Source organism: Enterococcus crotali (assembly GCF_000633635.1).
Classification (GTDB): Bacteria; Bacillota; Bacilli; order Lactobacillales; family Enterococcaceae; genus Enterococcus_L; species Enterococcus_L crotali.
In genome coordinates this window covers 115,343-170,302 of the sequence record NZ_AYPQ01000008.1, presented here as the reverse complement: position 1 = coordinate 170,302, position 54,960 = coordinate 115,343, and the positions used below count along the sequence as shown (strand labels likewise).

The window sequence follows — 54,960 nt, the reverse complement described above, 5'->3', positions numbered from 1 at the left end:
TTCCAGATTAAATATTTTTTTGGTGATGGAGGATCGTAGCCATCAAACCATGTTATTAATAAAAAACGATTGATTGACATTAAATACAAAAATTATAAACAAAGTAATGATAATTCTAAAAAAACAAAACGTATCATACAATAATAAAGTCTTTGTGCAATTAATTCCATTTACTTATTATAGAGACATGTGTATCATAAATAACAAGATTAAAGTATCATGTTGATTGGGTAAAAAATATATTTATTGATATTTTTCTTTAGAATCAGATTTACATGTTAGTATTTAAGAGTAGTACGTGCTATATTCTAGCATAGAATTTATTATAAAGGAGGCTGGCTAGAGGTATGTGGTCAGAAAAAAATGAGTAATATCAGAATACAGTTATTATCCATATTAAATCGTGAGCCCTCAGATTCTATGAATTTTATTATCACTAAGTATATACTTGAAAATATTCAATATCAGAAAAAGATATCAATGACTGAAATTTCTACAGCATGTAATGTATCTAAAGCATCGATAAGTCGTTATTGTAAAAGGTTAGGGTACGAAGATTATTTTGACTTTCAATTATCTCTTGCAACCTATAGAACCTCAATTGATGATAATTTTTATTTAGAAAATAGTGAAGGCGATAACTTTTTTAAAAACTATTTTAATAAAATTCAAGAACAAATTAATGAGTTAGATGAAGGGTTAAATCAACAAGTAATGGACAATTTAGTTAAATTGATTGAAGAACATGACCATGTTGTTTTAATGGGACAAGTATCTTCTTGTTTTGCAGCAATATCCTTACAAGATAATCTAACTAAAATGGGGAAAGTCGTTCGGACTAGTCAAGATTTTGTGGAACAAAAAATGTTGATTGAAACGTTAGAAGAAGATGCCTTAGTGATAGTATTTTCTGCAGGAGGAAAGTTTTTTGAACGGATTGCCCCAGATGTGAAAAGTATGGCACGCTTAAACTTACCTGAAATTTATTTTATTACAATAAGTGATGATAAAAAATATTCTTATGTTGCTGAAACCATTGTATTAGGTCAAAAAAATGACTATACATCTTGGATGCTTTTAACTATTTATTCAGACTTACTTTACTTAAAATATCGAAAAAGATATATAGATCATAGCGTTTCATAAAATGAAACGCTGAATCATAAAATGAAAAAACGCTTTCTTAGGCGTTTTTTTTTGTTACTATCGGGTTATAAATAGTAGGAGGTATTATGATGAATAAGCCATTTAACATGTTATGGGGGAGCGCCAGTGCAGATTTTCAATATGAAGGAGGATTTGCTGAAGGTGGAAGAGGTTTACTAACACATGATTTCGTCACAGATGGTTCCCACGAAGCATCAAGAAAGATCACCTATGAATTACTAGATGGAACAAAAGGTTCTGCGCCGATTAGAGGGGCGATTCCTGAAGGAGCTATTGGTTATTTAGATCCTAACGAGTATTACCCGAGCCACCAAGCCGTTGATTTTTATCATCGTTATAAAGAGGACATTGCTCTATTAGCTGGAATGGGATTAAGTTTGTTACGTTTTGGAATCTGCTGGACTAGAATCTTTCCTACAGGTGAAGAAGAACACCCAAATGAAGAAGGTCTTCAATTTTATGATGCCGTTATTGGGGAATGTTTAAGATACAACATAGAACCAATTATCACAATCTGTCATGATGAACTACCTGCAGGGTTAGCACATAAATATGGTGGCTGGTCTAGTAGAGTATTGATAGATAGATACGTTAAATTATGTGAGGTTTTATTTAATCGATTTGGAAACAAAGTTAAGTATTGGATTACTTTTAATGAGTTGAATGTATTACAGGGCTACTCTCATTTGGGCACAACGAATGCGGACGCCCAAACGACGTTCCAGTGCATCCACCATTTGTTTGTAGCAAGTGCTAAAGCAAAGATTCTTGCTGAGAAACTTGTACCTGATGCGATGTTAGGAGCTATGTTTGCTTCTTCACCTACTTATCCAGCTACTTGTCATCCAGAAGACCAACAAGCGTGGATGGATCAAAGAAGGAGAGTATTCTATTTCTCAGATGTTATGTTAAGAGGGTATTACCCTTCTTATAGTCAAAAAATATGGGATGATTTATCAGTTCATATTACAACGGAAGAAGGGGATGAGGAAATTTTAAAACAGGGAACATTGGATTACTACTCATTTAGTTGTTATCGCTCAACAACTGTTTCCAGAGAAGATGAACTAGGTATTATTGCGTTACCTTTTGGGCCCAATCCGTACTTAAAAGCTACTCCGTGGGGATGGCCAATAGATCCAGCAAGTATTAGATATGTTTTAAATGAAGTTTATGATAGATATCAAAAACCGATCTTTATTGTGGAAAATGGATTAGGAGAAATTGATCAACCAGATGAAAAGCTATTTGTTCAAGATGATTACCGAATTGACTATTTAAATGATCATTTTATAGAAATCAAAAAATCAGTTGAAATTGATAAAGTACCTGTTCTTGGTTATACCATGTGGGGGGGATTGATTTAGTCTCACTAAGCACAGGAGAAATGAAGAAACGTTACGGTTGGGTATATGTTGATATGGATGATAAAGGAAATGGAACAAAAGATAGGTATCCTAAAGCATCCTATTATTGGATGAAAAAATTTATCGAAACGAATGGAGAAAGTTTAAGAGAAAACTAATTCTAAGCATAATATGGGGAGAAAAAATGGATAAAAAAAATCAGGCTAAAAAAATTTTAGAACTTATTGGTGGTAAATCTAATGTCGTAAGCATGATGCATTGTATGACTCGATTGAGAGTTCGTTTAAAGGATAACGACTTAGTGAATGTTGATGAATTAGAGAAAGTTGATGAAGTGCTAAAGGTTCAATTTAAGAACAATCAGCTTCAAATTGTTATTGGACCTCAAGTGGCGCAAGTCTATAATGAGATCAATCAATTAGGGGATTTTAATTCAGAGGTATCTAGTACAGGAGAGAAAGAAAAAAAAGGAATTGTCTCTAGTTTTTTGAATATTTTATCTAGTGTCTTTGTACCCGTTATCCCAGCAATCGCTAGTGCGGGTATGTTAAAAGCTATTTTAGCATTAGTTAAAGCTTTTGAATTGTTGTCTGTAGATAGTGATATTTTTGTGTTGTTTAATATGATTGCGGATGTCTCGTTTTATTTCTTGCCAATACTATTAGCTTCCTCAGCTGCTAAAGTTTTTAATACAAATAGAACAATGGCGATTGTTTTAGGAGCAGCATTAGTCCATCCAACCTTTACAACTTTTGTAACTGAAGGAGATATCAGTAAGTTGTCCTTTTGGGGATTGCCTATTCCAATTATAAATTATGCAAATTCAGTTATTCCAATTATTCTTTCAGTGTGGATTTTAAGTTATGTGTATCGACTAGTAGATACTCATATGCCAAATGCGTTAAAGGTGATATTCACACCAACTATTGTATTGTTAATAATGATTCCTTTAATGTTTATCGTTTTAGGTCCACTAGGTAACTATGTAGGCATTGCAATTTCTACATTTGTTGGTTCGCTATTTTCTTTTAACAAACTGATTGCAGGTTTCATTTTGTCGTTTTTAAGACCATTGTTAGTTATCACTGGGATGCATCAGGCTTTTACACCAGTTATTTTCCAGAATTTATCTGATCGAGGAAGCGACTTTTTACTACCAACAATGATGATGTCTACAATGGCACAGTTTGGGGCAACTGCGGCGATGATATTTAAAACAAGAAGCAAAACAGAAAAGACAGTTGCAACATCAGCGAGTATTTCAGCTGTTTTAGGTATTACTGAACCGGCATTATATACTGTGTTGATTCATAATAAACGAGCACTATTATCAGCTTGTTTAGGTGGTGCTATTGGTGGAGCGTATATTTCGTTTATGGGAATCGAATTGCCAGCATTTGCATCCTCTAGTATTGTTAGCTTACCCATTTATTTGCAAGTGAATGTTCCAATTGTTTTAAGTGCCTTTTTAATTAGTATAGTAGCGGGTTTTGTTATCACATTTTTAGTTGTTAAAACACCTAAAGATGATGTGGTGAAAGAGGGATTAACCAATAAGGATGTTAAAAATCAATATTTTAATGCGCCATTATCAGGTGAGATTGTGGAATTGTCAAAAGTAAATGATCAAGCTTTTTCAACAGGGACAATGGGGGCTGGTTTTGCTATAAAACCAGCTGATAATATAGTTGTGGCGCCTTTCAATGGAGTCGTTACTATGGTTTTTCCAACGAATCATGCAATCGGTTTGACATCAAGTAATGGTGTAGAGCTACTTATACATGTAGGGATTGACACAGTTGAATTAAACGGCAAGCATTTTAAGTCTTTTGTTAAAACAGGTGACGAAATAACTACAGGTCAAGAATTATTGAATTTTGACTTAGAAAGTATTCAAAAAGAATACGATACAATTGTGCCAATAATTTTTTTAAACAAAGCATTTGATCCATGCGTTTTGCACTTTGGGACAGATGTTAAAAATAATCAATATATGTTTGAATTATAGGTGAAAAGAAGAGTTTTTTAAACAATTTAATCATCTATTATTGTTCAAATTTCACTTCAATCTAAAACTGAGAAAACAGTTGGGTGATTGACACTTGCTAGAGCAGATTTACCGAAAGTAAATTAGTGTATCCAGCTCAAATACAACTAGATATTATAGCTATAAAGATCAATCATCTTAATTGATGGTTGGTCTATTTTTATGCATCAAGGATAATAAACAGTACAAGACATTGCAACAAGTTCTTGAAAAGAATTGTGATATAAAAAAGTAAGCGGTACCTATATAATCGAAAGTGTAAAAGATGACAGTGCTTACATTTGGTGTTTCAGGAATGAATTGATCGAAGAACGGAGGGAAAAAATGAAATTGATACAAAGACAGTCACTTCTTGCTTCATTACTTATAAAACAGAATGGCTTTCAAACCGTTAAGTACTATGCAAACAAGTTAAACATTTCTGAAAGAACGGTTCATTCTGATTTAAAAGTTGTAGAGGAATACCTCACACAAGAAGGCTATCGCATAGAAAAGAGACCTGGCTTAGGGATTAGTATAAAAAGAAGTGTTGAAATTCCGCAGAAAATAGCTGAGGTGCTGGAAAAAAACATATACTCTACAGCAGGTAGGAGAGAAAAAATTATTCAATTATTACTATTTGAAAATCAAACGGTGACCTTTGAATTATTATCAGAGATGTTTTTGATTAGCCGAAGCTCTATCAATAATGATCTTAAGTTTATAAAACATCTATTAACAACAGGAAATACAATCAAAATTATTAGCGATTCAAAAGGGACTAGGATATCTGGACCAGAAAAGGAGCTACAAAAAGCCTATCTAGAGTTCAATCATTATTTAACGGAGAGAAAGAATAATTTGTTTGAACCAGATGATGAAAAAAAGGAAGCCTTGCTTGCTCAGTATTATGGGAAAGATATCGTTAGCGTGTGTACGAGGGTTCTATATGGTTATATCAAAAGAGATGTAACTGTGATAGCAGAGCATTATGTTTCAAATGTCCTGAATATGATGATTATTTTAGTTTATCGTGTTAGTTCAGGCCATCATGTTGAAGGAGTAGAAAAACCTGAGAATAAAAATGAATGCGTCTTTTTTAAGAAAAGTGCACAAGAGATGTTGAATAAGATATCATTACGCTTAAATCTTCAATTTACTCGTAACGATATTGAATATCTATCAACGTATTTAATTTCAAACCGTTTTGAACCTTTACCGACAAAAGAACAATATCATGAAGTTGTTTCAAATATTATTGAAAAGGTGAGTAGCTCGCTCAAAATAAATTTCACTGAGGATCGAAAATTGAAGGATCAGCTAATACTCCACATACCTCCGATGATTTATCGGCTACGGGAAGGAGTTCAAACGAATAATCCTTTTCTTTACCAAATAAAGAATGAGTTTACAGTAATGTTTAACTCGATCTGGGTCATTTTAAGTGAGTATGAGGAGGAGCTGGAAGTCACTTTTAATGAAGATGAAATAGGCTTTTTAACAATTTATTTTCAGTCAGCAATTGAGCGAGCAAAATTAAGTAAAAAAATTCTGATTGTCTGTCCAACTGGAATAGCCACATCAGAGTTACTCTTGAATCGTATTAAAAATATTCTTCCTTCTTTTGACATGATTGAAGTTGCATCAATTAAAGAAGTAGACGTACTTGATTTGGAGCAAATAGATTTTATTATTTCCACAGTGCCGCTAAATCGATTGAATAGAAAGACCGTTATTGTTTCACCATTGTTAAGTGATCAAGATATAAAGAATATTACAATGGCTTACAACGAACAGTTTCTTTTCTTAAAGGCGTTTGAAGAAGATGAATTAAAGCAATTAAGCAATCTTGCTCCTTATTTATCAGAAGAATTTATCTTTTGGAATGAGAATTTTAAGACAAAAGATGAGCTACTAAAAGAGATTGGTAAGAGACTGAAAGAGGCGTATGTTGTAACAGAAAAATTTGTTGAGAGTATGATGAACCGGGAACGATTGGGAGGGACAGATTTGCCAACGGGAGCAGCTATTCCTCATGGTAATCCCAAATATGTCAAAAAACGGTGATTGCGGTTGTAAAAAATGAAAAATATATTAAATGGAATGAACACTCTGTAAAAATAGTGATGATCGTTTGTATCGCTGAAAAGAACATCCAAGAAATTAAAGGCATATTATCTGATATCTATCAAATAGTAGAAAGTAAAGACAGAATGAAGCAGTTTACAGAATTTTCAATAAAGGAAGTATTAAGACAAAAGATAGGATGTGAGACACTTGAGGAATAGTGCAAGTGATGTGATTAAGGAAGACATGATTTTATTGCAGTCAAAGTTTCAAAGAAGAGATGACGTATTACGTGCGTTAGTTCAAAAGGCAGGTAAAACGGGATTAATTTCGGATAAAGAGCTTTTTTTAAAGGCTGTATTAAATCGGGAGGATGAAATGTCCACTGCGATTGGGTATCAAATAGCTATTCCTCATGGGAAAAGTGAGGTAGTAAAAAGACCTTTTATTGGTTTTTTACAGACAGAAGAGGAATTTATTTGGGCTGAAGGACACGAGGAACGGGTTAAACTTATCTTTTTAATCGGCGTGCCAGCTGAAAATGAAAATAACATCCATTTAAAATTTATCTCGCAGCTTAGTAAAAAACTTTTAGATGATGAATTTAGGAAGCAATTGGTAATAGAGAAAGATCAAAAGAACATTTTTAAGTTGTTGCGTTCGATTAAAGTAGCTGGTTGAAAAAGAATAGGAGGAAGCATGATGAAAGTTGTAGCAGTAACTGCATGTCCAACAGGCGTAGCGCATACGTATATGGCACAAGAAGCAATTGAAAAAGAGTGTGAAAAAAGAGGGTACGATGTACAAGTGGAAACACAAGGAAGTATGGGCATTGAAAATGAGTTAGATCAAGCAGATGTCGATCAAGCAGATGTGGTCATTTTAGCAGTTGCAATCGGAATCGAAGGAGAAGAACGCTTTGATGAAAAAACTGATGAAGGGAAAGTCTTACAAATCGACCCGGCGGATGCAATCAAGCATCCTGTTGAGGTATTAGACAAGGTGGAAAAATTAGTAGAAGCATCCGAATAAATCAAAATAGAGGAGATGACTTGGAATGAAAAAGGAAAATAAGTTTTTTAAAGATCTACAAAAAGCTTTTAATACTGGTGTGTCGTTCATGTTGCCTGCTGTTGTCGTTGGGGGGATTTTCTTGGCAATAGCGTTGGCTACAGGAAAAGCCACAGACTCGGGAATGGAAATCACTAATCCCTTTATGCAAAATCTAAATGATTTGGGTGCCGCAGGTTTTGCTATGATGATCCCATTACTTTCAGGCTATATTGCACATTCACTCGCAGGAAAGCCAGCTTTAGCGCCAGCGATGATTTTAGGGTTTGTTGCCAATAATCCGATTGGAGAAGGACAAGTAAAAACAGGTTTCTTGGGTGCCATGATTATGGGGGTGGCAGTTGGTTATTTTGTTCGTTGGTGTAAAAAATGGAAGGTTCCAGCGACGATTCGAACAATTATGCCAATTTTAATTGTACCCGTTCTAACGACATTTGTGTTAGGGATGATTTACATTTATATTATCGCAGTGCCAATTGGAGCCGGAATGGATTGGTTAGTTAAAGTATTAGGGGAAATGCAAGGTGGTAGTGCGATTATTTTAGGCCTAATTATCGGGGCTATGACAGCGATAGATATGGGGGGACCAATCAATAAAACAGCTACTGCGTTCACTTTGGCATTAATGTCTGAAGGGGTTTATGGACCGAATGGCGCACATCGTATTGCAGTAGCGATCCCTCCTTTAGCAATGGCTATTTCTACGTTTATTGATCGTAAAAAATATACAGCAGAAGACAGAGATTTGGGGATTTCGGCCTTTTTCATGGGACTGATTGGGATTACAGAAGGAGCGATTCCATTCGCTGTAAAAGATATAAAGCGAGTATTACCAGCCATTATCATTGGTAGCGCTGTTGGCGGAGCATTAGGGATGGCCAATGGTGTAGAAGCGCTAGTTCCTCATGGAGGCTTAATTATTTTACCCGTTGTTACTGGAAAGCTCTGGTATGTTTTATCCATGTTGATCGGTACATTGATATCTGTAGCAATTCTACATTTTACAAAACCAAATTTAGATGAAGAAGATAAAATAAAAACAGAAAAATAATACCTATTAGAAAAATGAATTGGAGATGACGAGTATGGAAAAATTACCAATAAAAAAAGTTGTAGAAAGTTTACTAGAACTACAAAAATCAGGTGAAAGTGCAACGCTTTTAGGAATCGGACCGATGTCAAAAAACTGTGTTCAAGCAACGCTAGAGCTATCCAAAGAAGATGATTACCCAGTGATGTTTATTGCAAGTCGAAATCAAGTAGATGCAGATGAACTTGGCGGTGGCTATGTTAATGGCTGGAATCAATTTACCTTTGCCAATGCGGTGAAAGAGGTAGCAGAAGAAATTGGCTATGACAATTTATATTATATGTGTCGTGATCATGGTGGTCCTTGGCAAAGAGATCAAGAAAGAAATGACCACTTACCGACAGAAAAAGCGATGGAGCTAGGAAGAAAATCTTATGTCGCAGATATTGAAGCGGGTTTTGATTTATTAATGATTGATCCTACGAAAGATCCTTTTGAAATTGGGAAAGTCATTCCATTAAAAACCGTGTTAAAACGAACAGTGGAATTGATTGAGTTTTGTGAAGGCGAACGAAAAGCGCGTGATTTACCAGAGATTGGCTATGAAGTAGGAACAGAGGAAACTAATGGAGGATTAACCTCTACAGAAACATACGAAAACTTTATTTTACAATTGAAAGAAGAATTAGAAAAACGTGATTTACCCATGCCAACATTTATCGTTGGTCAAACAGGAACACTGACACGTAAAACGGAGCAAGTTGGTACCTTTAATTTCAAAAATGCCTATGATTTAGCACAAATGGCAAAAGGGTATGGCGTTGGGTTGAAGGAGCATAATGGTGACTATCTAGATGATGTAACCTTGCTGGAGCATATTCCTTCAGAAATTACAGCGACAAATGTTGCACCACAATATGGTACAGAGGAAACCCGTGCATATTTGAATCTTGCTGCAGTAGAAGCGAAACTAGTGGAAAATGGTCTTGTAACGGAGCCGTCGAAAACAAGAGAGGTTTTACTTGTACATGCTATTAAAAGCGAACGCTGGAGAAAATGGATGGTCGGAGCTCAAAAAGAATTCACTGTGGAAGAAATCATGCAAGACACGGTATTGTCAGAAGAAATTCTTGATATTGCTGGTCATTATACCTTTAACGATGATGAAGTGAAAAATGAAATAGCAACACTTTATGCAAATCTTGAAAAACATAATATTCATGGACAACGTTATGTAATAGATCATATCAAGCGCCCGATTAGAGACTATGCCGAGTGTTACAATCTAAAAGGGGTAACTACTCGGATTAAACAATTAAGCTGAAATAATAAAAGTAGCGAATAAATAGTGTGTACTGGATAATCAGCGTCTGAGGATGAGACAGAAGTGTTTGATCTCGAGAAATAAAAAGAAATTCACGAAAATTGTTCTTCAAATTTTTGTGGATTTCTTCTCATTTGCTATGAATAAGGTACATAAGAGTCGTATACGTTCAATACTTAAAAGCAGTAGGAGGAAAGACGTTGTATAATTTCATTTTCGATGTTGATGATACGTTGTATGATCAATTAGAGCCTTTTAAAAGAGCATTCCAAGAAAATTTTTCATTGAATAAAGGAATTTCTATAGAAGGATTATTCCGCCATAGTCGTAAATTTAGTGATGATGTTTTTGAACTATCACAAAAAGGACGCATTTCTATGGACGAAATGTATATCTATCGTCTGACAAAGGCATTTAATGAGTTTGATATCTCGATCCTGCCACAACAAGCTATAGCCTTTCAAAAAGACTATGCAGCCTTTCAAGAAAAAATCACTCTATTTCCGGATATGGAGAAAACACTACAGTACTGTAAGGAGAAGAAACTGACCATGGGGATCATTACGAATGGTTCCTCTAAGCATCAACGAAACAAGATAAAAAAATTGAACTTGACTCATTGGATAAAACCCAAACACATATTTATTTCAGGTGAGTTGGAAATGGCAAAACCGGATAAAAAAATTTTTCATTACGTTGAAACTGAAATGAAGTTAGATCCACAACAGACATTTTACATTGGTGATTCTTATAGAAATGATATGTTTGGAGCAAAAAATGCGAACTGGAAAACCATTTGGTGTAATCGGCGTGGTCACTCTATAACAAGTAAAGTAAATAAGCCTGATTACATTGTGACAAAGGAGGAACAAATCTATGAATTAATAAAAAGTTTAGTGTAATAGATTTTGAAAATAGAACTATACTAGTCAAATTTTCTCTAAATAAGGAACTTGATAGGTAACATCATTAAAGAAAAGTCGACTGGCTAATTTTTCGACTATTTTACATCTATTCAAATTAATCATTAAATAATGATGTTTATTTTATCAAAAGTAAAATAAGTATGCGTTTACATATTCGGAATAATGTGGTAATCTTTACTTGTTCGAACAAGTGAATTTAAGTTGCTAGTAGCTCTGAAGGAAGTGGAATGAATACTGAAAGAAGTATGAAGACCTCATTAAACGTAAAAGGAAGGGGATGAAAATGAAAAATATGTCAGCTGGAACAGAAGTGAATAAACAAACGAAGCTAAGAAGTATCCATTTTAATCGCTTTTTACTATTTCGTTACACTACAGCATTGTTTTTCTTTATTAATTTGTATTGGATCATATTATCTTTTTCAACTTTTAGTATCTGGATTATCCTACCGTTGTTATTACTTATAATTGATATCGCTATCATAATTGAACAGACGACTAAATATTGGAATCCATCCAATCATTTGTTCATTACTAAAGTAGGATATGCTGTACAGATTTTTAGTAATTTGTTAGGAATGATAACAATTCTAATGGGGTATCAGCAGTTACTCTTTCCGTTTATCAATAATGAAGGGCGTGGCTTGCTACTTGTAGTTCTTTTTATAGGTTGTCTAGTTAGCCTAGTTGTTGAACGACGTGTTCAGCAAATTGAACACAATAAGGATGCCTATTTAAGACATATGAAAGTTTTTGAAAATAATGTAGAAAAAGAAAGGTGATAACTATGGATTCAGAAAACAAACTATTTAAATTCTTGAATAACTATTTAATGGGACCTATGGGAAAAATCTCTCAATTTAGGATTGTTCGTGGTGTTATGGCAGCTGGGATGGCGTCCATTCCATTTACAATTGTAGGATCAATGTTTCTGATTATTGCTGTTTTGCCTCAGAGTTTTCCGGCATTGCAAGGAATATGGGAAGTTTCCTTTGAGCGAGTTCAGAACTTGTATATGCTTGGTAACATGGCGACTATGGGGATTTTAGCCCTTTATTTTTGTATTGTTTTTGGTTATGAGTATACAAAAATTCAAGCGCAGGAAGAAAAAATCAATTTAAATCCTATGAATGGGGCACTATTATCTATGATGGCTTACTTCATGTGTTTGCCGGAATTGATTTTTGATGGTGGTGTTGCTACGTTAGTAAACGTGGTGACGGATGATAAAAAGATTATTGATGGTTGGGAAATGTCTGGTGGGGTCACACGATTAGGTACAACAGGGATTTTTACAGCAATCATCATGTCTATCATTGCTGTTAAAATCTATGCTTTGTGTGTGAAACGTAAATGGGTGATCAAGATGCCTGAGACTGTACCAACAGGTGTTTCAAATTCTTTTACAGCGTTAATTCCAACTGTCTTGATTGCTTTAACTGTGATTATTATCAATGGTTTATTAGTTGCTTTAGGAACGGATATATTTAAAATGATTGCTATTCCATTTGGTTTTGTAACAAATTTAACTAATACTTGGGTTGGGCTATTAGTTATTTATTTCTTGATGCATGCCCTTTGGATAGTCGGGATTCATGGTGCGACGATTGTGACTTCATTTTTAACACCGATTGTTTTATCAAATATGGTTCAAAATCAAAATGGGGCGAATCTCCCATTTGCAGGTGAATTTAATAATAGTTTTGTAACTATCGGTGGTTCGGGGGCAACCCTTGGAATGGTTATTTTCATCACATTTTTTGCAAAATCAGCTCAATTAAGTGCTTTAGGTAAAGCGGCAGTTGTACCCTCATTGTTTAATATCAATGAGCCGATTTTATTTGGGATGCCAGTTGTGTACAATCCGTATACAGCGATTCCGTTTTTCTTAGCACCAATGAGTTCAATGTCAGTAGCCTATTTTGCAATAAAATTCGGTATGGTTAATCCACCAATAGCACAAGTTGCATGGCCAACACCACTTGGTTTGTCAGGATTTATTGGTTCAGGTGGCGATTGGAGAGCATTTGTATTAGCGATCATCTGTGCAGCCGTAGCATTTATAATTTGGTTTCCGTTTATTAAATTTTACGATAGAAAATTGTACCAAGATGAACAAGCAAACGTTACTGTAAAAGGTGTATAGCACTGAAATGAATAAAGAAGTCACCGAAAGATTATAATAAGGTATTATTTTAATAAGTTGGTATAAGGTAAAATAATATGCTGATATTCGTTAGGTTCAATAAAAAAGGAGTGTCTAAAGATGCAAGGCAAGAATCCATTTGATATTAAAACATTAGTCAACGAGATGATTGATGAAATACAAGATGGGAAATTGGCAGATAAAGATGGAAAGTTACCAAGCGAACAAAAATTGATGACCTATTATAGCGTTTCGCGTTATACGTTACGACAAGCTTTGGCGCAGCTTAGTGATATGGGGGTTATTTATCAAGCTCAGGGCATAGGTTCTTTTATTCGTCCAGAACGCCATGAAAAAGTACTCAACTTACAAAATAACATTGGAATTACGGAAGAAATGGCACGACCAGGACGGACGATTAAAACTGTAGAAGCTAATCGTAGGATTGTGAGTGTGGCAGCAGCTGATTTCTTACCTAAAAATAACGAATTGGCTCCAGATGTTCAATTGATTGAAGTTAACCGTTTGAGGACACTTGATGACGAACCATATTTAGCCGAAAAGTCTTATTTTTTACAATCAATCATCCAAGAAATTCCAGAAGAATCGTTATATGACTCAGTTTTTAACTATTTTGAACAGGATAAACATATAAAAATCGGCTTTATTGACAAAGTCATTAGTAGCGAATCGCTTTCTGAGCCTGGTGCAAGTTTTTTTAAATTACCTATAGGTGCTCCGACATTGGTGGTAAGAGATGACACATTTTTAAGTTCAGGAAAGCTATTAGCATTTTCAAAAATTTGTTATGATTATCGTAAAGCCGAGTTATTTATGTTTAAAAAAACATACTGATTTAAAAGGTTCAGATGAGTTACACGAGCAGCACAACTTATTGTTTCTCTTAAATTTCAAGTAAAGTGGATGTATAGGTGTAATTTATCTTATTTCTGGTTATTCAGTCGATAAAGCTTAAAAAAAGGCGCTCAGTTGAGCGTCTTTTTTGTTATATCTAGAAGAATAATTTGAATCAAATGGTAACTAGTTACTAGTTATTTTTGACCGCACGATGTATGGTATACTTAACGAAGAAAATAGAGCATTAATGAAGTACAGAATAAACTATATCGTGAGGGAGAAATGAAAATGAATAATTTAGTTAAAAAAGGGATTGTTGGGATCAGTTTACTTTTACTACTAAGTGCGTGTTCAAAGGGGAGTACCATTCGTTCAGAGGTGTCTACTGTTAATGATAAGGCAAAGGAATCTGAAACAACTAAAACGAGCGAGAAGGAAACAAAACATTCATCCACTAAAGAATCTGCAGAAGAAACAAAACAAACCGATACTAAAACCGTATCTTGGACCGAGAAGAATGCTTCTGATCTCCGACAGTTTATGACCAGTTGGGGAAAGACTATGAAACAAGAGTATAAAGAATATAGTAAGGCAAACAGCGTAAATTTTTATGGTCTATCAATACCAGCAGGTCTTTTAGAAGGTCAGATGCATCCTAAGGTAAACGAGCAGCTTGTCGAAATGAACTGGCTAGAAGATGGGGAAAAGAAAGACAGCTATACTATTCTTACAGTTTATTCTGATATTGAGACAACACCAGCAACTGGCGGCCATTGTTATCTGTTTACTATCTATCAAGATAAGCCTGTGGTTTTAGTGACGATGCAAAATCAAGGAAATGATGAAAATGCCATTGTTTTTAAAGAGACAGAGAACCAAGACCTAAAGAATAGTTTTAATCAAATTGTTGAGGGGACATTTGTGCCTCAGCGAGAGAAAGCAGAAGAACCAGAAAGCACTCAGAATTTAGATGCGGATACCGTAAAAGCAATTCAATTATTAAAAGGAACGTATTATAAAGATGGAAAAGGCGATCCAGTATTTACTATCGATGATAACTACTATACGGATTTAGTAATGAATAAAAAGTATAAAATCGCCTCAATTACTTCTACAGAAGAAGATCATACAGTTTACACTATTGCATGGGATATAGAGGACTTCAAACAACTTTATGGATCTGTGGGACCGGGTCCGCAACCATTTATTTATAAACTTGTAGTAGGAATTCAAGGGAATGGTTTTGCTCTTGCTGACCTTAGTGGACAGTCCTATACTCAAACACATGTGGAGTGAACTTATTTACCAGAAGTAGTGCTAGAATGTTAGGTGTGTTAGGGATTCTGTCGAGGGTCTGAATTTTAGTAGATCTGGAGGAACGAAATCTTGATAATGGTTTCTTATCTTGTCTATAATAAAATGAATTGGTAGTTTTTAGAATGAAAGGAATGAGAAAATAAAATGGTTAATCATTTTTCAACAGTTGGTCTACCTGTTTCATCTGAAGAAGACTTTATGAAATACGCAAAGGTAGTGTTTGAATCAGGAAAGAAAATAAAGGCGCATGGAGGAGCTTATCTGCTATTAAAAATGGGGAACGGGATCGAACTTTGGGGTCAAGTGAATACACAAGGTGAGATGATTGGATTAAATCCCCATTATAAAGGAACAGCTGTTTCAACTGTCCGTTTACTTGAACAAGTTGAAGATCCTAAAGATACGATGTTAGATGGCAGAATATACAGTGAGGCAGAGCCAAGCGAAGATGGGGCGTTTACGTATCCCTTTGTCTTTGATATGCCAGATATCGCAGCGCAAAAAATAAAATACCCAGTGATACGGGAAGTGCAGCTAGCCGCTTTTGCCCATGAGTTAAATATTTATGAGGATGAAGAAGCATACAATAGGGCGCAAGAAACAGAGCCTAAATTTGCTAGTGAGTTTTTTATTCCATCAGGTTTATTTGGTGTGGAAGAGGGGAAAGACGGAGCAAGCTCTATGGGTCTGTTTGGTGGTCGGGTTTTATCTGCTGAAAAAATCATAAATCCTTATTCGAATGATTATTTTTATTATGCAAAAGTCAAAACGCTAGGTGGAGAATTTGATGTAGTCGCTGATCCTGAACTTGTTGCTGAAGAAATCAAAGAAGGAACGATTATTTCTGGTTCTTTTTGGCTAACTGGAAGATTAATAGAAAAGTAATTTAAGCTTTTGGGAGGATACTATCAATTTTTTTAAAGTGAACGTTATCTTATGCCGATTTCATGCAAGCCATCATGTGACAGGAGATTAGATACATCAAAAAAGAAACAGCTGAAAATAAAATTGTGTCATCGTTATATGGATATTGTAAGTGAAAATTCTATCCTGTATAATTAAATCAATCATTAAAGTTACTTCTACTCTAAAGTGGAAGTACTTTTTTTATCTTAAATTTAAAAGGAGGAAAAAAATGTTTTTAAATTTTGTTGGGTTAACGTTGTATTTTGGTATAGGTATTTTATTAGCGAATGGTCTAAGTCTCATTGCAAGAAAAGGGAAAAATAGTAAAGGGACGATTATACTACTGATCGTTGAATTATTCTTAATGGGCGGCTTCTTATTTGTGGCATTACCTAGTAAGACTCTCTCAACTATTTTATGGATCAATCTAATTGGAGCAGTTATTGCAAGTGGCTTGTTGTTGACTCGGCGTTCTATCAGTAAGGCATCTATGAAGGTGTTGCATAATGGACGCAAAAATGCTGAAACAGTTACAGTAAATGATTGGTCCGGTCGTGTTCTAGGGATCAGTCTAGCCGCAATGGTTTTATTATTCATTGTTAGTTCTGTAACAAAGGTAACAGCCATTGATGATGTTTATCAAACGATTCCTTTGAAGACAGAGGAAAAGGCTGAAGTGTTGACTTCTACCAAAGAGACACCTATTGCGATTGCGCCAAAAACGGCTAAGCGGAAGATGTTGCAAAAATTCTCTGTGATTCCAAACTCAAATATGTTCACCTTAGATGGTATTACGGCTCAAGTTGTGAATGATGAGTATGTGTATGTTGCTACAGTCGAATTTAATGGATTTTTTAAATGGTCGAAATTAGGAGCAGTTCCAGGATATTTCATTATCAGTGCAACCGATATTAATGCACAGCCAAAATTTGTTGAAAAACCGATCATTTATACGCCGTCTGCTTATTTTGGCAAAGATGCTGCACGTAAAATTTATGCTGCCTATCCAGATTACGCGACGACAGGAAAAATTAATTTAGAAATAGACGATAAAGGAAATCCCTTCTATATTCAAACGCTATACAAAGAATATGGGGTTTCTGGTCGAATGAACTACAATGAATTTAAGACAGCCGTTTTAAATGCAACAACGGGTGAAGTGAAAGTCTATAATAGCAAAGAGGCGCCAAAATTTGTAGATGCTCCGATCACTAGTTCTGCAGCAAATAGTATCAATGAATACTTTGGCCGTTACAGCAAGGTTGGTGGAATCAAACGATGTTTGGCGCAAAAAAAGATGTGAAGATTCCAACAGAAAACGGCATTTATGCATCCGGCCAAATCACACCGATGATGAATAAAGAAGGCAGTCAATTGTTGTATTTTACAGATTTTACAAGTGGAGATGAAGAGCAAGATTCCGCTTTGGGTTATTCGCTGATCAATGCAAGAACGGGTCAAGTAACGTATTACCGTGATACAAAAGTAGGGATCATGGATAGTGATGGCGCTATTTCGATTACAGCGAAAATTTACCCAGAGAAAAAATGGAAAGCCAGTATGCCTGTTTTGTATAATATTGATGGTGTTCCGACTTGGATCGTTTCCTTAATGGACAGTAAAGGGATTTTCAAAAAATATGTGTATGTCAATGCAGTAGATAATGATATTGTAGTGGATGCAGATGCAGCACAAAATGCCTTAGATGCTTATCGCATTGAGTTGGCAACAAAAGGAAGTAATAACACAAGCACTGATGCCGCCGATTTAGAGAAAATCAAAGGGACTGTTTCCCGTATTACTATTGTTGCCAGTGAGGCACAGACTGTTGTTTCCTTCTTATTAGAAAATGAGAAAACAATCTACAGTGTGACAACGAATAACAGTCCGATGGCACTTTTCCTAAAAGAAGGAGACAAGGTTGAGTTTCAGGCCGTGGTTACAGCAGATGCAAAAGCTGCCAGCATTGAAAATCTTGTGATTGAAGGCTTGGAATAATCGTATCTGAATACTAGAAATATGATCTTATCAGTTGTTAATAATAAGTAAGGGCTCATTAACTAAAAAAAGTTAGTAAACAACCTAGAGGGAGAAAAATCCTCTAGGTTGTTTTTGTAGAATAGAAAAATTCTCAACCAATGTTAGAAAGGAAAAAAATCCTCAACAAGATATGATACAATATTTTCCAAATGAAGGCGTTATCTTTAACTCTTCAAATAAACAATAAAGGAAGTTAAGTTTATGTATGTAGGTTTTGACATAGGAGGAACGACTGTTAAATATGGTGTTTTGGATGAAAATGGCACTATTTTATCAAAAGGAAGTGTTGAGACAGAATACGAACCTGAGATATTCTACGCCAATCTTTTAAAAATCATCGATGACGCCAAAGCTGATTATCAAATAGAAGGAATTGGCATAAGTGCGCCAGGGATTGTCCAAAAAGATGGCTTTATGTTAACGGCAGGAGCGATCAAACCATTATATGGTGAAAATTTCAAACAAAAGCTAGAGAAGTTGACTAGTCTACCTGTCACGGTAGAAAATGATGCAAATGCCGTTGCCATAGCAGAAAAATGGATCGGTAATGCAATCGATCTGGATAATTATTTATGTCTCGTCTTAGGGACTGGTGTTGGTGGGGGGATCGTGATTAATGGAAAAGTGTATCGTGGTTCTCACGGCATGGCTGGAGAATTTGGTTGGATGATGATCGATAAATTACCTGAAACAGGAAATCTTGAATCGGTATCGATCAATAGACGTGCATCTGTTGTGGATGGTCTGATTCGTCTGTACAATGAGTCGCAGCCAAAAAATGAAGCAACCTTTGTTCCTATTAGCGATGCACGGGAGATCTTTGCTTTAGCTGAAAGTGGTGACATGCTTGCAACGACGATTACAAAACAATTTTATGTGGATCTTTCAGTTGGTCTGGTCAATCTGATTAGCTGCTTTGATCCAGAAGCCATTTTAATTGGTGGTGGTGTAAGTGCGAATGAACAGTTTCATAGAGAACTTCAGAAAACGTTGGCTGAGGTGGAAAAAAATCACGCGGCTATCAATTATCTAAGAGGTAAGACGATTGCACCTGTTATACCAACAAAATTGAAAAACGATGCAGGGCTTATCGGGGCAGTTTATCAAGTTCATCAATTGATCAGTAAATAAATTTTTTATGGTATAATTTTCTTAGCGAACTAAAGGAGATTAACCTAAATGGCGATATTTGATTATCTGAAATTAAATGACCTGTCCTCTGTAGAACAAGAAATTTATCGATTTGTTGTGAACAATCTAGATAAAATCCCTTATATGCGTGTTCGGGATATTGCTGATGGTGCACATGTATCTTCAACATCTGTCTTTCGTTTTGTTCAGAAAGTCGGCTTTCACTCTTTTCCAGAGTTTCGATTTTATATAAAGTCCCATTTAGATCATGTTGATCAGGAAGAAAATAAGAAACATATTGGCATTGAAGAACGAGTGAATTCTCTTAACATGGGGATTTTCCATCCCGATGTAGAATATCAAATAAAAAAGATGGCGCAAGATTTACGTGATAGTGATTTTATCTTGTTTATGGGCATGGGGGCCTCGGGGCAATTGCCCAGTATATCGCTAGAAAACTAGCAAATTTGGGCTATGTATCTCTTAGTTTAGATGATTTGACTTATCCAATTCGTAGTTTTTTACGCAAGGATCAAAAAAATGCCATCGTCTTTTTAAGTGTATCAGGTGAAACAAAAGAATTGATTGAGGTTATCGCAGGTTTGGAAGATAAGAATATTGTCAAAAAATATTGCATTACACTAAATAAGAAAAGTACGCTGGCTCAACTTTGTGACTACTCTATTGAGTATGAAATCAAAGAAGAACGCAAAGATATTTTTCTGGATTTGACCAGCCAACTGCCGTCGATTGCGATTTTGGAGACGTTGATTAGCTACCTTAAAGACTATCGGAATGAATGAAACTATTGCATTATCTTGAATTAACTAGAGTGACTCTCACTTTAGTTAATTTTTTTTGAAATCAGGAACAGGTCGTTCCAGCCAAGGAATTTATTCTATTTCCCAAGAATTTATTTTTAAAAAGGAGGCGCTTACTTTTTTGGGAGATAATTTATGTATAATACGTTTATAAATGAAAGGAGCTTTATCTATGCAAAAATTTAATGATATTATCGATCGTTCATTAGTACCAATTGCGACAAAGTTAAATAATCAACGTCACATCGCTGCTGTTCGAGATGCGTTTATGTTGATTTTTCCATTAACAATTTCTGCATCACTTGTTATTTTAGTCAACAATATTTTATTTTCAAATGACAGTTTTGTCGTGCAATTATTACGATTATCCAGTGTTTTTCCAAATTTAGAAAGTGCACAACAGGTGTTGTCTTCTGTAGCGAACGGAACCATCAACATCATGAGTATTTTTATCACGTATCTTGTTGCTCAAATATTAGCGAAACATTTTGAAGCAGATTCAACTCTCGTTGGGTTAACAAGTATCGCGAGCTTTATGATTTTGTATCCGAAACCGTTTAATGCAGATGACTTGAATGTTGTCAGTACACAGTACTTAGGGGCTCAAGGTCTATTTGTGGCAATGATCGTTGGTTGTTTAGTAGGAGAATTTTTACCAAAACTATTTAAAGTAAAACGTCTACAAATTAAAATGCCGGAAATGGTTCCGCCAGCTGTTTCTCGTTCATTCTCAAGTATGATTCCAATTGTGATTGTAGTAGGGATCTCAGCAATTATTAATTTTTTAGTGTTAATGATCGCACCAGAAGGCATTAATGAACTTATCTATAAAGGAATCCAAAGTCCGTTACGTGATCTTGGCGGAAATGTTGTTGGGGTAATGTTATTAGCCTTTATTCAAACATTACTATTTTCAATCGGTATTCATGGTCCAAATACGTTAAATGCTGTTCGTTCCGCTATTTTTACAGAACAAGATTTAGCAAATCTTGATTTTATCAATAAAGGCGGCTCACTTTGGGATGTTCCTTATAAAGAGACATGGGGAATTCTAAATGATATGTTTGCAAATATGGGTGGAACGGGTATGACGATGGGCTTGATCATTGCAATCTTTATCGCATCCAGACGTCCAGAACAACGTGAAATTGCGAAAATGTCATTAGTACCAGGAATTTTTCAAATCAATGAACCCATCATATTTGGATTGCCAATTGTGTTAAATCCATTATTGATCGTTCCATTTATTTTGGTGCCAATGGTCAACATTATGATCGGCTATTTCGTTACAGTTGTTTGGCCGATTATGCCTTCACCTGCAATCGGTGTCCCGTGGACTACGCCAGGGATCATCAATCTATTCTTAGGAACAGGTGGAAATATAGTGGCTGCATTGGTTGGGGTTGTTTGTTTGGCCGTTTCTGTAGGCATCTATTTACCATTTGTTATTGCATCGAATCGTGCACAAAAAATCGATTTATAAGCGATTTATTTTTATTGAAGGAGCCGTATTATGACGAATAAAATAGGAGACAATTTTTTATGGGGCGGCGCAATTGCCGCTCATCAAGCAGAAGGAGCATGGAATGTAGACGGCAGAGGGCCTAGTACTGCTGATGTGATGACTGCTGGGGGAAACGGAATTCCTCGGAAAATCACGCAAGGTGTTCTGGATGGAGAATATTATCCAAATCATGAAGCGATTGATTTTTATCATCACTATAAAGAGGATATCAAGCTTTTTAAGGAATTAGGTTTAAAATGTTTACGCACGTCTATTTCTTGGAGTCGTATTTTTCCTAAAGGAATCGAGGAAGAACCAAATGAAGCAGGGCTGCTATATTATGATCGCTTGTTTGATGAATTAATAGAAAATGGCATCGAACCAGTTATTACGCTCTCCCATTTTGAAATGCCGTATTATCTTTACGAGAAATTCGGTGGTTTTGCCAACAAAGAAGTGATTCCATTATTTGTAAAATTTGCTAAATGTGTGTTTGAACGCTATAAAGATAAAATAACGTACTGGATGACTTTTAATGAGATCAATAACCAAGCGGATGGACAAGAACCACTACATGTTTGGACGAATTCAGCAATGATTATTGAAGATGAAGCGAAGAAAGAGGAGCTTGTTTTTCAAGCAGGAATCAACGAATTGATCGCTAGTGCAGCTGCTGTGATTGAAGGGAAAAAAATAAATCCTGATTTCCAAATTGGCTGTATGATGGCGTATGTTCCAGTCTATCCGTATTCCTGTAATCCAGAAGATATGATGGCATCGGTAAAGGCAAATGAGCGAAGATTTTTCTATAATGATATTCATGCTCGTGGGAAAATTCCGACTTATGCGACGAAATACTGGGAGCGTAAAAACTACAAAATAGATATTAGCGAGAGCGAATTAGCTATATTGAAAGAAGGAACCGTCGATTATATCGGATTTAGTTATTATATGTCAGGTACAATCTCAACGCTTAAGGATGTCGAGGGACGACCAACAGAGGATATTCCCAATGCGAAAATAGTGAAAAATCCATATATCAGTGTATCTGATTGGGGTTGGCCGATCGATGAAGTCGGCTTGCGTTATGTCTTGAATACTGTTTATCAGCGTTATGACCTCCCGTTGTTTATTGTAGAAAATGGCTTTGGTGCCTATGATAAACTGACAGATGAAAATACTGTTCATGACGATTATCGGATTGATTATTTGAGTAAACATATCGAACAAATGAAAAAAGCCATCGTAGAAGATGGTGTTCCAGTCATTGGGTATACACCTTGGGGGATCATTGATATCGTCAGTTTTGGTAGCGGTGAGATGGAAAAAAGATATGGTATGATCTATGTAGACAAGGATAACGAAGGCAAAGGAACCTTGCAACGTTTGAAAAAAGACTCATTCTATTGGTATCAGCAAGTGATTGAAACAGCAGGTGAAGATATTTAAATGACTGGCGAAATTTAAAATTGGAGTTAAAGGTGAGCTTCTATTAAGCTAGTAAAGAAGTATTTTATCCAAGAATAAGCATAGTTTTAGTCTACTTAACCTACTGACATTTTGAATAGAAACAACGACGAATCAGAGTCTGTTGTTTCTATTTTTATTTGTATTTTTTCTGAGAAAATCAGGTGCAATTATACAAGACTGAATACGTAAAAAAATGTAGATATAGTTAGCTAACTTAAAAATGATAAATAAATATGATTTTTTTGCGCACAGATGTACAAAAAACGAAGAATTTAACTTATTTTATAACAGTTAAATTCTTCGTTTTTTTTATTTATTCTCTACAGAAGTATTTATAAATATAAAAAATTACCTGTTATCAATAAGAACAGGTAATTGCTCATTAATTAATTTAATTGCTGATCAATATCTACAGCCATAATACTCTTTGTTTATAGAGATGTCAACAAGGTATTTTATGGTTTTTATATTTTTTTTGGTAAAATATTTTCTTTTTTACATTTTTTATTAGAAATAAAAATGTGATTGAATAGCCTAAAAAGCTTTATTCTAGAAGGTTAGATAAGGGAAATAGGCATTGATATATTCGCCGTCACAAACGCCGTCAATTGAAAGAGGGGAAAATGAATGTCACGAAGAGGGGAAAATATTTACAAACGAAAAGATGGCCGTTGGGAAGGTCGTTATATAAAAGGTAGAAAATTAGATGGATCAATTCATTATGGGTATGTGTATTGCAAGAAATACAACGATGTTAAGCAGCAGTTGATGCAGATCAAAGGGCAACTTTCTCATTATCAAGAACCAATCATTTACTCTTATGCAGGATCAGTTAAGGATTGGATCGTTTATTGGTTGGAGTCCGTTGTGTATCCTTCTGTTAAATTAAGCACTTATGTCAGTTATAGAAGCAAACTAACCGTTCATGTGCTGCCAGTACTGGGAAAAATCAAACTAATAGACTTAAAAAAAGAACAAGTGCAAACATTGATTGATCAGTTAGAAGAGAAATTGTCTGTTTCTTCTGTTCATGCAGTCGTTCGTGTTCTGCGAACGTGCTTAGCTGCTGCTAAGGAAAAAGAGTTACTTGCTAAAAATCCAGTTACTGGTATTCGCTTGCCTAAAACAGGAAAAAAACGGTCAAAAGCATTGTCTGTCAAAGAACAACAACAGCTAAAGGAAACTGCCCAATCATCAACGATTGGCTTAGCAGCATTATTTGCTTTGGAAACAGGAATGCGGATTGGCGAAATTAGTGGATTGAAGTGGTCAGATATTGATTGGGAGAGGCGAGAAATCCACGTGAATCGGACATTACAACGATTAACGGATGAGCATGGGCGAAGTAAATTAGTAGAAGGAACACCCAAAACGCGATCCTCGTATCGAATGATCCCGTTGTCTAAACGGTTGTGGCATATTTTACAGCAAAAAAAAGGGATCGAAGCTGATGCTTATATCTTAAGTAATAGTAAAAGTAGCATTGAACCACGTGTTTTACGTTATCAATTTAAGCAACTGTGTCAAGAGGCTGGGTTATCAGAGGTGAGTTTTCACACGTTACGCCATACCTTTGCAACGCGCTGTTTAGAAGCCGGGGTAAATGTTGCAACGATCAGTGCGCTATTGGGACACCATTCAGTCAAAATGACGTTGGACATCTATACGCATTCTCTTTATTCGGAAGAACGTGCTGCGATTGATCATATTTCTACCTTTTAAAAAAGAGCATTTTCTGGCTCTTTTTTGTTTATTTAAATAACGAAAGTTATTTAAATTGTATAAAGCTAAAATCAAAACTATTTTTTTAAACTTATTCTTAAAAAATAAGCCCGCGGTTCACCCCTATTCACCGTCAACATCGCCGTCACTACCAGTGATAGTTCCTTTATTTTCAAGGCGTTACCAATATTTACCTGTTCTTATTGATAACAGGTAAATTTGTAGGACTACTCACAATAAGGATAATTTTTATTGTAAAGGAAAAGAAGCAATAATTCAAAGAAAAACCTTCTTAAAAAGAATAAGCTATTTGATTCAGTAGATACACGGTATTGACATAGGACCAAACATAAAACTTTTTATTAACAAACATGGAGGAGGACGATTGCATGTATCAGTTAGGTATATTGTCATCTACAATAACCTCGATATCCGATAAACAACAAGCATTTGAAAAAATAAACTGTCAAGTTGAGATTTTTGGAGAACTACCAAGTAATGAAAAACTTTGTACATATGATGGGATCTTAATTGAGGAAATAGGTGAAGGAGACATAAGCCAGACATTTTCTATTATTTTACAAATTAAACAGCAAACGAATGCCTATATTTGGGTTTTATCTGAAAACTCAACGTTGATTAATCGTCAAATCTATTTGCAATTGGGTGTCGATGGGAATTTTTATCGAGAAAGTTTTCCTGTAGAGGTTATTTTCTATTTAAAAAATTTTTTAGAACGTCAAAAAGCTTTAAAAGAAGTTCTTGGAGGAAAACATCGATCCTATCAAACAACTAAACAAAAAAATCAACTTGAGTTAAATCCAGTGAATCATAGTCTATTAGTTCCTATAGAGGACGGTGACATAGTAGAAATAGGGTTAACCAAATTAGAATACCGAATAATTGAATTGCTATATAGCCATCCAGGAGCAGCCTTTAGCTATGAAGAACTTTATGAAAAGCTTTGGCATACTTCATATACACAAGAGAATTATCGAGTAGCTAATGTTATCTTTCATATCCGTGAAAAACTGGAACAACATGGCGTTGATTCGAGTTTCATCAAAACAGTGCGTTCAAAAGGTTACATGCTTAAGTTGGAAAAAGTAAAAAAAGTCGCTTAAGAAAAAAATGGTGTGTAATTCAATGTAAAGTCACAGAGAAAAGTCTGTTAATGAAAGTAAGCTCTTTATTCTTTAGGTGATCTCCAACTAAACCTAAACGTTACACGATTAAGGAGGTGAATAAATGAAAGAAAGACGGAACAAAAGCGACTTGTTTCGATTGAGAGGGGGTTCATGACTGTGACTATAAACATAAAGGAGTTGAAAATATGTCCCGAAAAATTAAGAAGTGGCTTGTGATATTTCTGCTACCTACCTTATTACTGACTATCGGAAGCAAAACTAACGCTGAAGAGATTAGTTCAAGACTTAAGATTCCAGAAGCGAATAAAATACCCTTAACAATATCACCTCTGTTTAAGCCAATAACACAAGGAAAAGTAGTCTCTGTTCCAGCGGAGTACACCTTTCAGCCAAAAGCAACGGCAATGACAACAGTGAAAGTGATCGATGATACAGGGGATATCACACCACCGAGAGGTACATGGAAAAAAGGATTCGCTAAATCTAATATGGGGACTCACCCTATGTTATTGCTACTTATATGGGGTTAGTCAATAACAAATGGGTAGATGTGAAGCTGATTCCAATCTCAACGAAAAATGCAGAAGGGTTTTATGTTGGGCTAAATAAAGATAATGATGGTTCGATAGGGACGACCGCAAGAGAATCGTTATTTACAGTTTCAGATACAAATGATTCTGAACCTAAGCTGACCATGCAGTTTATTGATCACCAAACGGGAGCGCCGATTCAAGTACCTGGAGGACATATAACCTATAGTGATATCGATAATGATGAGTGGATAAATTTCTCTTCAGCAGGTTCGGAAATTGTTAATGCTTATTCTTGGAGTACCACAAAACTGAAAGGGGCGATAGATCATAACACTAATCATGATCTTACAATATCTTCAGAAGGGGCTCTTGATGTTCCAGAAACAAATAAAAATTATTGGGTTACGGTTACTTATAATGCAACCTCTTCAATAGATTTACAATTCAATGCAAGACAATCAGGAATAGCTTTTGGTTATCATGAGTTTGATGAGTTGATGTTTGAGTTAAGCGATCCCAATAAAATTGGTGATACAGATGGAAATATTGAGGATGAAGCTATAACATATTCAATTTATCAAGATGTTCCTTATCGAAGTGGTTTAACCGCTCTTTCGAAATTTGCGATAGAAGATTCTATTCCTGCTGCTCTTGATATAGTGAGTGTCAATGTATTTAATAATGGCGGTATGGACGTTACAAGTAGGTTTACTAATAAAACAATAGGTAATCAAGTTGTTTTAGAGGGAAACTATTTGATGCTGGCCAATACAGCGAAGGATACGTATCGAGTCGATATAAAAACAAAACTAAACAAAAACGAAAATTATATGCAATATTATAATACCTCGCTTGGGCAATTGGTAATTCCCAATAATGCGACAACAAAATATACCAATAGTCCAAATAATGAATCATTTGTGCTGAATTCACCTGTAGCTTATGGACACATAAAAATGGACATACCGAATACACCGCCTGTGATTTCGCTGGACAAAAAGAAAGATGTATCGACAGGAGAAGCCTATAAGGTTACGGGAAAGTGGCGTGATCTGGATAGTCAATCCGTTATTATCATGTATTCTGTAGATGGTTCACCTCTAAAGCTTGGTCAGTTCCTTGAAAATCCGCAAAAAGGCGTAGACCAACCTTTTATATTTGAAGTACCAGCGAGTGAATTACCTTTGGGAAATCATACGATTAAAGTTATTGCAGCAGATGCAGAAGGTTTGAATTCAAACATAGAGGAGCTTTTATTAACACCGCCAAACACACCGCCGATCATCTCGCTAGATAAAAAGAAAGATGTATCGACAGGAGAAGCCTATGAAGTAACGGGGAAATGGCGTGATCTGGATAGTGATTCTGTTGTTCTCTTGTACTCTGTGGACGGTGGTCCAAATAAATTAGGCAAATTCTATGAAAATCCACAAAAGGGTGTAGATCAACCTTTTACATTTGAAATACCAGCAAGTGAGTTACCTTTAGGAAATCATACGATCAAGGTTATAGCTGGAGATGCAGAAGGCTTGATGTCAAATGTAGAGGAATTATTGCTAGAGCCTCCAGCAGTGGATTTAAAAATTAGCTTTGTCGATGAGAACGGAACGGATATCATTTTACCTATTACTCAGCCTAAAACAGTTGGCGATAAAATTGATCTAACGGCAGATCAAGAGGTCCTTGCTGCACTAGATGAAGTGAGAGCGAAATACTATGACTTAACGGATCGGCCGCTAGAAAAATTTACGATAGAAGCTACTGGAAATAGCGTTGTTTATAAATTTTCTGGTCAATTGGTTTTTGTTTCAGCGCCGCCTAAAATAGACTTTGGGCTTAAGCAAACAACAGCTATCGCAGAAGTGAAAGCGGAGAAACCAGAATATACTGTACCGCTAGTTGTTCTAGATAATAGAGCGAACAACCAAGAGTGGAAATTAACAGTACAAGTTACAGATCCGCTAACGTCATCTGATAAGACCTCGATTTTGCCCGATGCCTTGATTTACAAACGTGGTCAAGATGAAGATGTTCTAGCTACTGGTGTGACAGCCTTGATATCCCAACAGGTGAGTGTCAAAGGAACAGAATTCAATGTCAGCAAAGAAGAGTGGGAAGAAAAAGGAAATGGATTTCAGTTTAATCTCGGCAAAGGACAATCTAGGAAAATGGAAGAGTATACAGCAACCATTTTATACTCCTTAGGTGAAACACCATGATGTTAGAGGATAGAGAGAGAAATAAGAAAGAAAAACTGTTTGTTGCATTGTTCTCTGTCATCATATGTCTATCTGTTTTGGTTAGACCAGTTTATTCCGTTCATGCAGAAAATGCTGAAACAGGAGGTGCTGTCCAAACAAACGGAGAAATTGGTTTTTTTGAAGAGAAAACTTCCCCATCAATATCTGATACAGCTAATTCAGGGTCGATTCTTAAGCCGAAACCTAAAGGGAAATTCCCATCTACTGGTGAACTTATGAAAAAAAGTTTGTCCTTTACTGGACTTGTATTGCTCATTATCATTGCTTTTTTCTATCTTAAAAAGCATCTGAGAAGCAAGGAAAAGGGGAAGCAGCAATGAAGAAAAATAAGAAAAATTTGGTGATTGCTGGTACTTTTTTTGTGGCGATATTCTTGGTTTATCTAAGTAATCAATCAGTCTATGCTGATGATAGCGTGGCTGGTGGCGGACATATTTCATTTACAGGAGAGCAGGATACAGGTATAAAAGATCCTGAAAATCCAGGAAAAGTGGTTGATCCAGGCCCCAGCCCCAGTACAAAAGGAGAGTTACGGCTTGATTTCGTTCCCCAGTTAAATTTCTATCGAAATAAATTAGTTGGTAAGGATATGATTTATCCAGTCAACGCACAGCTGTTTCATGATGAAACGCCAGCAAGAGGAAATTTTGTTCAAGTATCTGATGATCGAGGTGCAGCACTTGGTTGGACACTACAACTAAGACAAGAAGCACAATTTCAAAATAGTATGGATCCAAATAATCAGCTAAATGGGGCTTTTTTATCTCTAGATAAGTCTTGGGCGAGTTCAAACCGAGCAGATATTGAAGCGCCGCTTGTTTCAAAAGATGTGATTCTCTTAAATCGCATAGGTGAAACGTACAATTTAGCAGAAGCTAAACCAGGTGGCGGAGTGGGGAGTTGGTCAATTTCTTTTGGCGCCTCAATAGACAATCCAAAAAATCAGGAAGCGACTCTGACGCCTAAAGTTGATGCTGAAGAAAAAGCTGTTTTTGACCCAACATTTGAAAATAAGCAAATGATAGAAAACAGCGCGATTACGTTGTCTGTACCTGGTACAACGGAAAAAATACCAGGAACTTACACTACGGTGCTAACTTGGATATTAGCCGAGTTACCATAAATAAAACACATAATACTAGGAGGAAACACACATGAAATTAACACACAAATTATGCGGAGCCGCTTTACTATCTTTAGTCGGAGTAGCCTTGGCAGTACCAAACACAACAAAAGCAGTAGACTCAGTAAAAGATGGATCAGGACACATCAAATTCACATTAACTGATCCAGGGACAGATATCACAGACCCAGGCTCTGGAACAACAATTACCAATATTCCTAGTGTCACAGATCCAGGAACATTTGGGATCATGGCTGTAACACCGCTAGAATTTGAAACACACAGCGTTTTGACAGCACAAACAAAACGTGATTACGATGCTTCACCATTTTTAGCGAATCCAGGAAGCGTTGAACCAGGAAATGAAGAGTTTGAAGTACAAAACTTTGTAAAGTATCGCGATATTCGTACGACTGTGAATCACACGTATAAATTATCAGCTGCATTAACTCAAAACTTTAAAGATGTAGCAAGTGGTACGTATTTAACGGGTTCTGAACTAACATTTGCCAACATTGATACAACTTCATTAGATGCGGTTGCCCAACCCAAAGGGGTAACACCGACAAATAAATTGACTGCAAATGCAGATAATACATTACCAGGTGCTTCAGCAGAATTTATTCGTAATGAAGTAACAGATAATACTGGTGCGGGTAACATAGAGTTAAACTTTGGTAGACACACATTAGGTACAGCCGGAAATTCAGTTAAATTAACAATTCCAACAAGCACATCAATTGGTATTGGTGATTATAATGCTGTAATTACTTGGACTTTATCTGAAACACTATAATAATGACAAAACAATAAGTAATGATCAAGGTTCATCGACTCGTTGAGTTGATGACCTTGTTTCATGATGGAAGAAAGGACAGCTAAATAGAGATGAAGAGAAAAATAATCACATTGACCATTAGCATTTTATACATAGTAGGATTGATTATTCCGAATCAGCAAGTATTTGCAGAAGAATCAGCTAAACAGGAAGAAAAAGGCACTGCAAGTCCAACTGGATTTACATACAAAGTAATCCAACCAGAAAATCAGCGAAATAAACAAGTCGGTTACTTTGATTTACACATGTCACCTAGTCAAAAGCAAAATGTTCAAATTGAATTAGGTAATGATGGTACACAGGAAGTAGAAGTTCAAGTAGCGATTAATGGTACGAAGACAAATGGAAATGGCGTTATTGAGTATGGACCCACAGGAATTGAAAATGATGCTTCTTTAAAATATGCATTTGAAGATTTAGTAAAAGGGCCGGAAACAGTAAAAGTTCCAGCCAAGGGAACGACCATGTTGGAGTTAGCTATCACCATGCCAAAAGTTGAATATGATGGTGTGATATCAGGTGGGATTCAATTAAAAAATGCAGAAGATGAAAAAGTACGTGATAAAAAGAAAGGGGTCATCAATGAATATGCCTTTCTAGTGGGAATGCTATTAACTGAAACAGATGTTGTCGTACAACCCGATTTAGAGCTAAACAAGGTTACTGTTGGATTAAGTAATTATCGCAATAGTGTATTTGTGAATTTTTCAAATATTCAAGCAGCATACTTAGAAGACTTAACTGTGGATGTTCAGATCATGAAAAAAGAGTCAGATAATGTTTTATATGATGCGAAAAAAGCGAATATGCGCGTTGCACCGAATAGTATGGTTGATTTTCCTATATCTATGAATGGTGAAAAAATGGTGCCAGGACAATACAAAGCTCATATTTTGGCGACTACTGATAATAAAAAATGGGAGTGGGATGAAGAGTTTTCTGTGTCAGATGAAGAAGCAGATAAATATAATAAACAAGATGTTGATTTGATTCAAGAAAATGGGATCAATTGGAAGATCATTGCCATAGTTGTTGCGAGTGTACTGATTCTTATTATACTAATATTCTTCCTCGTTCGTACAATGAGCCGTAAAAAAAGTAAAGTAAAATCTAAAAACAAAAAATGAAGATAAGTAAATAGTAGAGAGGAATTGAAAGATGGGCATTTTAGATTGGACATTCGTGTTATTAATATCCAGCGCTCTTCTCTTTGTTTTATTTGCTGGATTTTCTTTTTTTCTAAGTGTTTCAACAGGGAAAAAAGCGCGGAAATTTAAGCGGAAACCTCCTAAAAATAAGCAAAAGCGAAAAAAGTTTTTAGCAAAACGGAGGATTTTAGAGAAGCAAAGGAGACATCAACAAAACGTTGGTGTGCTTTTCATTATTTGTATGTTACTAACTGGTGGTAGTGCTTTTTATTCAAGATATTATCAAATGACAAATTTAGAAGCTGGTGATTCAGAAGCGATTGTACAAAGCTATTATCTAATTGATGAGATCCAAGGACAACTTATAAACTTGAAAAATGGTACAAATCCTGAAAAATCAATTAAAAATCTAAGGGAAGTTTCTTCAAGGTTAGCAAGTTATGGTGTTAGAAGACCGTATCAAGGATTGACTGAAGATGGGCAAAAAGTATTGACTCGTCATTTTGCTTTGATGAAAAACCTTGGCGTAAATTTGGCCAGTCAGTCAGTTGAGTCATTGACAAATCCAGAGATCATGGAAAGTTATGTTACAGATGTCAATAAAATAAAAGAAAGTCAAAAAAGAGTTTTCGAAGAATTTAAAGTCAATGAGTCAGCACTGAAACAGAAAAAATAGTTTTTGGCTGAGGTAAATAAGATGGACGACACAAAGAAGCAAAGCGTTTATAAGAAAAAAAATACAACGAACACAAAGTCAAAAGAGCATAAAAAAAAGAAAAGTAAAGCTGGAGTAAATAGAAGCAGCAAGCAACAGATAGGTAAAAAAATAAAACCCCATAAAAAACAACGAAAGTTGAAGAAGCAAAAAAGAAAGCAATTGCTTATTGAAACAGGACTAACAGTAATTATTTCAATTGTATTGTTGGCAATAGTATTTAATCTAACAATAGCTGTTCCAAAAGTTGATGGCTATTCAATGACGCCAACAATAAACGATAAAGATCGATTGCTTGTAAATAAGTGGGGAAAGATTAAGCGGTTTAAGTTGCTTTATTTTAAAGAACCGAAAAGAAATGAATATATGGTTCGGCGTGTCATTGGACTTCCTGGAGATGCTCTTTTTTATAAGGAAGGTCAATTATTTATCAATGGAGAAGAAATCGCAGAAAGATTCCTCTCTAAAACGCTAGGAGAACAGGAAAATAAAATGTCGGATTTTACTTTATTTGAACAAATGCAAGTGCACGAAGTTCCCAAAGATAAATACTTTGTTTTAGGCGATAACAGAGAAAATGCTACAGATAGTCGATATTTTGGTTTTGTTGATAAAAAAGATCTTGTGGGTGTGGTCAAGATGCGTCTTTTCCCGGTCCATGTAATGACTCATTTTTAAAGTAGTAAGAAAGGGAACCATAAGATGAAAAATAGATCTTTTAGAGAGATAAAAAGCAAGAGTCCCGTGGGCTATTCTAAAAAAAAGGGTCACAAGCAAATGGCCAGTCAAAGTAAAAGAGTAGGCTATTCACTAGAAGAAAAAAAGAAGCTTGGAAAAGCTAAGAAAAAGAAGCTGATTCGAGAGTGGAGCATTAATTTTTTATTTATTCTAGTGCTATTGTTAGTTCTCTTGTTTTTAGTTCAAGTAAAAACGCATCAAGTAGAGGGCCATTCAATGAATCCAACGTTGGCAAATAAAGATCGAATATTAGTTGTGAAAGGTCAGCAACCTAAAAGATATGAACTCGTTACGTTTGAACCGAAAGATAGTCAGGGTGAATCATATGTTAAGCGCATCATTGGTATGCCAGGAGATGTTATCTGGATAGAAGGTGTATCGTTGTATATTAATCAGCAAGCAGAAAATAACCCACCAAATCTCTATGGTCACGATTTAGCTGCGAGTAATTTACCTGACGGAACAACTCGGATTTTAGTTAGTGAAGCGGTCGCTAAGGAATTGAAACAGTACTATCAAATTCCCGATAACACTTATTTTGTACAAGGGGACAATCGTAATCATTCAGATGACAGTCGCGTATTAGGGTTGATCGATAGCAACCAAATTGAAGGCATTGTGACGTACCGATACTACCCCTTCAATAAAATTGGTGTAGTCAGATAAAGGTACAAATGATGAAAAGAAAGTGAGCGAGGCATAAAATATGAAGCAAAAAATAAAAAAATTTGTCAAGATAAATGGTGTAGCTATGCTTCTCAGCTTCTGTATCCCAATTGTGGTGATGGGCGTGTCTTATTATTTAGTGGGAATTTATCCTGGTAGTCAAACAACGATTTTAGCGAGTGATTCGTTCACTCAATATGCCAATTTCCATGCTAGTTTTAATAATGTTTTACATGGAAAACAAAATATATTCTACACATGGTTTGGTTCACTTGGACTAAACTATTGGGCGTTTATGGCATATTACTTAAATGGTGTGTTTACACCGTTAATTGCATTTTTCGATAACGTACATATGCCTGATGCTTTATATTTTTTGACATTGATCAAATTTGGAGCGAGTGGTTTAGCGTTCTGGATATTTGCTCACAATACCTTTAAGGTCAAACAGTGGGTAACAATTGGTTTAAGTATTTCGTATGCACTAATGTCTTATGCAGTTGGTTACTCTGAAGTCATCATGTGGTTGGATACTTTTATGTATTTACCATTGGTTATTTTGGGAATCAATCGATTGATGGATCAAAGGAAACCAACAGTATTATTTCTCAGTTATTTGCTTTTATTTTTGTCTAATTTCTATATGGCTTTTATGGTAGGGGTATTCTCATTTCTTTATTTTTTAGTTAGGACTTTGACGGATGGGAAGCGTTACAAAAAGCGTATCAAAGACTATCTACTGACCTCTTTACTTGCAGGCGGTGCATCAATGGTGACGATTCTCCCAACTATTTTTGATTTGAGTAATAATGGAGAAAGATTGACAAAAATCAATACACTTGTGACACCAGATGTAGGTGTATGGGATTTGGTAGCTAAAAACTTGGTTGGTGTGTACGATACATCCAAATATCAGAGTATGCCATTTATTTATGTTGGTTGATGCCGTTGATGTTTTGTGTTTTTTATTTTCTAACGAAAAAAGTACCGTTGAAAAATAAAATTCTTTTTGGTTCTTTATTTATCCTGTTGATTGCGAGTATCTATATTTACCCGCTAAATTTATTTTGGCATGGTCTACATTCGCCTAATATGTTCCTATTTCGCTTTAGTTTTCTATTTTCGTTTGTCATCATTTTGTTAGCTGGATATGGATTAGAAGTCTATACAAAAGCTGATTTTGAGCAGTTGTTGAATGGAACGATAGGAATTGGTGGGCTGTTTATTCTTTTTTTATTGGTATCTAATAAAAAGAGATATGGAATTATTACGACCAGTTCATTGATTATAACGATCTCTTTATTAATCATTTATTTAGGAATCTGGTTTTTCTATCATCGTAGTTCAAAGGTGATAAAATGGTTGCCGGTAGTCTTTATACTATTGATAGCTGGGGAGGCGTTTGTTAATTCTAAAGCAATGATCGAGGGGATTCGCAATGACTGGGGCTATCCAGCTAGGGAAAAATATAATGAAGCGTACCCTGATATTAAAGCGCTGGTTGATGATACAAATGAGACCAATGAAAATATGTTTCGCTTAGAGAATATCGATCCGGTCTCTTTAAATGATAGCTTTAACTACGGCTATAGCGGAGTAACGATGTTTTCTTCGATTCGAAATCGTCATTCATCTGCGTATGTGAACGCGTTAGGCTTTCGATCGTTAGGCAGTAATTTACAGGTTCAGTATTTAAATAATACCCTTTTGATGGATGCTTTGATGGGAATCAAATATAACTTAGCCAAAAGTGATCCACTAAAATTTGGTTTTGATAAAATTTCTACCCAAGGAGCGTATTCGCTTTATGAGAATCGCTTTGCACTCCCACTAGGCGTTTTAACGGATGAAGAAATTTATCAAACAAATGCTGTACGGAATCAAACTGAATTATTTAATCATCTTGCCGAGACGGAAGGCGAATTATTTAGTTTTGGTCAAGCAACTGTCGTAGATTCGGAAAATGTCATTATAACTGAAGAAGATAACAACATAGTCAGTTATGGCGAACAGACCCCTAATAAACCCAAAAAGGTGACGTGGTTAGTCACCGTTCCAGCTAAATCGCAAGGTTACTTGAGTATAGTTTCCGCAAGTTTGGGGAATAAATTAGAAGCAGGCGCTGCAATTGAGGTTACAGTAGATAATCATTCTCACGGGAATAGGATCAATGATTATGGTCAGTATTACAATATTGGATACTTTGAAAATGCGTCAACGATCAAAGTAACTGCAACTTTCACTGGTTCTCAGAAACTTACTCTATTTAAACCGGATGTTGCTTTTTTAAATACTCAACGATTTGAAGAGTCTGTAAAAAGAATCCAGGAAAAAGGAGTCAACTTCAAAACGAGCGGTCGAAAGGCGAATGCAACGGTTTCTTTGAAGCAAGGCGAAGTAGTTTTAACCACGATACCATATGATAAAGGGTGGAAAGCCTATATAGATGGAGAAAAGGTAGACATACCAACGTTTAAAGATGCTTTCTTAGCTATTCCAGTACCAAAGGGCACACACACAATTGAGTTTGTATTCTTACCACAAGGATTTGCAATCGGTGCTAGCTTATTTATTCTCTGTATTTTAACTTTTAGTGGCTATTCGTGGATAGTGACAAGGAAAAAGGACTTAGGCTAGATAAACTTACTGATAAGAAGGATTACTTGTTTTGCCACTAACCATTGGCTGATTTTTTAAACCGGAAGGAGATAAGAATGAAGAAGGGGAGAAGAATAATCATTCTTTGCTTGTTTATAGTATTGGCAGGATGCTCAAAGCAAAATCTATCTGAAACAAATGAAGATTTTTCAGATGATGACTATAACTATACATTTCAATTGCCGAAAGGCTGGAGGAGTCAAGAGGAATATAAAAATCTGTATAATGAGGCAGCGATTTTTGGGGCAGAAGATAAAAATAGTAAGTCGTATATGTTTATTCGAACAACTAAAAAGAATGAAACAAATGTAGCTAAATTTAAACAGAAAACAGAAAAAGCATTAAAAAAGGCTTATGACTTAAAGGATATCTATGATGAAACATTTGAAGTAGATGATTTTCCTGTTATTGCTTACACATTTCAAGGAAGTTATGATAATGAGATCGTTTTTGTACATGATTTTTATGTTATTTTAGATCAAAAAGTTGTAGAATTTACTTTTTATTCTGCGTTGGAGGGTAATTATGAGAAAAGAGCAGATCGCTTTGCCGAGTCTGTTCGAACCTTCAGTATCGTTGATCGAAAAAGTAAGACAACAGAATCTTTACCAAGCAATAGTAATAACCAAATAATTAAAAATGAAGAAGTATCTTTTACTTTAACTGGATATAAAATTGTTACAGGGCCACAGAACAAACGGTTATTAATTATTCGCTATGTGTTTGCTAACAATATGGACAAACCTAACTTTCCAAATATGTGGAACACTGTAGTTCATGTAGAACAAGATGGAAAAGAGCTCAAGGAAAGTTCAATTACTGAGAATGAGGAAGCTTCTGACCTGGGGTACTTATTAAAGGTAGGGAAGAGCCCAGTTAGTAAAAATGACTCAGTTGAAAGTGCATCAGTGTATGAATTAATAGATTCTTCTACAGCAGATGTTTTATTTATAGTTGATGATAACCAGTTTAAAGATAGCAAACCGATTCATTTACCAATAAGAAATACGTGAGGAAGAAAAGTTATGAAAAAAAAGTTGATACTACTGCTTTTGATCACAACTACACTGATGAGTGCTTGTGCTATGGACAAAGAGAAAAAAAGTAGCTTGACTGCTAATGAAGAAAAGTTCACTTGGTGGGTCGATAGAGATAAAGCTTTTGGAAACTTTGAATATCCTGCTATTTCAGAAAAAGAAGCTATGGAATTAATGAAGAATAAATTCAATCTGAAAATACCTGATTTTTTTTCTGAAGCAAAAAAGATTGCTGAAAAAACCCTAGTTAGCGATGGTACTGAGTTGGATGTAGGTGTGTATTCAATTTTTGTTACAGGAGATGAAGTTCTTTTTTCAGGAATGATTAGAATGAAGGACAGTTCGGGGCACTATCTCTCTTATGCAAAAATCGAACTTAAATATCAATACATCGATATTCAAAAAAAAGTCAAATTACAAAGTCAAAGCCTATCTTTTTATAATTTGTCCAACGATAATACTTTTAACGAGAGAGAGCTAATACAATGTCTTAAAAATCTAAGTGACTTGCTGGAGCTAAAGGACCAAGAAAAATTACTGACCAAATTCAATGAAGATACGAAAGATAGTACTAAATTGGTAGGAAAAGAAGTCAGTGTATACAGAACTTTAGATGATGCATATAAAAAAAATACATTCGGGAAAAATCTAATAGTGACTTATAATCAAGAGGGAAACGTAAAAATTATTGATGCTGTTATTTCAGACTATAGACTGTAAAATAGTTGCGAATGTGAATGTGGATAGAAATGTAATTACTAGAGACGAACGAGTAGCTTGAGAACGTTCATCTGGTTGAGTAATATAAATAAATATTTTGAGGTTGGAACAGAAGCTTATTTCCGAAGCCTTCAAATCTAAGTGCTTTAGCATTTAGATTTTGATGTGATCAAAGCGAAGCGTAGTAGATGCTTTTGCTTCCACCGTTTATTTGGATTCCTTGAGGATGGGATGTGACTTGTAGAGTTATGTCCCATCTTCTTTTGTCTTGGTAGAAAATAACAGAATAAAATTGAGTAGTGGTGGAGAAATCAACGAATAGAATCTTTTTGAAACACACTTTTTGTTAAAAGTATCATAGCTGAGAGTGCTATCTCTAGAATAAATTAAACTGTTATTCTACTTATTTGTCGAAAAAATGGACTTAATTCAATAATAAATTATAAACAAAATGATTTATTATAATGGGTAGATTTTTTATTTATATATATCAAAAAAATGGAATAAAAAATAAATATTTATTTATTGTCAGAACTTTGGTTCAGTGAAAGTGAGGAAAATGAATGTCACGAAGAGGGGAAAATATTTATAAACGAAAAGATGGTCGTTGGGAAGGTCGATACGTAAAAGGGAGAAAAATAGATGGTTCAATTCATTATGGTTATGTGTATTGTAAAAAATACAGCGAGGTCAAACAACAATTGACACGCATTAAAGGACAGCTTCTTCATTATCAAGAACAAGCGATATATTCTTACACTGGAACAGTTGAAGAGTGGTGTATGTATTGGCTGGAGACCGTTGTTTATTCATCGGTTAAATTAAGTACGTATGTTAGTTATAAAAGTAAACTAACGGTTCACGTGTTGCCGATATTGGGAAAAATTAAGTTAATGTCTTTACAAAAAGAACAAGTTCAAACCATGATTGATCAATTAGAAGGTCGATTGGCTGTTTCTTCTGTTCATGCAGTCGTTCGCGTTCTACGAACATGTTTAGCTACTGCTAAGGAAAAAGAACTACTTGCTAAAAATCCTGTTACTGGTATTCGTTTGCCCAAAACAGGAAAAAAAAGGTCAAAAGCGTTGTCTATCAAAGATCAGCGACAACTAAAAGAATTTGCTCAGTCGTCGACTAACGGATTAGCTGTATTATTTGCTTTGGAAACAGGGATGAGAATTGGTGAAATTAGTGGACTAAAGTGGTCAGATGTTGACTGGGAAAGACGAGAAATCCATGTGAATCGGACGTTGCAACGATTAACGGATGAACAGGGGCGTAGTAAATTAATAGAAGGAACACCCAAAACGCGTTCTTCTTGTCGAATGATTCCTCTATCTAAACGATTGTATCATCTCTTAGGGCAAAAAAAAGGTTCATCAGCTGAAGATTATATTTTGAGTAATAGTGAAAGAAGTATTGAACCTCGTGTTTTACGATATCAATTTAAACAATTGAGCAAAGAAGCTGGCGTAGCAGAAGTGAGTTTCCATACCTTGCGCCATACTTTTGCGACACGTTGTTTAGAAGCAGGTGTAAATGTTGCTACGATCAGTACGTTATTAGGGCACCATTCAGTCAAAATGACGTTGGATATCTATACTCATTCGCTTAAATTGGAAGAACGTGCAGCGATTGACTGTGTTTCTCAGTGATGAGGTTGGCAAATTTGTTGTCATACTAGCTATAGTAAAGTACATATTAACGATAAACAGATTCAATTCGAACATAAAAGCGAGGATCGATTATAAAATATATACAACTATCTCAAGTGAGTAGGAATCAGAGTCCCGGCTGATTAAGCTGTTATTGATTAGATAAAGAATCAAATAGCTATAGGTTAACCGTATTCGGTCATTTCGATGCGGTTTTTTATTTAGAGGAATTGTGATCACTCGTACTGAATGCTCGCTATTAGATTAAAACTTAGGCTATAACTCACGCATAGAATACCCGTGAGTTATAGCCTAATAGGACAAAACATTAAATTGTTTGAATGGTGATAGTAGTTGCATTTGTTTCAGCTAATTCTTGTTTTAGCTGTTCGATGATTTTGATTCCAGCACTTGTACCGATCCTGCTCGCACCGCAAGCAATCATTTTCTTGAATGTTTCAGCATCTCGAATACCGCCTGCAGCTTTGACTTTCACCTTATCCCCTACATGTTTTTTCATTAAGCTTACATCATCGAATGTCGCTCCAGTTGGGGCAAAACCAGTGGATGTTTTAATAAAATCTGGTTCTACTTGTTTAGCAATTTCAGCTAACTTTATTTTTTCAGCATCAGTAAGATAAGCGTTCTCAAAAATAACTTTCGAAACAATTTGTTTTTCTCGACAAATTTCGACAATTCCACGCATTTCTTCTTCGATATATGCCCAATTCTGTGCTTTGACTTCTGTAAGGTTTACCACATAGTCTATTTCGGTTGCCCCGATGTCAATGGCATCTTTTGTTTCAAAGAATTTTGCTTCTTTAGAAGTTTGTCCTAGTGGAAAACTGATAGCGGCCCCAATGTTTACATCAGTCCCTGCTAATAAATGTGAACAGTATTTTGATTGAACTTGATTGATAGCGACCATCTTGAAGTGATAGTCCTTGGCCTCTTGGCAAAGTATTTCCATGTCCTCTTTACGTGCATCTGCTTTAAGATTTGTATGATCGATAAAGCGTGCTAATTCATCAATTGTATAATTCGTCATGTTTAACCCTCCTATATGTAATTACATAATGAGTTTAAAACGAAAATGAGTTTCTGTCAAGAGAATTATTTTCAAATAAGTTATTGACATATAACGTGTAAGGGTTTACTATTTGGTTGTATAAGTTTTAATGTAATTACATAAAGGAGGGGTATGATGAAACTATTACTTGTTTCTCATGGGGCATTAGCAACTGGATTGCTAGGAAGTTTTGAAATGATTGCTGGTAAGAATGATAGTATTTCGGCAATTAGTTTAACAGATGAAGGGATTGGAAGCTTTTCAACTCAGCTTAAACAGTATTTAGAGGAACGAAAGAATGAAGAGGTATTGATTTTATGTGATATCAAAGGTGGGACACCATTTAATGAAGCCTACAGAGCGTTTTTAGCTGATCCTAAACAAATCAGGGTCATTTCAGGGATGAATTTACCTATGCTGATCGAAATCGGAGTTATGCTCCAAGCGGACAGTGAATTAGAGCAGTTAGTTGAAATTGGGATCAATGCTGGAATAACCTCTATTGAAGGTGTTGTAGAAGAAACAGAAAATGATGATGAGATGATTGAATTTTAAAGGAGAAGATAATTATGACGATTACATTAGCGAGAATAGATGATAGAGTGATCCACGGCCAAACGACTACACGTTGGACAAAGGCAAGAGCAGTACAAGGGATTTTAGTGGTGGGAGATGACATAGCCAAAGATGAATTGAGAAAAAAAGTGTTAAAAGCTGCAGCTGGAAACTTGAAATTAGGTGTATATACAGTTGAGCAAGCGATGGAGAGCGTACCAAAGGGGAAAAATTCGCCAAAAGATTTCTTTCTAATTAGTAATTCACCACAAACATTTGCAGAACTTGTTCGTTTAGGTGTTGATTTTGGTAAAAAGTTAAATGTTGGACCGATGAATACTCGTGCAGGAGCCAAAGTATTAGGCAGAACTGTCGCAATCGATGAAAAAGATTATGAAGCATTTGAATATATGGAACAACAAGGAATCGAAATTGGGTTCCAGCTGCTGCCGGATGATGAAAGTAAACCTTGGAAGGTATTGAAAGCAAAATATGATGCAATGTAAGGAATGAACGATCAACAAATAGGAGGAATATTTATGGAGACAGGATTATTGATCCCGGCATTATTAACAGGAATATTTTGTTACTTAGGCGCAATTGAAACGCCGTGGCTCTTTGGGATGACAGGAGGATTTTATATAGTCGGACGTCCTTTGGTAGCTGGACTACTAGTTGGTTTAGCTTTTGGTGATGTTCAAGCTGGAATTCTTTGTGGACTAGCTGTTCAAGCGGTGTTTATTGCCAATTTAACAACAGGCGGTGCTACAAATAGTGAAATTACTTATGCTGCTTATGGTGGAATTGGATTAGCGCTAGCAACGACCAAGGATCCTGCTGTTGCAGTAACTCTTTCGATTTTGATCGGCCAAACATTTGGACTTATCTTTTACAATTCAAGAATGGCTGCCTACTCATTTTGGAATACTCGTGCTCAAACTGCGGCGGAAAACAACGATGATCATGGAATTACATTAAATCATGTGGTATACCCACAAATCACTACATTCATATTGCGCGCAGTTCCAGTTTTTCTAGCGATTTTCTTTGGAAAAGGCTTGGTCGACTGGCTGCTTGCTAATGTGCCACAGGTCGTAACCGATATTATTTCAGTGCTAGGTGGTGTGTTGCCAGCTTTAGGTATTGCGATGCTGATGAGTATTGTTGTGAAAGAAAAAGCCCATCTTATCTTCTTTTTTGCCGGATTTGTATTAATGGCTTTTGCTGGATTAAACATGATTGCTCTTGTTTTTATCGCCGCTTTAGTTGCATATATCGTGTATTTAGCTACAGGTAAAGGAACTGGCGGAACAAAAGATGTTGTCGCAAATCAAGATGCCAGTACTGCTGTCTTTGAAGATGACGATTTATTCTAGAAATAGAAAGGAAGAATTCCAATGGAAAACACAAGCAATCGTTTAACAAAAAAAGAACTAAGACAAATTTGGTCACGCTGGGGCTTTACTCATCTTTCGTCAATGAGTTATGAGAAACTACAAGCCCATGCTTGGGCGTATTCTTATCTGCCCTTCGTTGAGAAATACTATAAAAATGATCCGGAGAAAAAGAAAAGATTATTACTCCGCCACTCGATGTTTTATAATACAGAACCACAAACAGGCCAATTGATCAATGGAATCGTCGCTTCTTTAGAAGAAGAAATCGCGATCGGCGGAGATGTTCCAGAAGAGATGCCTGTCAATATCAAAACAACACTGATGGGACCTTTAGCAGGTATTGGAGATTCGATTATTCAAGGAATCATTGTACCGATTTTATTATCGATAGCAATGGGGTTAGCAGCAGGTGGGAATGCACTTGGGCCAGTTTTTTATATTCTATCGTATGGTGTAGTTGGTGTATCGATATCCTATTTAGCCTTTATGAATGGTTATAAATTAGGAGTAAATGCAATCGATGTGATCATAGGTGAAAATGCCAAACGTATAACGGACGCGTTCAATATTTTAGGTGTGATGGTTGTTGGAGGTTTAGCGGCTTCTAATATTGCTCTTGTGACAAAAGTGAAGATCCCGATGGGAGAAGAAGTTCAGGCATTACAAGAAGTCCTAGATGGGATTTTTCCTAAAATATTACCATTAGCTATGGTACTGTTGGCTTGGTATTTATTAACAACCAAACAAATGACCGCAACCAAAGTCATCTTAGTTCTAACGATCATTTCTGCAATTGGTGTTGCAATCGGCGTGTTTTAAGAAGAGGGTGAAATCATGTATCGTTTAAAACCAATTCCCAAGGCAAGAATTTGGGGAACTGAAAGATTACAAGAATATTTATCCGTTCAGACAAACCAAAAAATTGGTTCGATCTATTCTGCTTCTGGTATAAAAGAGATAGATAATTTTGTGGATGCAACAGAAAACCAAACGCTTGGTGAATTAGTGGCGAAAGATCCAGCACAATTTGGACTTCGTAAAGGAGAAGAATTTCCGCTGATCATTTCAATGACAGCGGCAGACGAAGATTTAAGTATACAGGTTCATCCGACAGACCATTTCGCAAGAGAAATAGAAAATAAAAGCTACGGCAAAAGTGAAGCGTGGTTCTTTATCTCACCACCTCTTAGCGGTTCGATCATAGCAGGACAAACGGCAAAATCAATCAGTGGATTTAGAGCAGCTGTTACTCAAGGAAGCTACGAAAAAATTTTAGGAAGAGAAAACGTTTCAAAAGAAGAAATGGTCTATATTCCTGCCGGCACGATCCATGCATTAACTAAAGGATCACTAGTCTATGAGATCCAACAAGCAACGGACATCACCTATCGCTTTTACGATTACGATCGTTTAGACTTAGATGGAAATAAGCGTGAACTTCATACAGAAAAGGCTTTAGAGACAACGAATTTCCAACGGACTGTATCAAAGAAAGCTTTTCCTCTTGAGCAGACACTAGATGTAAGAGAATTTAAAGTGAAACGAACAATACTTCAGGAACAGTATAGAAATGACGAAGAAGTTGCTCAGGTTATTACGATCTTAGCAAAGAATTCAACAATCAATTGTAAAGAAGTTACAAAAGGGCAGAGCTTAATTATTCTTCCAAAAGAACAGATCATGATCAAGACGCCTGTTGAATGTATGATTGCAACACCAAAATTGTATTGGCGCGATGAAATTTAATCAATTTATTGTATAATGAAGATACATGGGCGAGGAGGTAGTTTATGAATTTTCCTTTATATAAGAAAATTGAGCAAGATTTATTAGATAAAATTAAATCAGGGACCTATGCAGAAAATGATTTGATCCCAACAGAACTTGAGCTAGCAGAAGAATATGATGTCAGTAGACCGACTGTGAGACAAGCTGTTCAAACGTTAGTTGATGCAGGCTACCTTGAGAAAAGGAAAAAACGTGGAACGATTGTAAAACGACCAAAAATTCAGCAAGAATTCACCAAAGTGATCGAAAGCTTTGATTCTGAGATGAACCGAAAAGGGCTTGTACCTAAAACAAAAGTCATCGCATTTAGAAAAGATACGGCAAATGAAGAAGTAGCTGAAAACCTTGAAATTCAAGAAGGAGAAGAAGTTTACAAACTGATTCGACTAAGATATGCAGGTGAGAAGCCAACGGTATTAGTAACAACTTATATTCCGAGAATGATTTTTAAAGATCTAGAAGAAGTTGATTTTTCTACAAAATTACTGTATAAAACATTTGATGAAAAAGGTTATCCTGTGAAGACGGTTAGTCGTAGGTTAGACGTTATTCAAGCAGATGATACAGTTAGTGATTTACTAGATGTTGAGGTTGGAGCTCCATTATTTTATTTCCATACTCGAGGGTTTGCGGAAGGGAAAGTACCTGTAGAATACTCGATTTCGAAATATCGTGGAGATACTAACTCTTTTGTGTTTGAAATAAAGGAAAGTAACTAAATAAATCAGGTGAGATGAAAGCAGCAAGCTTTGAGAAATGAAAAGGTGCTGCTTTTTACTCACCCTTTTTTTGTTTTTCTCTGATTACTGTAGTAAAGTGTGAGTAGATACCTTTGTACATGATGAACTAGTTTGTTTCAACTACAGAAGGAGGACTAAGATGAAAGTCACACAATTATCTATCGATACGTTAAAGAGAGCACAAGAACGTTTTGAAGAAACGCTTGAGCAAATGAGTGTAGGTGAAGCGAATACTATGCCAAAACCCTTGATCAAATCAGTTACTTGGCTGATCTGGCATACGGCAAGAGAACTTGATTATCAAATTTCGGAACTTAATAATACGAAACCCTTGTGGTTAGAGGGCGGTTGGAGTACAAAATTTGCTCTGGATTTACCAGATGATACGCAAGATTGGTGTCATACGCCTGAACAAGCAGCTAAAGTTATAGTGAAAGATAAAGAACTATTACGTGACTATTTAACAGCCAGCGTTGATTTTACAAATACGTATTTAGAAACGCTTGACGAAGGTAGTCTTGGTGATATTGTAGATACGAACTGGACGCCAGCAGTTACACGTCAAGCGCGAATTGTTTCTGCAATTGATGATGCCGTGATGCACTCAGGACAAGCAGTTTATACAAGAAGATTGGTTATTGGGAAATAGTGACTAAGCCTCAGCAATACAAAAAAAGGTGTCTCCGTTTTTTTAGGAGACACCTTTTTGTATTGCTTAGTTTATTTCGTTTATGGTTGTTCACCAATCAAGGTCCATTTTAAAGTCGTCAGCTCACCTTTTAGTGCTTTGGTTTTTTCATTAATACCTAATTCCCCATTTAATAGCAATGAATGGGATCCGCGTGCAGCATCGTTTTCTGATGACGCTACTTTGACTGCAGAGTTAGTAATATTTTTTTGTCCAGTGAATGTAGCATTGTCTCCTTGAAGGTTAACGGTTAGTTTCATATGGTTACCATCAAGACCGTATGAAGAGCCTTGCTTATCACTTGGAATTTCCTCTTGCACGCTAAGTTCCCACGAACCATCACTCAAACCGCGAAAATCGTTCACAGTAACTGTAGTGGTATCCTTATTTGTATCAGTTAATGTTTTAATGGATCCATCTATTGTGCCAGAAAAACTCATATCAGCAGTGCCAGTTGATAGATCTCCAAGGGATAATGTACCACCGGTCAATTCAGCATTTACTTTGGAATTTTTATTTGTCTCTTCAGCGGCATGTGTGGTTAGTGGGGAGAAAAAAAGCCCACTTAAAATAGTTAAGGTTACGCTAGTGATTATTTTTTTGCTGTTCATATGTCGTCTCTCCAATTCATTTATTTTTTTATTTTAAACGATACATTCTTTTTTAGTTTGAATACTATCGTAAATAAACAGAACGTTAAACCCAGTAAAGGAAGCAATCTAGTTTTTTTCTCACCTGCTTTCGGTAAATAGGAATATTTTTTATCAAAGTGACCAAAAGATACGTCACGTTCGTCTTTTTTAGGGAGTTCATCGGTTAGATCAACAGTGACTCGACTAAGGGTACTTGTTTCTTCTGCATAGCAGATGGTTGCTGTTACGACAGAAAATAGGAGTATCAAGCATAGGCATAATCTTTTTTTCATAGAGGTCTCCTTAACAGGCAGAATCTTATCATGGCTCTGCCGAGATAAGCGTCCATTTTATTGTTCCTTCATACTTCCCAATCTGTTCATCTCCAGGAATATTCAAGTGTAGATCATTGATTAATTGATCCGTTAAATCCAAAGTATTTTCTTCATTTTCTTTTCCAACGCCTTCGTAGAAAATGCATTGCTCCAAGGGATCAGGCGTTATTTCGTTTAGGTAAAGAGCACCGGTCATTTCTCTGTTTTTCTCCAATTCTTTTAGTGGAATAGACAAATCGACCAATAATTTAAAGGCGCTTTTTTGTTGTCTAGTGTCTACAATAGATAAACTTTCGGGTGCAACAGAAGCTAAAGTAGCTTGTGTATCTCGTCCGATTTCTAACTGACCAAAATCTAAAGTAGCAGGAACCGTCAATGTTAATGTTCCTTCTGGTTCTTGAATTTTCGTTACTGCTTTCACCGTGTTATTTTCACTATTTTGGGGACTATAGTTTGTTTCAAATGTACAATAGGCTTCTCGGGTAAGGCGATGCTGTTTTTCTAAATCATAATGAATGATAAGTTCTTCTTGGGCATAAAACATTTCGATTCGTTTAGAAAGATTTGTCAGCGAAAAGGTGTTTCCTGCTATTGCAAGTGAATATTCGTCTTTGCCAATGGGAATGTTTTGATGGGTATCTTTCGCTATGGCTTCTAAACTAATTGACTCAGCGAGTAGTGAAAACTCACCAGGAAAGGAAAAACGCATATAGTTTAGCTGAGCAGGAATAGAATGTAAGGTTGTATTATTATCAGCATCCATTCTATTGGTTACACGTATTCCTTGGGTGCCCTTTTCAAGTTGAATATCGGTATAAGAAATTTCAGTTGTCAAAGAGGTTAAATAGTCTGGAGGATCATCAACCACTTTAAAATAAATAGTGACAGAATGTTGCTCATTCACAGTCCAATATTGATCAAATTTATCTCTAATACCAAGTTCGGCAGTAAACTCATTTTCTTGAGTAAAATCTGGACGAACATGCCACTCGATCGTAGGTTCATAGCCACTTGAGACTACACGGAAATAGTCATTTGGATCATCGCTGATAGGGCTGCCTTTTTCGATTAAGATTGGATTTTCTTTGCTAGTACCTCGCGGCGCATCAACAATTAATGGTGGTACATCCACATTTAAAACGAGCGAAGTAGATAAGGGATACTCCCAAGAGTTATCCACTTGATCGATAATAACGTCAGATGGTTGTTCACCGTTGAATGATTTTGTACCAATGAAATGCCATCGTGTAGCAATCGTTTCATAAAACTTTTTATCTAAACCTTCACGTTCCCGAGTGATTATTAAAGAGCGTTCAACAAGTTCCGTTTTTGTGCTTGGAAAGTTTTGATAGGTTGGTTTTTCAAACGACAGCATACCATCGTAAGTAACGATGGATTGATCAGAAAGAGTATAGTTTAAATGAATAGTACCATCGATCGAAAAAGTGAGTTCATCACCGATATAAATGCCTATTCCTTTCGACTGCTCTAATTGATTTTTTAAATCTTGTAATGTTTCATTTGCTTTGCTTGTTAGATCGGAATGTAGCAAAGCAGGATCAACGTCAATAGCAGCAGTAGAATGAGTGTCTATTTGCTCGGAGCTTTCTAAGGTTATTGCTTCGTGTGTCTCTGTTGTGTTTGTACGACTATCCTGCTCATCAGATGTCTCTTGCCTACTTGAAGGCTGTGTAACCGTTGGTGGAAGAGAAGACGTCTGATCAAATCGTGCAGCATGCACTTCGCTGACGGGCAGAAAGGGCAGGATCAGTAAAACAACTAGTATGTTTGAAAGAATTCGTTTTTTCATAATGTACACCTCACGAGAGAAGAACTGGGTAGCTAAGTCTTCGTTTTACGGGTTTTATACAATAAAGCTACGATAATAATAAGTAGAACAAGGATAATCAACGGATAGATAACCTTTTTGGGTGTATTAGTTACAAGATTGGATGGCGCGTTTGTTCGTTCAATTGGTTTAGCCAGTTTGAAAGAATCAGTTGTTTCCCATTTTTTATCCCCAAATTGAACGGTTGTTTTAGCAGTATAGTTCCCTGCGGATAAAGGTTGGTCTTGTAAAGAAATATCAAAGGCCATAGTAGCGTTCGGGGCAAAATTCACCTCATCATTGCTTTCTTTATAAACAACATCATTTGAATCCTGGTTACGGATTTCAGTGACAATGGATCCTTTTTTAGCAAGCGTCGGCGTTGAATTATAAATTGTCTGTACCAATAGTTGTTTATCGGATAACATACTTGTATCTAACTTATCAAAAGTAAGAGAAAGCGGCACTTCTTGTGTTGTTTGCCGTAATAAAATCGGAATATCATAAGCAACAATATTTTGGATGGTTTGAGTATCAGATTGTTCGTGTGCTTGTTCAAATTCAATCCCACCTAACAGAATTCCTTCAAACGCATCATCAGGAGCGTGTAAATGTAAAACTAAATCAGTTGCTGCATTGGCTGGAACGGTGGTTTCTTTTGGTCCTTCAATGAAATCAGCTAAGTTGTATTTAGCCGAAGAGTGAAGTGCCGTTTTAGATGGTCCGTAAATAATTTGCCCATTTTTATTTGTTGTAGCTGGACTAATTGTATTAGTGATAACAATGTCTTTATCGGAGGGGTTTCTAAGAGAAAAATGTAGCGCGATCTCTTCTCCTTTTTTTACAGTAAGATCATAATAACCAGTGACATCGTTCGCTTGTTGACTTGGATAAATAGGCGTCACACTGAAACTAGATTGAGCGGACTGAGCAATAGTTTCAACAGGAGCAAAAAGAAAAAAAGTGATGATCAAGCCTACTATCAAAGGATAGATTTTTGTTTTTACTTGCATAAGTTTCCTCCATTGATTTTCTATGTATACTAAAAAAAGAAAGTGTTATTTCTGTTTGGAAGCTTATCATACAATACGAAAACGAAAAAATATGTATTTTCGTTTTTCAATTGGTGGTGTTATTTTTTACATTATTTGAATTTGAAAATAAAAAAATACCTTATTTTCCCAGGATAAATGCGGAAGATACGGTACTCTATGGCTAGCTATTCTTTTGTGGAACGAGTGTGGACATTATATTTTTTTGTATAAATCATATTTAAATAAGAAATGAGTCGGTTGAGTTTCTCATGTTCGATGTTTGGATTCCAAACAAATGTAGGGATTTCTTTGTGTAGAACGGTAGATAAGCTGACATCGGTAATCAAAAAGTCCAGTTCTTTGCTTGTATAAGGAACGAAATTGATTGGAAATGAAAGGTTTTTAATCAGTACCGCTTCGAAAAAATTTTTTTGAAACACACTTGAATGGGAAAAAATGGCCACATTCAGCACGGGTCGTTTATTATCCATTAGTTCTGAAATCAGTAATAAATAAAAATGGCTCAATGAGTCTTTTTGAGGCTTCAAAGGAGCAATGAGCGGGTCAGCAAACAGATCATTTAAAAAGGCGAGAACCAAGTCGTAATCAATAAATAAATCCAGCGTTGGATAAGTAGTATTATTGAAAATATTGATGATTTCAACAGGTCCAGGTAAATAGAGATACCTACTGTGGAGCGACAGTAAATTGTAATAAAGGTAAAAATATTCATTGATATTCAGTGATAGATCAAATTTAGCCATAAATTGTTTGATCCATTGTTCTGTAATCTGATTAGAGATGTTCATTTTGAGACCAACAAAATTGGTTAATTTCAAAGTTGAAATGAGTTTCAATGGATAAACTTGACTGGTTAAGAGCGTAAAGTATAAAAAATTAGCCTCATAATGCCAGTTTGTTTGGCTTAAAAAATTTTGACTGGAATACTGTTTACTAAAATTTGATAAGATTTCTAAAAATTTTTCTTTAGACAGCATAGGAAAGGTAGTTTCAGTATAGTCATATTCTTCAGTGATAACAAACCCATTAGCTATACGAATAACTGTGACAGCAAACCACATAAATACCATATTCGGTTTTAGTAAAAATTGCTGTATCTCAGGGCTGCTCTCCTCTAAATTTTTTTTGAGTTTATCATAATCAATCGTTGGAAAAGGCCACTTCAAGACTTTGTAAGATTCCCAAAATAGAGTGAAAAAGAAGAAACGAATATTCTGTTCTCTTCCTATAATATTGGTTGTCGTATTTAAATCTAAGATTAAATCGTATTGTTGCAATAATTGACTTAACTCTTTCGTCTTTCTATAAACGGTAGAGTAACTGTAAAAGTGTTGTGTAGCAAAACTTTGTAAATCAATAAAACTACCATTGAATAGTTCAATACAAAGCTTAAACAAAACCGATTCTTCCAAATAATAAAGAAGAAAATAGTTGGCATCAAAATCAGGGGCAATATCAACAAAAACGGTACTCTCATCATTAGAAACAAGCGTAATGTATTGTTCACAGCCTAAGTGCGTAATATCATTTTTTAAAGCGTCTATAGCTTTAATGATCGTTCTCCGATCTTTAGAAAGTTTAGTCGCATAATCAGAGAGCGAGGTAACATTATTAGGCTCTCTTGAAAGATTGTTTAGTACGTCTAAACGAATAGTGAATTCTTTATTTAGTAATGCTTTCATTTATCATACACTCCTTAGTTGGCTCAGATAAAGCAGTATAACAATCATAAGACAGTCAGCTCAAAAAGTCTAATTATTAAAAGGATGCATCCATCAGAAAAAGCTAGGGGAATAGTGACTATTTTAGGTCACCATTCCCCTAGCTTTTTCTTATTTTGATTAACTTATCAGCATATAACCTTTAGAACGAATCGTTGTGATAAAGACGGGTTTCGACGTATCCTTTTCAATTTTTTTTCTTAAATGGAAAATTAAGTTGTTTAATCGATACTGTCTATCGCTATCTGCATTTTTCCAGATAGCGCTAAAAAGATTTTCATAGGTTACTAATTCACCTTCATGTTTTTTTAAAGTAGACAAGGCCAAAAATTCTAGAGGTGTTAATTGAATCTCAGGTTGATCATCTACGCTTACACGAAGGCGATCTGGATGTAATTGTAGTTTAGAATCTATTTGTCGTTCAGTAAATGTAGTGTAGTCATTTATGTCTCCTGAAGCACTCGTTTGTTTAAATCGTTTCATCGTATTTTCTACTTGCAAGAAAAAGCTAGTTGTTTCTTCATGGCTAAGATCAATAATAAAATCTGCGCCCAATTGTAAATAAATGACACGATTGATTTGAGAAAAATTAGCTGAAAGAATCCAAATCAATGCAGTACTTTTTGCTTTAAACGTTAAAATCTGTTCACAAACATCGGTTAGATTCCGATCCATATCTTCTTGAATAAAAATAATATCTGCTTCTTGCACGGATTGCTCATCTGCAAGATCGATAATAGAGTATCCTTTTTGCTCCAATACAGCTATATATGAAGCAATCGCTTCTTTTAAATTAACGTTGATTCCTATGTTATACATTGTGTTCCTCCTAATTTTATTAAAATGAATGACAATCGATCTGTCATTTAGTAGGTGATAAGTGTTTAAAAGCGAGTGATACAAAAAATAAATTAAACCTCGAAAGGAAGTTTAGCCTTACAAATAAGTATTAATAATTCTTTTAAGTCTTCATAGTTTTTTTTTGTAGGAAATTCTTGCCATAAAACATATTCAGTTTGTTCTGAGACGGAATAAGAAAAGCCTGTTTTTGAAACGGGACGGTCAGAGATCACTACATCGACTGTCTCTTTTTCACCTTCAATGATAGATAAGTTAAATTTATTAAATAAATCGCCGTAATTTAAAAGGTATCTTTTCATCGTTTGCCCCAGTCTTGAAAAGAGAACTAAATAAATCGGCGGCATAAACTTGGTCACATCAACACACAAAAATAATGTTTCTATATAGTGGAACTTCAAATGATGGGCATTAACTTTTAAAACCGATGATGTTTTCGTAATATCCGAAAGAATGCCTCTTAGTAAGTCGACTTGAAACTTAAAGGTATTAGCTAAAGTTGATTCTTCGATCCAATTGTTCGTCGCGGCTAAATTAAACTGTTTGTGTAGCTTTAAACGGTAATACAAGATACAGGTTGCATAAATCAAATCATTTTCTTCTTCTAACGAAAGAGGTACATAGAGATATTTCTCTATGTCGCCAACCCAAAGTAAGACATTGGCGAAAAAATTAGCTTTTGCCAGCTCGGGATTTTTGATAAAAAAGTGGGAAACCGATTTAGAATTTGAATAAGGACCATAGGATAAGACTAAGCTATGCATGAACGCTAACTCGATTTGCAGTTGGGAAACCGGGATCACTGGACATAAAAGCTTAACAAGCTCAACTTCTTTAAGGAAATGCTGATGCTCTTCCTCAGTTTGGTAAGTAAAAAATAGTGTTCGGTTTTCAACCAGTTCTTTTTTTCGAACTCTTAAAATCGAAATCGCCAGAAAGAGTTGAAAATAAGTTCGTTTAGTATACTCATTAGGATTATAGATATCTGTAGGAAATTGATTTAATAAATCATTGACCTCTTTTTGTGAGATAAAAGAAAACGGCCATTGCTCTCCCTCGTATACTTCAAAAAAAGAGAGGTATAAAATAATCGAATCGTCGCCTCATCTCCAATGATCGTCAACTCTTTTTTGATGGATAACTCCAAGTTGAAATGTTGTAATTCCTGGTCGATTTTCTTTAAATATCTTCTTAACGTTGAATTTGTCACAAAATATTTATCGATGGCTTTCTTTATTGAAAACGAAGAGTCAAAGAACATATCTTTAATAATTAAGAAAAATATCGAATTTTTGAGATACTCCCTCAGCATATAGTGAATTGAAAAGGTTAGTTGATAATGGAGAGAACAGTACAGCTTGCTATTATCTCCTCTATATAAATCAAGACTAATTTTTTCGCTAAAGCCAAATGTTTCAATGTCTGATTGAATATCTTGAATCGTTCTTTTAATAGTCCGCTCAGATAAACCTAGCTTGAGTGAAATTTGTTCAACTGAGAGTGAATCGTTATGTTCTTGTTCAAAAAGCGTTAAGATTGAAAATCTGCGAGAGTCTACTCTGGTTAAAAATGCCTCTAAATTTAACTCCTTTTCCAAAAGAGTTCCTCCTTTTTGATACTTTTTTAATTTTAAGGATAAAAAATAAAAAAAAAGTATACTTTAGACATTATATTAAATTTTTTTGTTATAAAATTCCATCTTTTGCTCCTTCTCATTCCACAGTAACGAAAAATAAACCAAAAAAAAATAAAAAAAGGCTTTCAAACTGTTTTTTGACCATTTTTAGACAAGCGTGTCTGAAAAAAATGAATCTAAATGCTGAGAAAATAAAGATATAATAGTCTCCGGTAACAAATTGAAAATAAGAATGAGATATAATTCATGAAATTTTCAGTTTTATTATAAAAAGGAGGTGAAAAAATGAAAAAAAGTAGATTGTTTGTATTCTTGATACTTTTAATGGGAATCTTTCCATTTCAAGCAGCACATGCGATTGAAAGTCAAGCAAACAGTCAAGTAGGGATCAAATTTACAGAAGGTACTATAGAAAGTACGAAGGAAACAGGCAATTCTGGAACAAAGGATTATGAAGGTAAGAATCTAGAAGCAAAACCAAAAGGGAATATATTCCCGAAAACAGGTGAAAGTAGCATGAATCTTT

General features: G+C 35.5%; 46 protein-coding genes and 5 pseudogenes (1 of these 51 running past the window's edge). 42 read left to right on the top strand and 9 right to left on the bottom strand.

Going from position 1 to position 54,960, the window contains the following annotated elements; all coding sequences use genetic code 11:
- Window positions 1-363: 363 nt before the first annotated feature.
- From V192_RS0117105 to V192_RS0116940, 34 genes and pseudogenes are all read left to right on the top strand, one after another.
- A complete protein-coding gene (locus V192_RS0117105; protein WP_025873510.1) occupies window positions 364-1,146 on the top strand; it encodes a MurR/RpiR family transcriptional regulator in 783 nt (260 codons plus the stop codon).
- An 89-nt stretch (window positions 1,147-1,235) separates the two neighbouring features.
- Window positions 1,236-2,692, top strand: a pseudogene (locus V192_RS20575) (glycoside hydrolase family 1 protein).
- Window positions 2,693-2,718: 26 nt separating this feature from the next.
- Window positions 2,719-4,542: a beta-glucoside-specific PTS transporter subunit IIABC gene (locus tag V192_RS0117095; RefSeq protein ID WP_025873509.1), complete on the top strand. Its 1,824-nt coding sequence runs from the start codon at window positions 2,719-2,721 to the stop codon at window positions 4,540-4,542.
- A gap of 363 nt (window positions 4,543-4,905) precedes the next feature.
- Window positions 4,906-6,848: pseudogene (locus tag V192_RS20570) on the top strand (BglG family transcription antiterminator).
- The gene (locus tag V192_RS0117085; protein WP_025873508.1) at window positions 6,829-7,308 is read left to right on the top strand and encodes a PTS sugar transporter subunit IIA; all 480 of its coding nucleotides are present in this window, start codon (window positions 6,829-6,831) and stop codon (window positions 7,306-7,308) included. The pseudogene V192_RS20570 and the gene V192_RS0117085 overlap by 20 nt, the downstream one beginning before the upstream one ends.
- Window positions 7,309-7,329: 21 nt before the next feature.
- Window positions 7,330-7,659, top strand: a complete 330-nt coding sequence (locus V192_RS0117080; RefSeq protein WP_025873507.1) for a PTS fructose transporter subunit IIB — start codon at window positions 7,330-7,332, stop codon at window positions 7,657-7,659.
- 25 nt (window positions 7,660-7,684) lie between these two features.
- Window positions 7,685-8,749, top strand: coding sequence for a PTS fructose transporter subunit IIC (locus tag V192_RS0117075; RefSeq protein ID WP_025873506.1), 1,065 nt, complete (start codon window positions 7,685-7,687; stop codon window positions 8,747-8,749).
- A gap of 34 nt (window positions 8,750-8,783) precedes the next feature.
- On the top strand, window positions 8,784-10,052 hold the full coding sequence (locus V192_RS0117070) for a class II D-tagatose-bisphosphate aldolase non-catalytic subunit (RefSeq protein WP_025873505.1): 1,269 nt from the start codon (window positions 8,784-8,786) through the stop codon (window positions 10,050-10,052).
- Window positions 10,053-10,252: 200 nt separating this feature from the next.
- Entirely contained in the window at window positions 10,253-10,954 is a 702-nt protein-coding gene (locus V192_RS0117065; RefSeq protein ID WP_025873504.1) for an HAD family hydrolase, read from the top strand.
- A 307-nt stretch (window positions 10,955-11,261) separates the two neighbouring features.
- On the top strand, window positions 11,262-11,759 hold the full coding sequence (locus V192_RS0117060) for a hypothetical protein (protein ID WP_051581978.1): 498 nt from the start codon (window positions 11,262-11,264) through the stop codon (window positions 11,757-11,759).
- A 5-nt stretch (window positions 11,760-11,764) separates the two neighbouring features.
- Window positions 11,765-13,123 carry a PTS cellobiose transporter subunit IIC gene (gene celB, locus V192_RS0117055; RefSeq protein ID WP_025873502.1) on the top strand — a complete coding sequence of 453 codons (1,359 nt, stop codon included), beginning with the start codon at window positions 11,765-11,767 and terminating at the stop codon, window positions 13,121-13,123.
- Between the two features lie 120 nt (window positions 13,124-13,243).
- Complete coding sequence (locus V192_RS0117050) at window positions 13,244-13,978, top strand: GntR family transcriptional regulator (RefSeq protein ID WP_025873501.1); 735 nt, start codon at window positions 13,244-13,246, stop codon at window positions 13,976-13,978.
- A gap of 291 nt (window positions 13,979-14,269) precedes the next feature.
- Entirely contained in the window at window positions 14,270-15,277 is a 1,008-nt protein-coding gene (locus tag V192_RS21020) for a DUF4767 domain-containing protein (RefSeq protein WP_025873500.1), read from the top strand.
- Window positions 15,278-15,442: 165 nt separating this feature from the next.
- The gene (locus V192_RS0117040; RefSeq protein WP_025873499.1) at window positions 15,443-16,183 is read left to right on the top strand and encodes a hypothetical protein; all 741 of its coding nucleotides are present in this window, start codon (window positions 15,443-15,445) and stop codon (window positions 16,181-16,183) included.
- A 250-nt stretch (window positions 16,184-16,433) separates the two neighbouring features.
- Window positions 16,434-18,202 (top strand): annotated as a pseudogene (locus tag V192_RS20565) (DNA-binding protein).
- A 243-nt stretch (window positions 18,203-18,445) separates the two neighbouring features.
- A complete protein-coding gene (locus V192_RS0117030) occupies window positions 18,446-19,375 on the top strand; it encodes an ROK family protein (protein ID WP_025873498.1) in 930 nt (309 codons plus the stop codon).
- A 48-nt stretch (window positions 19,376-19,423) separates the two neighbouring features.
- Window positions 19,424-20,178: pseudogene (locus V192_RS22775) on the top strand (MurR/RpiR family transcriptional regulator).
- 190 nt (window positions 20,179-20,368) lie between these two features.
- The gene (locus tag V192_RS0117020; protein WP_025873497.1) at window positions 20,369-21,679 is read left to right on the top strand and encodes a PTS sugar transporter subunit IIC; all 1,311 of its coding nucleotides are present in this window, start codon (window positions 20,369-20,371) and stop codon (window positions 21,677-21,679) included.
- A gap of 30 nt (window positions 21,680-21,709) precedes the next feature.
- Complete coding sequence (locus V192_RS0117015; protein WP_025873496.1) at window positions 21,710-23,149, top strand: 6-phospho-beta-glucosidase; 1,440 nt, start codon at window positions 21,710-21,712, stop codon at window positions 23,147-23,149.
- Window positions 23,150-23,797: 648 nt separating this feature from the next.
- Window positions 23,798-24,892 (top strand): tyrosine-type recombinase/integrase, encoded by a 1,095-nt coding sequence (locus V192_RS0117010; RefSeq protein WP_025873495.1) that lies wholly within the window; start codon window positions 23,798-23,800, stop codon window positions 24,890-24,892.
- A 389-nt stretch (window positions 24,893-25,281) separates the two neighbouring features.
- Entirely contained in the window at window positions 25,282-26,016 is a 735-nt protein-coding gene (locus V192_RS21015) for a winged helix-turn-helix domain-containing protein (RefSeq protein WP_025873494.1), read from the top strand.
- Window positions 26,017-26,225: 209 nt separating this feature from the next.
- Window positions 26,226-26,570, top strand: coding sequence for a hypothetical protein (locus tag V192_RS0117000; protein WP_025873493.1), 345 nt, complete (start codon window positions 26,226-26,228; stop codon window positions 26,568-26,570).
- Window positions 26,561-28,792 (top strand): isopeptide-forming domain-containing fimbrial protein, encoded by a 2,232-nt coding sequence (locus V192_RS0116995; protein ID WP_025873492.1) that lies wholly within the window; start codon window positions 26,561-26,563, stop codon window positions 28,790-28,792. Before V192_RS0117000 ends, V192_RS0116995 begins: the two co-directional genes overlap by 10 nt.
- A complete protein-coding gene (locus V192_RS0116990; RefSeq protein WP_025873491.1) occupies window positions 28,789-29,154 on the top strand; it encodes an LPXTG cell wall anchor domain-containing protein in 366 nt (121 codons plus the stop codon). The genes V192_RS0116995 and V192_RS0116990 overlap by 4 nt, the downstream gene beginning before the upstream one ends.
- Window positions 29,151-29,957 (top strand): WxL domain-containing protein, encoded by an 807-nt coding sequence (locus V192_RS0116985; protein ID WP_025873490.1) that lies wholly within the window; start codon window positions 29,151-29,153, stop codon window positions 29,955-29,957. Before V192_RS0116990 ends, V192_RS0116985 begins: the two co-directional genes overlap by 4 nt.
- A gap of 31 nt (window positions 29,958-29,988) precedes the next feature.
- Window positions 29,989-30,753, top strand: a complete 765-nt coding sequence (locus V192_RS0116980) for a WxL domain-containing protein (RefSeq protein ID WP_025873489.1) — start codon at window positions 29,989-29,991, stop codon at window positions 30,751-30,753.
- Window positions 30,754-30,845: 92 nt separating this feature from the next.
- Complete coding sequence (locus V192_RS0116975; protein WP_025873488.1) at window positions 30,846-31,922, top strand: WxLIP family cell surface protein; 1,077 nt, start codon at window positions 30,846-30,848, stop codon at window positions 31,920-31,922.
- A gap of 31 nt (window positions 31,923-31,953) precedes the next feature.
- Window positions 31,954-32,619, top strand: coding sequence for a hypothetical protein (locus tag V192_RS0116970; RefSeq protein ID WP_025873487.1), 666 nt, complete (start codon window positions 31,954-31,956; stop codon window positions 32,617-32,619).
- 21 nt (window positions 32,620-32,640) lie between these two features.
- On the top strand, window positions 32,641-33,336 hold the full coding sequence (gene lepB / locus V192_RS0116965; RefSeq protein WP_025873486.1) for a signal peptidase I: 696 nt from the start codon (window positions 32,641-32,643) through the stop codon (window positions 33,334-33,336).
- Between the two features lie 24 nt (window positions 33,337-33,360).
- The gene (gene lepB, locus V192_RS0116960; RefSeq protein WP_051581977.1) at window positions 33,361-34,062 is read left to right on the top strand and encodes a signal peptidase I; all 702 of its coding nucleotides are present in this window, start codon (window positions 33,361-33,363) and stop codon (window positions 34,060-34,062) included.
- Window positions 34,063-34,102: 40 nt separating this feature from the next.
- Window positions 34,103-36,699, top strand: a pseudogene (locus V192_RS22905) (YfhO family protein).
- A gap of 77 nt (window positions 36,700-36,776) precedes the next feature.
- Window positions 36,777-37,733: a DUF5067 domain-containing protein gene (locus V192_RS0116950; RefSeq protein ID WP_025873484.1), complete on the top strand. Its 957-nt coding sequence runs from the start codon at window positions 36,777-36,779 to the stop codon at window positions 37,731-37,733.
- Window positions 37,734-37,745: 12 nt separating this feature from the next.
- A complete protein-coding gene (locus V192_RS0116945) occupies window positions 37,746-38,477 on the top strand; it encodes a hypothetical protein (protein ID WP_025873483.1) in 732 nt (243 codons plus the stop codon).
- Between the two features lie 563 nt (window positions 38,478-39,040).
- On the top strand, window positions 39,041-40,132 hold the full coding sequence (locus tag V192_RS0116940) for a tyrosine-type recombinase/integrase (protein WP_025873482.1): 1,092 nt from the start codon (window positions 39,041-39,043) through the stop codon (window positions 40,130-40,132).
- 328 nt (window positions 40,133-40,460) lie between these two features.
- Here V192_RS0116940 and deoC read toward each other — a convergent pair whose 3' ends face one another.
- Window positions 40,461-41,180 carry a deoxyribose-phosphate aldolase gene (gene deoC / locus V192_RS0116935; protein WP_025873481.1) on the bottom strand — a complete coding sequence of 240 codons (720 nt, stop codon included), beginning with the start codon at window positions 41,178-41,180 and terminating at the stop codon, window positions 40,461-40,463.
- A gap of 153 nt (window positions 41,181-41,333) precedes the next feature.
- On the opposite strand from deoC, the gene V192_RS0116930 reads away from it, so the two are divergent.
- The 7 genes from V192_RS0116930 (at window position 41,334) to V192_RS0116900 (ending at window position 46,330) form a co-directional block, all read left to right on the top strand.
- Window positions 41,334-41,756, top strand: a complete 423-nt coding sequence (locus V192_RS0116930; protein ID WP_239644720.1) for a PTS sugar transporter subunit IIA — start codon at window positions 41,334-41,336, stop codon at window positions 41,754-41,756.
- Window positions 41,757-41,770: 14 nt separating this feature from the next.
- Window positions 41,771-42,262: a PTS sugar transporter subunit IIB gene (locus V192_RS0116925; RefSeq protein WP_025873479.1), complete on the top strand. Its 492-nt coding sequence runs from the start codon at window positions 41,771-41,773 to the stop codon at window positions 42,260-42,262.
- Between the two features lie 33 nt (window positions 42,263-42,295).
- Window positions 42,296-43,132: a PTS mannose/fructose/sorbose/N-acetylgalactosamine transporter subunit IIC gene (locus V192_RS0116920; protein WP_025873478.1), complete on the top strand. Its 837-nt coding sequence runs from the start codon at window positions 42,296-42,298 to the stop codon at window positions 43,130-43,132.
- A 21-nt stretch (window positions 43,133-43,153) separates the two neighbouring features.
- Window positions 43,154-43,972 carry a PTS system mannose/fructose/sorbose family transporter subunit IID gene (locus tag V192_RS0116915; protein WP_025873477.1) on the top strand — a complete coding sequence of 273 codons (819 nt, stop codon included), beginning with the start codon at window positions 43,154-43,156 and terminating at the stop codon, window positions 43,970-43,972.
- A 15-nt stretch (window positions 43,973-43,987) separates the two neighbouring features.
- Window positions 43,988-44,899, top strand: a complete 912-nt coding sequence (locus tag V192_RS0116910) for a type I phosphomannose isomerase catalytic subunit (protein ID WP_025873476.1) — start codon at window positions 43,988-43,990, stop codon at window positions 44,897-44,899.
- Window positions 44,900-44,943: 44 nt separating this feature from the next.
- The gene (locus V192_RS0116905; protein WP_025873475.1) at window positions 44,944-45,660 is read left to right on the top strand and encodes a GntR family transcriptional regulator; all 717 of its coding nucleotides are present in this window, start codon (window positions 44,944-44,946) and stop codon (window positions 45,658-45,660) included.
- 160 nt (window positions 45,661-45,820) lie between these two features.
- Window positions 45,821-46,330 carry a DinB family protein gene (locus V192_RS0116900; RefSeq protein WP_025873474.1) on the top strand — a complete coding sequence of 170 codons (510 nt, stop codon included), beginning with the start codon at window positions 45,821-45,823 and terminating at the stop codon, window positions 46,328-46,330.
- An 80-nt stretch (window positions 46,331-46,410) separates the two neighbouring features.
- Here the strand turns inward: V192_RS0116900 and V192_RS0116895 are convergent, their stop codons facing one another.
- From V192_RS0116895 to V192_RS0116860, 8 genes are all read right to left on the bottom strand, one after another.
- Window positions 46,411-46,980: a hypothetical protein gene (locus V192_RS0116895; protein WP_025873473.1), complete on the bottom strand. Its 570-nt coding sequence runs from the start codon at window positions 46,978-46,980 to the stop codon at window positions 46,411-46,413.
- 20 nt (window positions 46,981-47,000) lie between these two features.
- Window positions 47,001-47,294, bottom strand: coding sequence for an LPXTG cell wall anchor domain-containing protein (locus tag V192_RS0116890; protein WP_025873472.1), 294 nt, complete (start codon window positions 47,292-47,294; stop codon window positions 47,001-47,003).
- A gap of 28 nt (window positions 47,295-47,322) precedes the next feature.
- Window positions 47,323-49,146: a hypothetical protein gene (locus V192_RS0116885; RefSeq protein ID WP_025873471.1), complete on the bottom strand. Its 1,824-nt coding sequence runs from the start codon at window positions 49,144-49,146 to the stop codon at window positions 47,323-47,325.
- Window positions 49,147-49,178: 32 nt separating this feature from the next.
- Window positions 49,179-50,177 carry a DUF916 domain-containing protein gene (locus V192_RS0116880; protein WP_025873470.1) on the bottom strand — a complete coding sequence of 333 codons (999 nt, stop codon included), beginning with the start codon at window positions 50,175-50,177 and terminating at the stop codon, window positions 49,179-49,181.
- A gap of 206 nt (window positions 50,178-50,383) precedes the next feature.
- Window positions 50,384-51,901, bottom strand: coding sequence for a helix-turn-helix domain-containing protein (locus tag V192_RS0116875; protein WP_025873469.1), 1,518 nt, complete (start codon window positions 51,899-51,901; stop codon window positions 50,384-50,386).
- Window positions 51,902-52,060: 159 nt separating this feature from the next.
- On the bottom strand, window positions 52,061-52,759 hold the full coding sequence (locus V192_RS0116870) for a winged helix-turn-helix transcriptional regulator (RefSeq protein ID WP_025873468.1): 699 nt from the start codon (window positions 52,757-52,759) through the stop codon (window positions 52,061-52,063).
- 92 nt (window positions 52,760-52,851) lie between these two features.
- Window positions 52,852-53,562 (bottom strand): hypothetical protein, encoded by a 711-nt coding sequence (locus V192_RS0116865; protein ID WP_025873467.1) that lies wholly within the window; start codon window positions 53,560-53,562, stop codon window positions 52,852-52,854.
- 236 nt (window positions 53,563-53,798) lie between these two features.
- Window positions 53,799-54,395, bottom strand: a complete 597-nt coding sequence (locus V192_RS0116860) for a helix-turn-helix domain-containing protein (RefSeq protein WP_025873466.1) — start codon at window positions 54,393-54,395, stop codon at window positions 53,799-53,801.
- Between the two features lie 324 nt (window positions 54,396-54,719).
- Here V192_RS0116860 and V192_RS21465 point away from each other — a divergent pair, with 324 nt between their 5' ends.
- Window positions 54,720-54,960, top strand: the start of a protein-coding gene (locus tag V192_RS21465; RefSeq protein ID WP_025873465.1) for a WxL domain-containing protein. It continues 749 nt past the right edge of the window; the window shows 241 of its 990 coding nt (coding positions 1-241); the start codon lies at window positions 54,720-54,722; the stop codon falls past the right edge of the window.

Excerpts from the sequence above, each read along its gene's own strand:
- V192_RS0116920 (WP_025873478.1), top strand. The coding sequence starts at position 42,296 with ATGGAGACAGGATTATTGATCCCGGCATTATTAACAGGAATATTTTGT.
- V192_RS0116970 (WP_025873487.1), top strand. The coding sequence starts at position 31,954 with ATGGGCATTTTAGATTGGACATTCGTGTTATTAATATCCAGCGCTCTT.
- deoC (WP_025873481.1), bottom strand. The coding sequence starts at position 41,180 with ATGACGAATTATACAATTGATGAATTAGCACGCTTTATCGATCATACA.
- V192_RS21015 (WP_025873494.1), top strand. The coding sequence starts at position 25,282 with ATGTATCAGTTAGGTATATTGTCATCTACAATAACCTCGATATCCGAT.
- V192_RS0116865 (WP_025873467.1), bottom strand. The coding sequence starts at position 53,562 with ATGCATAGCTTAGTCTTATCCTATGGTCCTTATTCAAATTCTAAATCG.
- V192_RS0116910 (WP_025873476.1), top strand. The coding sequence starts at position 43,988 with ATGTATCGTTTAAAACCAATTCCCAAGGCAAGAATTTGGGGAACTGAA.
- V192_RS0116895 (WP_025873473.1), bottom strand. The coding sequence starts at position 46,980 with ATGAACAGCAAAAAAATAATCACTAGCGTAACCTTAACTATTTTAAGT.
- V192_RS0117060 (WP_051581978.1), top strand. The coding sequence starts at position 11,262 with ATGAAAAATATGTCAGCTGGAACAGAAGTGAATAAACAAACGAAGCTA.
- V192_RS0116945 (WP_025873483.1), top strand. The coding sequence starts at position 37,746 with ATGAAAAAAAAGTTGATACTACTGCTTTTGATCACAACTACACTGATG.
- V192_RS0116995 (WP_025873492.1), top strand. The coding sequence starts at position 26,561 with ATGGGGTTAGTCAATAACAAATGGGTAGATGTGAAGCTGATTCCAATC.
- V192_RS0116950 (WP_025873484.1), top strand. The coding sequence starts at position 36,777 with ATGAAGAAGGGGAGAAGAATAATCATTCTTTGCTTGTTTATAGTATTG.
- V192_RS0116890 (WP_025873472.1), bottom strand. The coding sequence starts at position 47,294 with ATGAAAAAAAGATTATGCCTATGCTTGATACTCCTATTTTCTGTCGTA.
- V192_RS0116990 (WP_025873491.1), top strand. The coding sequence starts at position 28,789 with ATGATGTTAGAGGATAGAGAGAGAAATAAGAAAGAAAAACTGTTTGTT.
- V192_RS0117020 (WP_025873497.1), top strand. The coding sequence starts at position 20,369 with ATGCAAAAATTTAATGATATTATCGATCGTTCATTAGTACCAATTGCG.
- V192_RS0116915 (WP_025873477.1), top strand. The coding sequence starts at position 43,154 with ATGGAAAACACAAGCAATCGTTTAACAAAAAAAGAACTAAGACAAATT.
- lepB (WP_025873486.1), top strand. The coding sequence starts at position 32,641 with ATGGACGACACAAAGAAGCAAAGCGTTTATAAGAAAAAAAATACAACG.
- V192_RS0116975 (WP_025873488.1), top strand. The coding sequence starts at position 30,846 with ATGAAGAGAAAAATAATCACATTGACCATTAGCATTTTATACATAGTA.
- lepB (WP_051581977.1), top strand. The coding sequence starts at position 33,361 with ATGAAAAATAGATCTTTTAGAGAGATAAAAAGCAAGAGTCCCGTGGGC.
- V192_RS0116870 (WP_025873468.1), bottom strand. The coding sequence starts at position 52,759 with ATGTATAACATAGGAATCAACGTTAATTTAAAAGAAGCGATTGCTTCA.
- V192_RS0116900 (WP_025873474.1), top strand. The coding sequence starts at position 45,821 with ATGAAAGTCACACAATTATCTATCGATACGTTAAAGAGAGCACAAGAA.
- V192_RS0117040 (WP_025873499.1), top strand. The coding sequence starts at position 15,443 with ATGGTTAATCATTTTTCAACAGTTGGTCTACCTGTTTCATCTGAAGAA.
- V192_RS0116940 (WP_025873482.1), top strand. The coding sequence starts at position 39,041 with ATGTCACGAAGAGGGGAAAATATTTATAAACGAAAAGATGGTCGTTGG.
- V192_RS0117015 (WP_025873496.1), top strand. The coding sequence starts at position 21,710 with ATGACGAATAAAATAGGAGACAATTTTTTATGGGGCGGCGCAATTGCC.
- V192_RS0117075 (WP_025873506.1), top strand. The coding sequence starts at position 7,685 with ATGAAAAAGGAAAATAAGTTTTTTAAAGATCTACAAAAAGCTTTTAAT.
- V192_RS0117105 (WP_025873510.1), top strand. The coding sequence starts at position 364 with ATGAGTAATATCAGAATACAGTTATTATCCATATTAAATCGTGAGCCC.
- V192_RS0117000 (WP_025873493.1), top strand. The coding sequence starts at position 26,226 with ATGTCCCGAAAAATTAAGAAGTGGCTTGTGATATTTCTGCTACCTACC.
- V192_RS0116875 (WP_025873469.1), bottom strand. The coding sequence starts at position 51,901 with ATGAAAGCATTACTAAATAAAGAATTCACTATTCGTTTAGACGTACTA.
- V192_RS0117050 (WP_025873501.1), top strand. The coding sequence starts at position 13,244 with ATGCAAGGCAAGAATCCATTTGATATTAAAACATTAGTCAACGAGATG.
- V192_RS0117030 (WP_025873498.1), top strand. The coding sequence starts at position 18,446 with ATGTATGTAGGTTTTGACATAGGAGGAACGACTGTTAAATATGGTGTT.
- V192_RS0117010 (WP_025873495.1), top strand. The coding sequence starts at position 23,798 with ATGTCACGAAGAGGGGAAAATATTTACAAACGAAAAGATGGCCGTTGG.
- V192_RS0116880 (WP_025873470.1), bottom strand. The coding sequence starts at position 50,177 with ATGCAAGTAAAAACAAAAATCTATCCTTTGATAGTAGGCTTGATCATC.
- V192_RS0116905 (WP_025873475.1), top strand. The coding sequence starts at position 44,944 with ATGAATTTTCCTTTATATAAGAAAATTGAGCAAGATTTATTAGATAAA.
- V192_RS0116925 (WP_025873479.1), top strand. The coding sequence starts at position 41,771 with ATGACGATTACATTAGCGAGAATAGATGATAGAGTGATCCACGGCCAA.
- V192_RS0116885 (WP_025873471.1), bottom strand. The coding sequence starts at position 49,146 with ATGAAAAAACGAATTCTTTCAAACATACTAGTTGTTTTACTGATCCTG.
- V192_RS21020 (WP_025873500.1), top strand. The coding sequence starts at position 14,270 with ATGAATAATTTAGTTAAAAAAGGGATTGTTGGGATCAGTTTACTTTTA.
- V192_RS0117095 (WP_025873509.1), top strand. The coding sequence starts at position 2,719 with ATGGATAAAAAAAATCAGGCTAAAAAAATTTTAGAACTTATTGGTGGT.
- V192_RS0116930 (WP_239644720.1), top strand. The coding sequence starts at position 41,334 with ATGATGAAACTATTACTTGTTTCTCATGGGGCATTAGCAACTGGATTG.
- V192_RS0116985 (WP_025873490.1), top strand. The coding sequence starts at position 29,151 with ATGAAGAAAAATAAGAAAAATTTGGTGATTGCTGGTACTTTTTTTGTG.
- V192_RS0116980 (WP_025873489.1), top strand. The coding sequence starts at position 29,989 with ATGAAATTAACACACAAATTATGCGGAGCCGCTTTACTATCTTTAGTC.
- V192_RS0117070 (WP_025873505.1), top strand. The coding sequence starts at position 8,784 with ATGGAAAAATTACCAATAAAAAAAGTTGTAGAAAGTTTACTAGAACTA.
- V192_RS0117080 (WP_025873507.1), top strand. The coding sequence starts at position 7,330 with ATGAAAGTTGTAGCAGTAACTGCATGTCCAACAGGCGTAGCGCATACG.
- celB (WP_025873502.1), top strand. The coding sequence starts at position 11,765 with ATGGATTCAGAAAACAAACTATTTAAATTCTTGAATAACTATTTAATG.